Raw genomic sequence first — 47413 nt, 5'->3', positions numbered from 1 at the left:
GATCGTCGAGGCGATGGCCGCCGTCTCGCAGCCGACGGCGTCGGCCGCCGCGGCGGCCGTCTCGGTCCCGGCGTCGAACTCCAGCACCTCGACGTCGACGCCGTGTCGGTCGCACACCCGTTCCGCGAACTCAGCCGCGCGCTCGTGCATGTCGACACCGAGCGCGCCCCGGCGACATCAACCCCTCGGATGCGGCCGGCGACGCCGATCGGCGGGGGGGCGGCCCGGCCACTGCCGGGTGATTTTAAACCGTCCGGCCGCGTACGTGAGCGCAGACACGATGGCGAGTGACGCGCGCGGCGACGCCGGGGGGGCGCATCGACGCGCTCCGCCGAGGGCTCACGCGGACCTGGGAGGTACTCCGAGGGTCGGATCTTGCGGTCCGACCCTTCAGACCGGGCGAGGACGGCCCGCTCGCGTCGTTCTCGCCGCCCGACGACGAGCGCGAGGTCGACCGGTACTGGGTGAACGCCCCGTACGCGTACGTCGTGATCACCTACGACGACGCCGAGAGCGCGCACCGATACTACGCGGTCGAACCCGTCTTGGACGAGTTCGAGCGCGACCTCCTCGACCGCGTCGTCGACGACATTCGCGACCCGCTGCTCTACCGCGAGGGGACCGGCAAGACCGACGAAGAGACCCTCCGCGAGGAGTTAGAGCGGCTGTTGGAGGCGTACGGCCTCGACGTCGAGATGGCGACGTTCCACGCGGTCGCGTACTACCTCTACCGCGACTTCCGCGGCTACGGGAAGGTCGACCCCCTGCTCAACGACCGCCACATCGAGGACGTCTCGTGTGACGGCTACGACCTCCCGATATTCGTCTACCACGACGAGTACACCGACATCCGGACGAACGTCTCTTTCGGGCGCGAGGAGCTCGACAACTACGTCATCCGGCTGGCCCAGCAGTCCGGCCGACACGTCTCCGTGGGCGACCCGATGGTCGAGACGACGCTCCCGGACGGGTCGCGCGCGGAGCTCGCGCTCGGCGAGGAGGTCACGCCGCGCGGCTCCGCGTTCACGATCCGTCAGTACGCCGAGGACCCGTTCACGCCGATCGACCTGGTGGAGTACGGCACCTTCTCCGTCGAGCAGATGGCGTACTTCTGGCTCTGCATCGAGCACAACAAGAGCCTCATCTTCGCCGGCGGCACCGCCTCGGGCAAGACCACCTCGATGAACGCCGTGTCGATGTTCATCCCGCCGCGCGCGAAGGTGCTCACCATCGAGGACACCCGCGAGCTCTCCCTGTACCACGACAACTGGCTCTCCTCGATCACCCGCGAGCGGCGCTACGAGGGGGCCGACATCGACATGTACGACCTGCTCCGGTCGGCGCTGCGGCACCGCCCCGAGTACATCATCGTCGGGGAGGTGCGGGGCGACGAGGCGATCACGCTGTTCCAGGCGATGAACACCGGCCACACCACGTTCTCGACGATGCACGCCGACTCGATCGAGACGGTGATAAACCGGCTGGAGAACGAGCCGATCAACGTCCCGCGCGCGATGGTACAGTCGCTCGACATGCTCTCCGTCCAGACGCTGACGCGCTCGGACGACCAGCGCGTGCGGCGCGCGAAGACGATCGGCGAGATCGGCGGGATCGACCAGCGGACCGGCGAACTCGACTACTCGTCGGCGTTCGAGTGGGACGCCGAGACCGACGCGTTCCGCCGGAACGACTCCGCGCTCCTGACGGAGATCGCCGACGAACGAGGGTGGTCCCGCTCCGAACTGCTCCGCGAGGTGCGGCGCCGCGAGCGGTTCCTCGAGCACGCCCGCAGACTCGGCGTCACCGACTACCGGACGTTCACGGCGCTGATCAACGAGTACTACGCCGACCCAGAACGGGCGATGGACCGGCTCGAAGCACGCGTCGAGGACGCCGACGTCGAGGTCACCGGCGGTGTCGCGGTCGCCGGGGGCGGGCGCGGAGACGACGCTCCCCGAGACGGCGACAGCGGATGATCGCCTTTCTCCCGCTGATCGTGGCGGTGGCGCTCTGTGTCGGTCTGCTGGCGCCGCTCGTCGACCGCCGTGCCGACCTGGTCGTCACGCGGGTAGCGCTGTCGATCTTCGGCGACTACGTCGGCGAGAGCGGCGAGCGACGGCGCAGACAGCGCGACCTGATGCGCGCCGCCCACGTGGGTGGCACGCACCGGGTGTACGCGGCCAAGACGCTCCTGTACGCCGGCGTCCTCGGCGTCGCCGGGAGCGTGATCGGCGTCTACGCGGTCGCCGGGCTGCTCGCCGTGCTGGCGGTGGGCGAGGAGGCGGTCCGCGGCGCGCTCCCCGAGCCGCTGTCGTTCGTGGCGGGTCTCGCGCGGATCACGTCGGTCGACGCGGTCGAACTGTTCGTCCTGCTCGCGCTCGCGGCCGGCACGGTCGGGTCCGCGCTCGCGGCCGGCACGTACTACGGACGGTGGGAGCTGCTGGACCAGCGGGCACACCAGCGCGCGACGGAGATCGACGCGACGCTTCCACGCACGGTCGCGTTCATGTACGCGCTCTCGTGCTCGGGGATGCCGTTCCCGCGGGTGATGGACACCATCGCCGAGAACGAGGACGTGTACGGCGAGGCGGCCACGGAGCTGTCGGTCGCCGTCCGCGACATGAACGCCTTCGGGACCGACGCGCTGACCGCGCTCCAGCGCACCGCCCGACGGACGCCGAGCGACGACATGGCCGACTTCGCCGAGAACCTCGCGTCCGTGCTGGGGACCGGCCAATCGATCTCGGCGTTCCTCAGCGACCAGTACGACCTGTACCAGAGGGAGGCGGAGTCGAAACAGGAGCAGTACCTCGAGCTGCTCTCCACGTTCGCCGAGGCGTACGTCACGGCGCTCGTCGCCGGACCGCTGTTTTTCATCACCATCCTCGCGGTGATCGGCTTGGTGCTCCAGGACACGCTGCCGCTGCTCAGGGTCGTCGTGTACGTCGGGATTCCGCTCGCGACCGCGGGGTTCGCCGTCTACGTCGACAGCATGGCGCAGGGCGTGGGCGGCACCGAGACCGTCGATCGCGACCGGTCCGGCGAGACGGGATCGGACCGTCTGTTCGGCAGCGCGGCGACCGTCGAGGCATCGGGGCCTCGGTCCGACGGCGGCGCCACGGTCGAGCGGAGCGGGTCCGGCGGCGATCCCACGCGGGACGGCGACGGGGCCACGCCGCTTTCCGACCGCCGGGCGGCCGACTGGGAGCGCCTCCAGGCGTACGACCGGTTCCGCCGCGTCCGGGAGGTGGCGACGGCGCCGGTCGAGAGCGTGATCGAGGCGCCGTGGCGGGTGACGCTCGTCTCGGTGCCTCTCGCGGTCGCGGGGCTCCTCCTCGTTGCCTTCCCGATCGAACTCGGGCCGATCACGGAGATGGTCGCACAGGTCGACCGGCCGATCGTCGCCGCGACGGCGGCCGTGCTCGCGAGCTACGCGCTGGTCTACGAGACGCGGAAGCGTCGCGTGCGTCGGATCGAGTCCGCGGTGCCGGACTTCCTCGACCGGCTGGCGAGCGTCAACGAGGCCGGCACGTCGGTGGTGGGGAGCGTCCGGCGGGTCGCGAACTCCAACCTCGAAGCGCTGTCGGCGGACCTCCGACGCACGCGCCGCGACATCGACTGGGGCGCCGACGTGGGGACCGCGCTGCGCCGGCTCGACGGTCGCGTGCGGTCGCCGATGGTCTCGCGGGCGGTCGCGCTCACGACCAACGCGATGCGTGCCAGCGGCGACCTCGGTCCCGTGCTCCGGATCGCCGCCGACGAGGCCCGGTCGACGTGGGCGCTGCGTCGGGAGCGGCGACAGGTCATGCTCACCTACCTCGTCGTGATCTACGTCTCGTTTTTTGGTCTTCCTCGGGATCGTCGCCTCGCTGTCGGTGTCGTTCATCCCGGCGATCGAGGCGGCGACGATACCGGCGACTGACGGCGATCTCCCCGGCGGCGCCGGCGGTGCCGGCGGGATCACGGGCGGTTTGAACGACATCGACGCGTTCGCCTACGAGCAGCTGCTCTTCCACGCGTCGGTGGTGCAGGCGGTCTGTTCCGGGCTGATCGCCGGCCAGCTCGGCGAGGGCTCGGTTCGCGACGGCGTGAAACACGTCGTCGTCATGCTCGTCGTGACGCTTTTGCTCTTCACCGCGATCGACCTCCTGTGAGCGTCCACCTCGTGCCGGTCCGCCGTCCCGTCGCCGGCCGACGATATCCGCCGGCGAGATCCCGCCGGCAAGACCGGGGGCGCGAACCGTCCTGCTGTGCGAACCGCCCCGCAGGCGAGCCCGCAGCCGCCGAGGCTATATCCCTCGGCGACGACGCACCGGGCATGGACCCGCAGGCGACCTATGACCGGATCGCCGCGCACTTCTCGTCGACGCGGCAGTACGCGTGGCCGGAGGTCGAGTCGTTCCTCGCGGACCGGTCGGCAGATTTTGCGCTCGACGTCGGGTGCGGCAACGGTCGCCACACGGAACTGCTCGCCGAACGCGCCGCGCGGACGGTCGGGGTCGACGTCAGCCGCGGGCTGCTCGCCGAGGCGGTCGCCCGCGCCCGCGACCGTGGGTTCGCCGACCGCGTCGCGTTCGTCCACGGCGACGCGGCGACGCTCCCGATCACCGACGACGCGGCGTCGCTGGCGACGTACGTCGCGACGATCCACCACCTCCGGACGCGTCCCGACCGCCTCGCGAGCCTCGACGAACTCGCGCGCGTGCTCGAACCCGGTGGCGTCGCGCTGGTGAGCGCGTGGAGCACCGCCCACGACCGTTTCGACCGGGAGACCGGCTTCGACACCACCGTCGACTGGACGCTGCCCGGCGGCGAGACGGTCCCGCGGTTCTACCACATCTACGCGCCAGCGGAGTTCGAACGTGACCTCGACGCGAGCGACCTTGAGACGGTCGCGTTCGAGGTATCCAGTGGAAACTGCTACGCGGTCGTGCGACCGCCCGGATCGTCGGGGTCGTCGGGATCGTCGGTGTCGTCGCGGACGGCGTCGAACGGAGAAACGTAGCCGGCGGTCGGTCGCGCTCGTTCACCGCCGGGTCGGCGTCAGTCGGCCGGCGTCTCGTGACCGGTCGTCGCTTCCGCTTCGAACGGCGCGACGAGCTTGTACGCGGCGTAGATCCCGAGCACCGCGATGCCGGCGAGCACGACGCCGGTCCGGACGACCGGATCGACGAGCGGCGTCGCCACCACCTCGCCCGCCTCGTTGGTCACCGGGACCGGGCTGTACGGCTGGCCGGCGAGGATCTCGACGATCCCCATGCCGACGATACCGAGCAGCAATAGTCCCGCGCTCAGCGCCATCGCCGCCTTGTCGATGATGTCCGTCATTGGGTGTCACCTCGTTAGCCGAGCAGGTACCGGAGCTTGGGGTGTCGCTCGACGAACTCGCGCTCTTCGATGACCGCGTCGAGGCCGTAGTACCGCCCGGCCGCGAGCACGATCATCGTCACGAACAACAGCAGCCCCATGAAGTCGCCGTTGACGAGTCCGTTGCCGAAGCCGGCGTTGCCGATCCAGAACAGGACCATGAAGATGACCCCGCCGAACGCGGCGAATCGGGTGAGCACCCCCGCCATCAGCGCGAGACCGATCAGCGTCTCGAACAGGGGCACGCCGGGTTCGATGAGCCACGCGAGGTTGGTCCCCATCCAGACGGGGATCCCCCCGAGCGCGGTTCCGGTCATCTCCTGCATGTACGCGGTCCCGTAGGTGTACGAGAGCCCGTCCTCGATGAGCTTCGTGATCCCGGCGTGGAAGAACCACCAGCCGGTGACGACGCGGAGGAACGCGATCCAGTACGCCGCCCACGGGCCGTCGACAGCGAACTCGAACTCGTTCGCCAGGGGAGTACCCGATTGGTATGCCATCGTTCTCACCTCACGGGTGAACGTTGACTTCGAATCCATATATACCATCATTCGTCTTCTAAACTACTGAAAATCATTCTGAATGTACGGGAATAATGGGCGTATACTGTGGGTGATTAAAACAGTCTCCGGCCGTCGTGTCGTCGTCCCCGATCCGCCGTCGAAAACACGGAACGTTTATCAGCGGCGTTTGGCCTACGTGTAGGTGCGTCGCAGGACGCACGCGAGCGCCGGTGGTCTAGTGGTAGGACCTGAGCCTTCCAAGCTCATGGCCCGGGTTCAAATCCCGGCCGGCGCATACGCTCCTCCGTCGCGTACAGCAGTTTTCAGGTGTCTTGAGAGTGAATCAAACATGGACACCGCAACTCAATGCCCGGGTGTATCGAGGACACCCCGACGCCGTATAGCGGCTCGGACGCTGAGACTGCAGGATCGACCACCAGCTACGAGCCACGGTCCGACAGCGCGTCGGAGATCATGCCGGCGACGCTCAGGTGTTCCACCGCTTCGCGCGCCTGTTCGGTGTGTTTTCGTTTCTCCTCGGGCTGGCCTGCCGCGAGCGCTTCCAGGTCTTTGACGATTCGGTCTCGTTCGTCGTCGAGGTCGGCCATTCCCAAGCCGACGGCGAGCAGGTCGAACGCGTCGGCAGCCGCGACGCGGACTCGCCCGTCCGGGTCGTCGAGCGCGTCGAGGAGAAACGCGACGTACCGGTCGCGCTGGGCGGCAACGTCGGTGTGGGAGGCGTCCTCGACGTCGAGCCCGTCGACGCCCTCCGGGTGGCGTTCGACGCCCGGATACGCCTCGCGGAGCGCGCGGACGACCGACTGGCGGACGTACCCGTCCGCTGCGTCCTCGAAGACGGGCCGGCACGCGTCGAACAGGTCGTCGTACAGCCGGTAGCGCTCGGTCGTCTCGAGATCGCCGAGGTCGTCGACGATGCGGTTCGTCTCGTCGGTGTCGCCGGCGGCGAGTTCGTCGACGAGCGCATCCGGGTCCAGCGTCATAGACGGTGGATCGTGGCCCGAGATGTTGTACCTGTTGACGAGCCGGGACTTGCCTCGTTGGATCGCACCTCCGCGAACAGCCGCTCCTGAGAACCGTAGCCGGTGGAGCTCTCAACGGTGACCCGAAACGTCTTTTCGGCCGGCGGTGAAGCCGCGGTATGTTCGGAACCAGTGGCGTTCGCGGTCCGGTCGGCGACGTGGTCACGGCCGACCTCGCACTCGACGTGGGACGTGCGCTCGCGACGGACGGCGCCGAGACGGTCGTGGTCGGGCGAGACGCCCGCGACAGCGGTCGGATGCTTTCGCGCGCGCTTATCGCCGGGATCACGGAGTGTGGCAGCGACGTGATTGACCTCGGGGTCGAACCGACGCCCACGGTCGCCCGGACGGTCGTCCGCGAAGGTGCCGACGCCGGGGTCGTCGTCACCGCCTCCCACAACCCCGCACCAGACAACGGGCTCAAACTCTGGACCGCCTCGGGCCGAGCGTTCGACGACGAACGAAACGAGCGGATCGCTGGGCTCGTCCGCGAGGAAGCCTTCGAATTCGCCGCGCACGATGCGATCGGGTCGGTCCGTCGCGTCGACGACGCGCGAATGCACCACGAGCGCGCGCTTCGAGCGGCGGTCACGCTCCCGGACGATCTGGCTGTCGTCGTCGATCTGGGAAACGGCGTCGGTCGGGTCACCGCCGACACGCTTCACGCGGCGGGCTGTGACGTGGAGACGCTCAACGCTCAGCGCGACGGACGGTTCCCCGGACGACCGAGCGAGCCGACCGCCGAGAACTGCCGGACGGCGTGCGAGCTCGTCGCCACGACCGACGCCGACCTCGGGATCGTCCACGACGGCGACGCCGACCGGATGATGGCGATCGACGAGCGCGGCCGGTTCGTCTCGGGTGACGCGCTCCTCGCGCTGTTTGCCCGTCGTGAAGCCGGTCCCGGCGACCGGGTGGCGGTCCCGGTCGACACGAGCCTGCTCGTCGCCGACGTGCTCGACGAGGTCGACGCCGAGGTAACGTACACCCCCGTCGGCGACGCGTACGTTGCCGCTCGAACCGAAGACGCCACGGTCGTCTTCGGCGGAGAGCCGAGCGGCTCGTGGATCTTCCCCGCCCAGACGCGCTGTCCCGACGGTCCTCTCGCCGCCTGCACGCTCGCGGCGGTCGTCGGAGAAGAGGGCTCCCTCGCTTCCCTCGTCGACGCCCTCCCCACGTACCCGATCCGTCGTGATTCGATCCGGACCGAATCGAAGGCGGCAGTCGTCGAGACAGTCGCCGAGATAACCGCTACCGAGTTCGAGGACGTCTCGACACTCGACGGCATCCGCGTCGAAACCGAGACCGGGTGGTTTCTGGTACGGGCAAGCGGTACCGAGCCGCTGGTGCGGATCACGGCCGAGGCACGCGCCCGGGACGACGCCGACGCCCTGTTCGAGACGGCACTCGATCTCGTCGACCGCGCCCGCGACGACGCCTGATTCGTCCGGCGGGCCAGAAACCGCAGCGGCTAAACCGCGTCCCGCCGTCGAGTCCGGACATGTACGGAGTCGTGCTCGCGGCGGGCCGCGGGACCCGCATGCGGCCGCTGACGGACCGTCGGCCGAAACCGCTCCTTCCGGTCGGCGATCGCTCGCTGCTCGAACGGGTGTTCGACACCGCCGTCGATATCGTCGACGAATTCGTCGTCGTCGTCGGCTACCGCGGCGAGGCGATCCGGGAGGCGATCGGTGACTCATATCGCGATCGTCGGGTCAGCTACGTCCGTCAGGACGAGGCGAGAGGCACCGCCCACGCGGTGGCACAGGCCGCGCCGGTCGTCGACGACGACTTCCTCGTGCTCAACGGCGACGTGGTCGTCGACGCGTCGCTCCCGCGTGCGCTCGCCGAAGCCGAGGGGACCGCCGTCGCGGCCACGGAGGTTCCCGACCCGCGGGCGTACGGCGTGCTCTCAACCACCGTGGACGGGACGCTCGCGGAAATCGTCGAGAAGCCGGCCGACCCGCCGACGAATCTCGCGAACGTCGGCTGTTACGCGTTCGAGCCGAGCGTCTTCGAGTACATCGAGCAGACGCCGGAGAGCGAACGCGGCGAGTACGAGATCACCACCACGATCGAGTTACTGCTCGACGACGGCTACCGGATCGACGTGGCCGCGTACGACGGGACGTGGCTCGACGTCGGCCGGCCGTGGGAGCTGTTGGCGGCGAACGAGTTGGCGCTCAGCGAACTCGGCGATCCAACGGGTGACGCGACCACCGCACGCGAACCCGTCGACGGCACCGTCGAGGAGGACGTCCACCTCCACGGCCCGGTCGTCGTCGAGACGGGCGCCCGGATCCGGTCTGGGGCGTACATCGAGGGGCCGGCGCTGATCCGCGAGGGCGCCGAGGTCGGGCCGAACGCGTACGTTCGCGGATCGACCGTGGTGGGACCGAACGCCCACGTGGGACACAGCGTGGAGGTGAAAAATTCGGTGCTCATGGCCGACGCGTCGGTGGGCCACCTCTCGTACGTCGGCGACTCCGTACTCGGCCGCGGCGTGAACTTCGGGGCGGGCACGAACGTCGCGAACCTCCGGCACGACGACGCCAACGTGCGCGTGACGGTGAAAGGCGATCGCGTCGACACCGGCCGGCGGAAGCTCGGCGCGATCGTCGGCGACGGCGCGAAGACGGGGATCAACACGTCGCTGAACGCCGGCGTCAAACTTGGCGCCGGCGAGACGACCGTTCCCGGCGAGGTACTGATCCGAGATCGAGCGTCGGAGTAGCCGCCAACGATCACTTATAAGTGAGCGGTGGGGTGGTAGCGCCGACAGCGACGAAGTCGCCGCCGGTTAGGGCCACAGAGCGCCTCAGTGCGACCGACGAACGCCGGCCTCGGAGCCGATCGTTAGAGGGACGCGGCGACTGAAAGAGCGATGTTCGACCGGGCCTTCACGGTGCCGCTCGAAGGTTGCTCGCTCGTCGTGTGACCGCTTGACTCCCGCTCCCCGTGTGATCTGTTACCGTTCCGACCGCAGATGACTTAAATCGTGGGCAGGCGGCCGTCGGTGTTTGAGCGCTGATCCCATCATCGCGATGGCTCTCGCCGCGGGCGAGAGACGTCGGCTGTCACCTCGCGGCGATAAGCGGGGTCGACGACTACGATGAGAATGCCGATCTCGCGTACGAAGTGAACGTCACCGGGACGAACAACGTGGCGTGGTTCTGGAAGAAGACGGGTGACGCGCTGGCGTTCCCGTTCAGCATGGCCGTGTTGGGCGATCCCGAGTCGTTCCCGATCACGGCCGACCAGCCGCGCGATCCGCTGAACTGATACGGCCGGACGAAGCTGCTGGGCGAGACGCTGACGGTGTACGAGTCCGGGACGCAGGCGCGGAACTTCGTTTACGTAAAAGACGTGGCCGGGCGTACGTGCGGAGCGCAGAACGTTTGGTAGAGCAGTTGGAACGCGGGGAGACCGGGACGAAAACGTACGAGATCGCGAGTGGTGAGGATCTGAGCATGATGGCGGTAGCGGAGATCGGTCAGGAGGCGGCCCACGAGGAGTGTGGGATCGAGGTGGACATCGAGTTGGTAGAGAATCCGCGGAGCGGGGAGACGATGGTCGAGGATTTCAGAGTGGACATCTCGAAAGTTCGGGAGCGACTTGGCTGGAACACAAGGAGAAATATCACCAAATCGTTAAGATTACTCTTGAAGTAAATCTGGGTGTAGACCCCGTCACGATAGCTCTATTTCCGATCACAAATTATACCTCACGGTAGGGATCATCCGAATGTAATGGTTCAATCTATCGTCCTCGGACTCGACGGGGCGAACTGGGACCTCCTTTCTCCCTGGCTGGACTCGGGAGACCTCCCGAATATCCAGTTGCTCCGAGAGCACGGGACCGTTGCGGATCTCGAAAGCTGTCTCCCACCCGTGACGTGTCCCAACTGGCGATGTTACTCCACCGGGAAGAACCCAGGGAAACTCGGTGTCTACTGGTGGGAGAAGATCGACACGGAAAATCGAACCCTCTCGACGCCGACATCTCGGTCATTTAAAAGTGCGAACTATTGGGACTACCTGGCAGAGGACGGTGTTTCGACGGGCGTCGTCAACCTCCCGATGACCTATCCACCCCTGCCGATGGAGGACGGGTATCTCGTTGCCGGAGGCCCGGGAAGCGAACAGGATAACTATACGGACCCGGCAGAACTCGAAGCAGAATTGGAGGAGCGGAGTTACCAGCTACATCCCGACTCACCGATAACGTCACAGGATGACAGAGACGTGGCGGCAGACATCGTCGACCTGATCGACGAACGGCTGACGACCTTCCGATCGCTCCTCGACGAGCGCGACGTCGACATCGCACACTGCACTGTCTTCTACATCAACGTCCTTCAGCACTACTTCTGGCGGGGAGAGCCGACGGCCGAGGCGTGGCAGGTGATCGACCAACACATCGGCGCGATTCGAGAAGAGTATCCCGAAGCCACCCTCTATCTGATGTCCGATCACGGCTGCGCAGAGATCGATACGATGTTCTACGCCAACAGCTGGCTGGAGGAGGAAGGATTTCTCGAGACGAAGACAAGCGGTACGACGAGTGTACTAGAACGGTTCGACATCAACAAGCAGCGAATCTCGAAGCTAGCAGATAGAGTCGGCGTTCGAGGGGTGGTGGCTGCACTCGCTCCGGAACGTATCAAACAGGCTGTTCCGGAAGACGACGAGGGGGCAAAGCGTGACCAGAAGCTCGATCGGATCGATTGGGAACAGTCGCGGGCAGTGGCGAGCGGTCAGGGCCTGATTTACGTTATCGATGGAAAAAAAGAGACTCGAGACCATATCATCGATCGGTTATCCTCGCTCAAGAGCGAAATTTCGGGGATTCCAATCGCGCAAAGTGTCTACCGACGCGAGGAGGTATACGAGGGGCCGTACGTCTCGGAGGCGCCGACGATCGTTTTCGATCAGACGCCGGGCGTTCACACAAGCGGGGCAATCGGCCCCAACCCCGTGTTTGAGGACGTGAGCCACTGGTCGGCCGAGAACGTTCGAACCGGCCTGTTCCTTGCTGACGGGCCCGACGTGACGGGAACCGCTGAGGATCGGATCTCGATTACCGACATCGCGCCGACGATCCTTCACGAGCACGGATCGGCGATTCCGTCCGATATGGATGGAGAACCGCTGGGGCTATTCGATTACGATCAGCCAGGCGAACGGGATCCGATCGTTCCGGACTTCGTCGATCAGCGTTCCGACGAATCGGTCCAGAATCGGCTGGAGGACTTGGGATACTTGCAGTGACTGTCTGTCTGACCGGCGACGTCCATCATATGTCGATGGGGACGCGAGACCAGGCGTATCTGGATCGCACCGAGGTGGAGGTCGCGATCGAGTACGCCGAGATCGCGGCGGAGTACGACGTGCCGGTGACGCTGTTTCTCACTGGGCGGACCGCCGTCGAGGAGCCGGAGCGAGTCGAAACGCTGGCGGCGATGGACAACGTCGAGATCGGCGGCCACAACTACTGGGCGTTCGACACGCCGGTCCACAAGACGTGGCGCGGGGCCGAGAAGGTGACCGGCGGACGGATCGGGTCGTGGAACGGTCCGCGGCCGTTTCAGCGGTTCGAGATTCGTCGGACGATCCAGGCGCTGAACGAACGCGGCGTAGACGTGACCGCGTGGCGGGATCACGCGTATCGCCACGATCAGTATACGACAGAGTTACTGGCAGAAGAGGGGATTACGCACTTCTCTGATGCCGTTGGTCCAGACGAACGGGTACGTCAGGAGGACGGCGTGACGGTCGTGCCGGTCAATACACCGCCGGATCACGAGCACGTCTATCACGCGTTCAGGACACCTGGATCGGAGGCCGTTGAGGAATTCGAGGGGCCGTTCGGTGAGAGATCGGTCTCAGTTGATGAGTGGGTCGAGTGGGTTTTAGAGAAAACTGAGTCGGTTCAGTTAGACGAAGGAGTAGCGACTGTACTGGCACATCCAGCGTGTCTGTGGCTGGCTGACGAATTCGATGCTTTTGAGCGTCTCGTCGTGGCTGTTTCCGACGGACAGGCGAGGATGATGCCCGAATCGGCTAATAGGACAATTCACGTATGAACGAGAGCATACACGTGGGATTCCTCGGAGGTACGGAACTCCCGGGGAATGTACAAACGCTACTGAGTAACTTGCGACGACTCCTCAAGTCGGCAGATACGACGTTCGCATGTGACCTACTCGTTCCGGAGGGAATCGAGACCCCCGAAGATTATCGGACTGTTCAGATCAATCACGAGCCAGTCGAGACTGCTCGTGATCGTCTACGAGTTCTTTATCAGTCGGTCACGCAGTACGCTGCTGCCGAGCAGCCGGATGTACTAGTGCAAGTCACTCGCTTTCCGACTCATGGTTCTGCTGTCGCGCTCGCCGGCCGGAAGACAGACACGCCGACGGTCACACGGCTGGCCGGCGATAACTTCCGGGAACACCAGTTCGCGACGAATTTCACCGAGAAACTTCGTACGTTCGCGTTGAAAAATATGATCGCGCTTGCGGCTGTCCATCTATCTGATGCAGTTGTCGTTCTCGGTCCGAACGGTCGCCGCGATCTGGAACGTCGGTTCCGTCGGTCAGATGTGTGGGAAATTCCACAGCCAGTTGATCGTTCGCGGTTCTCGCCGGGCGACGCGAGTGATCTCCGCGAGTCGCTGGGGATTGGGTCGAATGAGCGGATGTTGTTAACCGTCGGGCGAGTGAGCCGTCGAAAAGGAGCCGAGACGATTCAGAGGGTCGCACCGTCGTGTGATGGGACTTGGGTTATCGTGGGCGACGGGCCGATGCGAGAGGGGTTACAGGATACCACAGGAGTCCATGCGCCGGGTCGTATTTCCCACAAGAAAATCGTGGACTACTATCGAGCAGCGGACCTCTACGTTCATCCATCGCTGCACGAGGGACTCCCGAACGTGTTGCTGGAAGCGACAGCCTGTGGAACACCGTGTATTGCCCGTAACGTCGGAGAGTGTGCCACTGTCGCTGTCGAGACGTTCACCGACGAGACAGAACTGCAAGCGGTACTCGATCAGTCGTACGAATCGGTCGAACTAGATGACTGCTTTGCGGACGATCGGCTCGCAGAGCAGTACGAATCTCTTCTACTGGAGGTAGCCTGCTGATGGCTGATAGTGCCCTCTTTTCTGTCGATCTCGAACCGAACAAGGACGGCACGATGGATGGCGTCCGTGACGCGATGGAATGGTTCGATCGTGTTGTTCCTCGCGGGACCGTATTCACCACCTATCGCATCGCCGCCGAGGCGCCCGATCTGCTCGCGACGCTCTCGGAGTCACACGAGATCGGCGTTCACGTTCATCCTCGGGAATTCGGTCACGACTCTGACCAGCTCGCCGAACTACCCCGTGATCGCCAGTGGGAACTAGTCAAACGGACTCGGGAGGAAATTACCGATGTAATTGGGAATGAGCCGATATCGTTCCGTGCCGGTCGCCATAGTGCGAGTCTCGAAACGGTTGATGTATTACAGGAATTGGGATTTGCTGTAGACGCCTCGATTAACGTCCGATACGACGGGTATCTACCTGCCACGTTGACTAAGCGATCTGAACCGTTCGAACTCAACGGACTGCTGGAGGTGCCTGTGACTCACGGCACTCTGCCAATCTTCTCAACGTGTGGCCTTCGGGCGCTAGCCGAACGCCCCGTAACGGCTACGGCTGCTACCCTTCGAGCTGATCGGTGGAAGTGTTCAGGGACGAGTGCGCTTACCGAGTTAGCTGCTAACGCTGAGGTGTTCTCATTCTATATGCATCCGTACGATGCAACGAATCATCACGGGCTGGAGAACACCGGTATGGAGTACCGAGAAAGACTAGAGGTACTGCTCAACCAGTTAACCGACGCGGTATTTGTGGCTATTGGAGACTTAGTTGAGATTTAACAAACTACCAGCCGAATATTATCACACTTCTATCTCCGTAATATATTTAGATCAATAGAATCTTCAGAAACGAATACATCACTCCTGAAGGTATCCGAGGTTCTGAAGTCGCTCTTTAGTCTCGTCCGACCACTCAATATCCGCAACCCCAGCGTCAACCGACTCCTCGTACTCTAGAATAATGTTCTCGAGATTTTCAATAACATCTCCATTCGCCGAGGCAACGTTGACTTCCTCGTTGGGGTCGGATTCGAGATCGAATAACAGTTTTTCATTCGTAGTTGACCGGCGGATGAATTTCCACTGCTCCGTCCTTACTCCGAACGTCTTGCCGCTTTCGGAGATGAACATCGCGGGATGGCTCAGTTCAAATGAATCTTCGCCGCGAAGGAGAGGAGCGATGCTCCTTCCTTCCATCTCTTTTGGTACGTCTATACTAACGAGGTCAAGGAGCGTTGGAGCGAGATCTAGCAATTGCACTTGTTCATCAACTGTTTGACTATCAATTGGTCCACCTCCGATTACCAACGGAACTCGAATTAACTCATCATAGGGGTAGACGTGATGGCCGAATCGATCGTGTTCTCCGAACGCTTCCCCGTGGTCAGCAGTAACAGCGATTATAGTGTCCTCCAATTCACCCATATCGGCTATCGCATCAATCATCCGGCCGATCTGTCTGTCGACAAACCGCGCTTCAGCGAAATACAACCGCTTTAGATCTCGAACATCCTGTTCGTCAAGCTCTTCTGGGCGTTCCTGCATCATTCCGTTTAGAGTGACAATTCGGCGGTTCGATGGTCGGTCAAACGGTAACTCGTCGAATACCCACTTCGGCGGATCAAACGGATAGTGAACATCCATATAGTGAAGCCACATAAAGAAGGGATCATCAGATCGGCGAGCCTCCATCCAATCTATCGCTCCGCCAGTAATGCTATCACCGCGGGCGTATGACTTCGTATCCGTCGTTACGCTAAATAGGTGCCATATACGCCGAAGTAGATGATAGAAAAGGGAATCTGGATCCAGTTGTCGTTCGATACGGTCTTTGGCCGTCGTGACGGAATCAGACCCGTCTACAAGGTCGTTGAAGACCTCAAATCCGGTATGATAATTCTGCTCGTTTCCGAGGAATGGATTTGAGTGATAGCCGATGGTATCGTAGTTTTCCCTACTTAGTGAACGAGCAAGAAACGGAGATTTATCCTTATCTAGGACGCCGTAGGGGCCATAGCTAAGCGAATGGGTACCTGTAAGAATTGCGGGAAAGCTCGCAGTTGTGTTAGGACCGTTCGAGACCGCCTGTGTAAACTCGCATCCGCTGGTGCTGAGAGAGTTGATGCAGGGGGTAGCTGGGACATCGATGTTAATTAATTTATCATATCGGAGACTATCGATTGTCACCAGCAGAACGTTACTGTCTTTCATCGTTGCATATACTCAAATAGGATAAATAAGACTTATTCTTTAGAACTTGTTATCCTCCGTTGATGACCGACGACATCCAATATAGCGTCTGTTCTACCCATTATAACAATGTAGAGTATATCGAAGATTCAGCAGGATTCATCGCGTCTATCATAGAAGATCGACCAGAGTGGGAGCTTGTTATTTCCGACGCAGGGTCAGATGACGGTTCGCTGGAATATCTCCTTGACCTATCAAAGGGACGTAAAGATGTTCGAGTAGTGATGGCTGAAGGTTCCAGTATTGGGAAAGGACGCCAAGTCGCGTTAGAGCACTCTCGTGGAGATGTCGTCATTTCTCTTGGCGATCTTGACGCAATTTATTATCAAGACGATCGCCTTTTTTGATTTTGTTTCATTTTATGAAGATCTGGTTGAAGAAGAAGGTGACGTGATGCTTGCCGGTGGTGCGATGGTCGCATCGCGTAAGTTGTACTACGAACTTGGCGGATGGAATGATCTGAAGGTGGCTGAGCGCCGAGATCTTAAACGCCGTGCATTAGCCACAGGAAAACTTCGCTTCTGCGACGTTCTACTTCACGAAGAAAACGCCGGCAAGGAGAAAGATTTTGTTGGTTCGATCCAGCGTTTTTACCACGTTGCTAGGATGAAATTAAAAAGTGGAGTTGGAGTAGAGTATTTAATTTGGAAGTGGATGACCGAAACATCTACATTGAAACCAAAGATCGGCGCATTACTAGTCTTTCCAGCGGCATGGGTCACGAATAAACTTCAGGGCACCCGTACGTTGGATTCGTTTGATCGACACGACATCTATGCTTTCGACTTCCAGCAGTCGCTACAACGTGAAGTGCCAGAGATATGGTTAGATCCGGACGAACAGCTTGAGGAGTACGCGTGATGAACCGAATTCTTAATCGGATCGGAGAGGCAATCAAGGGAACCTCACTAGAACCTATTCTGGATCAGGCATTTTACACGGTAGTCGGCCCGAGGGAGATCAGTACGACCGTTGGCGATTATACTGGGACGTTTGCAGCACACTCAAGCCGTGAATACCACGGAGTACAGACGCTAGATGATGAAAAAGAGATTACAGAAACATTCCTCTCGCACCTTTCTGAGGATGATATCGCGTGGGATATTGGCGCGAACGTCGGCTGGCACGCAATTCTGATGGGTCAAATCGCACCAACGGTCGCTTTTGAACCGAATCCGAGATCGTTCTCAAAGTTGCATAGAAATATCTGTCTTAATCCGACGTGCGATGTCGTTCCGGTCTGTGCAGGTCTCGGTCCGACAGCCGACAGCGAAACCACTTCAACGACCGGAATCGGAGAGGGAGCTGGCGCAGCAGTACTACCTATATTTGATGTGGATACGGACGAATATCGGTCGACTCTAGTTATGGAGGGGCAAACTGACCCACCACTGTTCACTAGCCCAGATGCAATCAAACTCGATGTGCAAGGACTCGAATCCGATGTTCTTACATCTTTTGGAGAGCAGTTAGATACAATTCGACTACTGATGGTCGAATATCATAAAGGCCGAATCGTTGGTGATTGGACCGCCGAAAAGCTCCACGAATACGTTTGTAACTCCGGATTCTCCGTAGTAGAAACCAACATCCGCCGGGACGACGTGATCAGAATCTACGAGCAAACGTAGTTACAACAACCGTACGTCCTGATACCAACGGTACGTGTCGGTCACCGCTTGTTTCCATGACTTCCGTTTCACGGGCGCGCGTTCTTCGTGGATCTCGGGAACCGTCGCCGTATGTTCTTCAAGTGCCAACGACTCTACGCTGACGTTAGCTAGTCCTATCGCATCAACCAATCTGACGATGAACGGAAGGAGAATCTTGTGGAACGGGAGAGGGAAGACAAACGAATGCCGGTCAGAGAGCGATGCAAGTTGTCGCGTATAAGTCCGTCGGTCGATATTACGACCGCTCACCAAGTGCCTGTTTCTCGTTGGCTCTTCCAAGTAGTGAATGATGCTATCTGCAAGCGTGTCCACGTGAACGATATTTATTCTCCCTGGGGTGTAGAGGGGAGGAATCAGTATGGCGTTGGCAGCAGCAAGGCGAAATTCGTTGTACCGTTTTAGTCGGTAATCGTATGGCCCCATCACATAGGTGGGGTGGACGATGGTATAGTCCAGAGATGATTCAGAGACAATTTCTCCGCCGCGACGTTTTGTATCAACATACATCGACTCATAGTCGTACGGTACATCCGGATGAGCGTTTGTGGTGCTCGTATAGACTAATGAACTCACGTTAGCCTCGGTAGCCGCATTGACGATATTCCGCGTTCCTTCCACGTTGACCGCCGTGAACGTGTCTTCGTCGACCTCGCTGACCACTTGGGTCGAATTTTTTGATCCCGGATTAACACCAGCAAGATGTGCGACAGCATCTACCCCTTCAAACGCACCTCGGAGCGATTCTATGTCCGTAATATCTCCTTCGACTGTTTCGATATTAGGTGGGAGAAGTTCTGTCCGCGAACTCTCTCGAACCATTGCGACCGGTTCGTGAGTATCGGATATTCTACGAATGATAGATAATCCGATATATCCAGTCGCCCCAGTAATTAGAATTCTCATTTCAGTACCTCCGAACGGTCGTATATCTCTCGAATTATCTTCGTTATCCTCAGACCACGTTGTACTGGGGCAACCGTGTTGAAATCGTTCGCTTCCACGTGGTCGACGAAATCTTGAATGCGTTTAGAGTGAAAGTTATCTGAGGCTGACGCGAACGAACGAAACAGACCTTTAATGTCGATAACGGGGTTTTCACCACACTTTTGAGCAAATTCCGAACCTTGAATACTGCCTTCAATTGTCCTCATATTGTATTCCACTGTTCCCCGGTTTGCATTAAGGACGTTCCGCTGGTACTGAGAATGAAGCGTCCACCCAAGCGTTGTTCTAACTGGAATCCCGTCAAACTCAAAATCAATTTCAGCGTAGTCTTCAACCGTCGGAACCTCATCCGATCGGAACCGAACGTCACGTATCTTCGGTTCGGTGTCGAACACTCGAATATAAAAGTCAAGTATATGAGGGAGTTGGTCGGAGACGACTCCCCCACCCGAAACAGATGGGTCATAGTTCCATCGTCCACTGGGAGGACCTCTGATACGGTGTGTATGCAACGATTGTATGTCGCCGAGTATAGAATTATCTAGGAGACTCAAAACGGTTTTATAATTTTCCACATATGGCCGAGTATACCCAATTTGTGATATAACTTCTGCGGATTCGGCGGCCGCAGTCATCCGCTTGGCTGCTTCGACAGAAATCGTCATCGGCTTCTCACAGTAGATGTTCGTACCAGCCTCTGCAGCAGTAATAAAGAGACTTTCGTGAGTCGCTGGGGGCGTACAGATACTGACGAGATCGAGATCCTCCTCAGAAATCATCTGATCCCCGTTGGAATACGTGCGCTCTGCGTCGAAGTCTTGAGCTGCAGACTTTCGGTTTGAACTGTCGAGATCAGCAATTGCTATTAAGTCTACCCGTTCGTCCTGCTTGTATACCGGGAGATGCGCATTCCGAGCAACCGAACCGGCGCCAACTACGCCAGCACGTAATCTGTCGAATCCGAGTCCAGAACGGACTCGGTCCAGTATAGCCATAATCCGAATTGAATTATTCTCTCTATCAAGCTTTCGCTCTCGTAATGAGTAAGAGAATAACTCGGCTTTGCACTTTGAGTATCTAACACTCAATAGGGCGAAAATGGTGGCAGAGACGGTATTCAAACAGAGATGAAGATTCCAACCGTAGGCTTCGTACCCTTTGCTGGAGGGTCACACGGGGTGAATATTGCATTTACCACTCCCAGTGATTCCTCGATCGTGTTCAAGTAGTTTCGTGAATCCATCGATAACGCGCACTTCTGGTGCGGCTTTCCTGTCTAAATATTAATATTACAATGAGAAAATCTGAGAAAACAATTTAAACTGTCCTTATGGATATTCTTTATGTTTTAATAAATACCAGCTTAACAGTATGGAAGTAGTTTAAATACGGTTTTAAGCCGCCAAATGGGTAGCTTCGCGACACCAATTTCGGTGGAATGTATTTTTGTATTTTAGCTATATTAACAGCTTATCAACTATCACTCTACTTCTGAGGACACTGATAGTAATATGATATAAATGATGATTACTTATTAAGAGAATCGGCGAAGAACAGCGTCAAACGGTCCAAGCGGAACGCCGTACTTATCTTCGACCGATCGGATAACCATTACGTCTGCTCGGGTAAACCCGAGTACAGCGATCACGGCGACTGCATAGAAAAGGACGAAGGCAGCACTAGTAGCGAGCACCCAGAGAAGTGTCGGTGGTGTAGCTCGAAATACGGGAATAGCGGCGATCGAGATCGGAACGGCGAGGAACGCCGGCGCGAAGACGGTACGCGAGAGCGAGGTCAGACTAGTATAATACCATACCTCGACCATCGGGAGTCCACCGAGTACGATGAACGAAATCGAGGTAGCGACTGCTGCTCCTTCGATACCGAATCTCGGAATCAACGCGAGGTTTGTTACGACATTAACTACTGCAGCCGTACTGGTATTAAACGCGGCGAGTTTGGACTTTCCGAGAGCCTCAAGGATCGGGCCGTGGGTCTGTAGCACGTTCTTAATAGCGAATCCCGCAACGAGAATAACGAGTACGGTGCCTCCCGTAGCGTATGCTGGACGATAGATCAGTCCCAAGAACTCGGACGCGAACACAGACATTGGAACGAGCGCGGCCGTCGTGGCGATAATTATCCACCGGGCTATCGTTCCCTGTACTGCCACTGCCTCATTGACGCGGTCGTCGTCCTCTAGTTGGCTCGACACCGGCGTACTGAGGTAGGTGAACGCCGTCGAGAACATAGCGATGAGCCGTGCAAACGCGTACGCGACACCATACATACCAACGGCTCGACTATCGAGAAGATAGAGGATCAAAAATATATCAATAGACCGATAAATAAATGACGCAAGTCCAGAAACAGTAAATGGCAACGAGTACCGAACCATCTCTGGAAGGACGCTTTTGCCCGCCTCCATTCCCTTCCCTCTGGGAAGCACCTTCCAGAGCAACACCACAGCGACGACAGCACCCACGATATACGGAATCGCGTATCCGGCCGCGAATCCCGCCTGTCCGGCACCGACGACGACCGCAACCATAATCAGGCCAAACCGAATGGAAGGATGAAGTATATCCTTTATATACACGCGAAACCGGGAAACCATCTGCCCACGAATTCCCCCGATTGCGAGATTCAGTATGGCGGCGAACGGGATCGTCGCGCCGAAGATACGCAGGCTGATCGCGATCTCGGGGTCGCCGAACACCTGCGACGCGATGACGTCCGCGAAGGCGACGGTCGGAATCGCAACGACCAGAGAGAACGGAAGGGTAAACAAGAAGGCATATTTGACGAGCGGTCGTTTCTGACCCTCGTCAACTCTGGGCAGATAGCGGATAAGACCCGATGAGAGTCCGAGGCCGGCCACAACAGCCCCGACATCCAATAACGCCGTCCCGGACAGCAGACTGCCGAATCCGCCGATCGAAAGGTGAACCGCGGCAAATCGCTGTGCGACGAACGCGATCCCCATATTCAGAATGAGGCCCGCATAGACGACGCCAGCGCCTTTGAGGATGCCCCTCACCGCGTCGTCTTGGCTGAATTCGGAGTCATCCGTCGATGAATTATCCGTGTGAGGGTTCTCTTCCGACGGATTCTGATCGGTCATACGTGGACGAGTAATCCGACTTCAATCGATTGCGCCCGGGACGGGCCCTTCCTGTCGGATCGGTAACTGACCGACCCAGGAGAGGATCGAGCGGGTCGATTACCAACCATCCGTCTCACAGTCCCGATTTTCTCGAACGGCGTATATCTCTTGTCGTTCGACCCATTCACCGTGAGACCACGTCCGTGAGGAACGATTCGTATCGGTCGTACTGGGCATCCCACGTGTATTCGTCGACGATCAGTTTACGCGCCCGTCGTCCCATCTCCACCGGCTGTCGTTCCGTGAATAGTTCAGTGATAACCGACGCGAGCCGTGAGGGATCACGAGGCGGACACAGCAGCCCAGTTTCGCCGTCACTGACGACTTCCGGGACGCCCCCGACGGTCGTTGCCACTACGGGTCGACCTGCTGCACCGGCTTCCAGTAGTACTCGTGGCAGACCCTCCGTATGAGAAGGCAAAACGAGCGCGTCGATAGCCGCGTAGACTGCGGGCATCAGTTCGTAGTCGACGCTTCCCAGGAAGATTCCCCGCTCGCCGAGCTCCCGTTCGAATCGATCGCGAGCGGGTCCGTTCCCGGCGACGACTACGATTGGATCCATATCGGTTTGCTCGACGGCGTTTGCAAGATCGAATACGCCCTTGTAATCGGTGAGTCCTCCGACGAACCCGAGAAGAGGACCTTCGACATCTTCGAGCTGTCTACGGATGGAGTTAGAGAGACTGACGTCCGGTTCCGGAACGAAACGTGTCGCGTCTACCGCGTTGCGAACGTCGTAGATCCGCTCTGAATTGATCCCTCGAGCCCGAAGTTCGTCACCCAGAGCGTCACACACGACGAAGTACGCGTCGTGTGGTGCGCGGAGCCGAGCGACAAACGATCCAGAATCTATACGATCGATGAATCCACCTGTTGGCGGATCGAGACTAGATCCGACGTGGACGATGTGCGGAACACCGAGAACGCGAGCGGCTACGAGTCCCGGAAGATACACCTTTCGAGTCTTCGAGACGATCACATCCGGGTCAAGTGTCTTTCCGACGTTGAGTACTCTTCGAAGCGTTCGAAATGGTCCCTCAATGAACCGACAACGAGGAGTGAGAGAGTGCTGAAACTGCCTGTCAGGTTCGGAATTCCAGTCGACGAGATGAACATTGTGCCCCCGTTCTCGAAGCCCAGCGATCACGTTTTTGACGTGAATCTGCCCCCCACGGACCATCGTCCCCGAGAACCGAATCGGTTCCTCGGTGACGAACAGAATACGCATACAAATGATTGAGTAGAAATGCGTAAAATACTGTACGGTTCTATTTTGCGTAATTATACGTTCCAACTTGTATTGTTGAATCTACAAAAAGAGAGGAGACGTCACTCTGAAGTGAGACTAAGTGGAACTCTTGTTCACTCCAAATCATATATTGTTTGAATGAGCTGATTCGTTACGTTTAGCCACGAATTAGGGTTGTGTGAGGACACTTGAGTATCTGTTTGAGATTTTATTGTCTGGGCAATCGCTTGCGATGAGATATCTCTGAGACCAAGAACACCTTCGATCTCGATCCAATCTCTAAGTCCTCCGACCTCTCTCACCACACAAGGCGTCCCTGCAGCTAGCGCCTCAGCAACTGTCATCCCATAAGCTTCAAATTCACTCATTGTCACGTACACGTCCGCCCCAGCATACAATCCTGGTAACTCTTCTTCATCAACATACCCCAAAAAATTCACTCGGTTTTCGACACCGTTCTCTCGAGCAATTTGCATCAGCACCTCTTGATACGGCCCGCTCCCAGCCACCAACAAATCATACTCCGGAAGCTCTACCATCGCCCGAATCACGTGCTGGACGCCCTTGTACTCCACCAACCGGCCTACAGTTAATAAATAAGGACGCCCCCGCTCTATCGGTTGTGCCTGAGCAAACCGCTCCCCGTCCACTCCATTCTGAATTACTGTCGCATCTACGTCGAAATCCGTGGCTAACTGTTCAGACTCCCACTCACTCACTGCAATCACTTCGTCAGCGCGCCGGACCGCCCACCGGCCGAACGGACGATACAGTGACAGTAGCCGATTTCGAAGCGAACTCGTGCTCTCGCCGTGATAGTGTGTAGTCACAACGAACTTCCGATCTCCTACACCGAGTGCGGCGAAGAACAGCGGAAACGAGTGGTAATTGTGTGCGTGGATAATATCTGCGTCCGACTGCCGAACAGCCATAGCGATCTGTGGACAGACGTGCATCGCGTTATTGGGCGCGACGCTTCGATATCGTTGAACGGCCACTCCGTCTCGTCGTTCCTGTCGCTCACTCTCTTTTTGCGCATCAGCTGAAATCACGGTTACCTCGTAACCATGCTCTACAAGTCCCTCAGAGATTTCCTTGACGTGTGTCTCTACGCCACCTGACTGTGGCGGATATCGCGGGGTCACCTGCAGAATTTTCATCTGTCGCTCACCTACTATTCACTCGTAGACATCTCGAAGCTCCTCGTCAACGTCCCACACTGCGGACCCCTCGCCACGCCACAGTTTCACCGCGGCAAACAGCAGTGATACTTGTGTGTCGAACATCGCGTACACAGACTGCAGTGATCCCAGACGTTCACGAGAGCCAAGAAACGTAAATACCCCTACGCCTGCGGGTACAATGAGCCCCCATGGTCCTCCGACAAGGGTCCCTGTAACTGTCATCAGTCCTAGGCTCACAGCTAGAAGCCATGGAGAAACGAGCATAAACCACCAGTTGAACGGCAGCACTATACCACCGTACAACCCATAGCGACCGAGCATATCACGGTTCCGAAGTAACAGCCGAATCAGCCCCATCGCGCGGCGATCCTTTTGGCTCCGACGCTTGCTAAATTCGGAGTGTGACGCCTCCTTGTACCGCACATCTGGATCAAAGACGGCCCGCTTACCATTTCGGCGGATCTTCAGCGCGAGTTCAGTGTCATCAGCAATTGAATCGGAATCAATCGGGACAAGTTCCTTGTTCTCGAACGCCGAGAATGGCCCATGGAAGATCAGCGTCGAATCCAAGTGGGACTCTAGCGTCTGGATGGTTGCCTGCACGCTCCGATATCGTTCCTCAACATCGCTCCCGCCGAGGATATCAACATTTCGTCCCGTCACCGCTCCCACAGCCGGGTCCGCCAAGTTGGCTGCAGCCTCACGGATTGCGTCTTCAGCGAGTTTCGAGTCGCAGTCAGTCTTAACCACCATTTCGTTCGACACAACCGCATATGCATCATTTAGTGCGGGGGCCAGTCCACGACGTTCGTCCTCTTCGATGAGCGTCAACTCGGGTGTTTCCCGGTCCGAAAAGAACCTTCGAATCACCTTTCGAGTCTCGTCGTCGCTGGAATCGACGACCACAACCTCGACTTTGTCCATGGGATAATCAAGCGAAACTATATCTTGGAGTTTCTTTTCGACGATCCTCTCCTCGTTATAGGTCGGAAGAACAAGACTTACCGTCGGCTCTGCGCGACGTTTGTTGGCTGGCGATCCCTGCGGATTCCACACCTTCACTAACAGGAGATAGATCGCGTAAGGAAGCCCTGTCAACGACAGCAGCGCTACAACAGAAGCGACAAGTCCACGAACAAGTCTTTTCATAACTGATCTTCACTAATCAAAATAAAAAACCCCAGTGGTCCATGGGTGACGACAGTTACCACTATTTTTGAGATGATCGGCTCTAAGTTTCTGATTCATGATTGTCGTGGATCATAACATGTTCGTGGTCGCTAAAGTTGTTAATATCGCGTTCGTCTCTAGGGTGCTATCGATTACAGGCACAACATCTGTCAGAACCGGTACATCTGAATAAGTATAGTATTACCAGTATTCGTGAACATATCGCATCGATCCATGACTGTCACCCTCGATGACGAAATTATACCAATGTCGAATACACTACCAAATCACTAACATCTTGGACCGACCATCGAGCGGTATATAACAAGTCTTATGGACGTTTTGGTAGTGGAATCGTGTAATGAGTCAGCAAACCGACGCCGTCGGCGACGACAGGAGGTCGCCTCTCGACGCGTTCCGACGGTGGTATCACGTCCCGATCCTCCTCGGGGCACTCGTGTTCATGCTGTGGACCCGCCTCCGGTCGTACGGGAATTTCATCGTCGGCGGAGAGGTGTACTTCCGCGGGAACGACGCCTGGTACCACCTCCGCGAGACGAGCTACCTTCTCGAAAACTGGCCGAACACGCTTCCATTCGACCCGTGGACCGGCTTTCCGTTGGGGTACGATGCCGGCCAGTTCGGCACCCTCTGGGACCACATTATGGCGGTCGGCATTTGGATCGCCCGCCCGATTATGGGAGGTACCGAGGAGGTCATGCTCGTCATGGCGCCGATCGCGGGGTCTCTCGTCGCCATCCCCGCCTACTTCATCGCGCGGCGCTTCGTCACCCGGCCGCTTGCCCTCGCCGGCGTCGGCGTCCTCGCGCTCCTCCCGGGCACCTTCTTCAGCTACTCGTTGGTCGGCTTCCCCGACCACAGCGCGGCCGAGGTACTCTTCCAGAGTCTCGCCGTCCTCGCGTTCCTCGTCGCCTTCGCGGTTGCCGAGCGCGAGAAGCCAGTCTGGGAGCTCGTCGTCGACCGTGACTGGGAGGCCCTGAAACGTCCCGTCGCCTACGCGGCCGCCGCTGGCGTCGCGCTCGGGCTCTACATCTGGACGTGGCAGCCCGGGGTTCTGATGGTCGGCTTCACCGGCGTCTATCTGGCGATCAAGATCACGAGCGACGCGTACCACGAGACGAGTCCCGAGCCGGTCGCCTTTGCCGGCGCAGTTGCGATGGGCGTGACTGGCCTGATGCAACTAGTCCCGCTCGACACGTTCTCGTTCACGCCGACGCAGTACTCCCTCCTCCAAGTCGTTCTCCCGCTCGGCATCGCGGTCGGCGCGGTCTTTCTCGCGTGGCTCGTCCGCCAGTGGGAGTCACGCGACCTCGACGCCTCAACGTACCCACCGGCAGTTGGCGGCCTCATCCTCGCCTCCGCCGGCGTCGTCTGGCTCGCGCTCCCCTCGCTCTGGTCGACGCTCACGACCAACCTCCTGAACTTCATCGGCTTCAGCGCCACCGCACAGTTCCGCACCATCGGCGAGGGACAACCTCCCCTCCAGAACGCCTCCTTCGCGGACTTCGTGCTCTCCCAATATGGTCTCGCCTTCTTCCTCGCGCTCGCGGCGGTCCTCTACATCCTCGCGCGTCCTCTCTATCACTCCGACGACACGAACCACACCCTCTACATTCCGGCCGCGCTCGCGATTGTGGGATCCGTCTACGCAGTCCCGCAACTGTACGGCGCGATCGGCGGAGTTGTCGGGCTCGACTGGCAGGTCGTCGGGCTCGCGATCGCCGCCGCGTTCCTCATCGGCGCCACCTTCCTCGTCGAGTACGACGCCGAGGAGCTGTACTTCGTCGTGTGGGCGGCGTTCATCGGGAGCGCCGCGTTCACCCAGACCCGCTTCAACTACTACCTCGCGGTGATCGTCGCGGTCGGCTCGGCGTACTTCCTGCAGGTCGCGTTCGACGCGATCGACCTCACCTCCCTCGCGGACCTCCGCGAGATCGAGGGCTGGCAAGTCATGACCGCGTTGGCCGTGATCGCCATCCTGATCGTCCCGCTCGTCGGCGTCGCCACCCCCGTCTGGACCACGGGCGCGAACACTGGCCCCGGCGCGGTCACGCAGTGGGACCCGAGCCTCCAGTGGATGAACGAGAACACGCCCCACCCGGGCGAGCTGGAGGGCGCGAACAATCCGATGGAGCTGTACGGCACCTACGAGCACCCCGAAGACGGCGACTTCGAGTACCCCGACGGCGCCTACGGCGTGCAGTCGTGGTGGGACTACGGCCACTGGATCACCACGCGCGCCGAGCGCATCCCGAACGCGAACCCCTTCCAGCAGAACGCGGGCGCGGCTGCCGACTACCTCCTAGCCCCCAGCGAGGCCGAGGCCCGCGAGGTGCTCGCGAGCCAGAGCACCGAGGGCGAGCACACCCGGTACGTGATGGTCGACCGACAGATGGTCTCGCCGAACTCCAAGTTCAACGCCCCGGTGACGTTCTACAGCGGGAACGAGACGGTGGACGACTTCAACCGCGTGCTCTACCAGCAGACCGAACAGGGCGGGTTCCGGACGGTGATGCAGGTGAACACCCAGCGCTACCACGAGAGCCAGATGGTTCGGCTGTACGAACACCACGGCAGCGCGGTTGAGCCGCGCCCGGTCGTCGTCGACTGGGAGCCGCAGGCCGCCCAGACCGCCGACGGCGAGCAGATCAGCGTGAACGTGATCCCGAGCAATCCCAGCGCGATGGTCCGGCAGTTCGACAACATGACGGCCGCCCGCGAGTACGTCGAGGAGGACGGTAGCGCCCAGGTCGGCGGGGTCGGCGGGCTCCCCTCGGAGCGCGTCGAGGCGTTGGAGCACCACCGGCTCGTCCACGCCACGGAGTCGCAGGGACAGGCGCCCTCCGCGCTGCAGGTGAGCGTCCTCCAGCAGCTCGGCGTCGACGTCCAGGGGATCCTCGGCGAGTCGGTCATCACGGCGTTCCAGGACGACTGGGTGAAGACCTTCGAGCGCGTCCCCGGCGCCACGATCGAGGGCAGCGGCGCGGAGCCGGGCCAGGAGGTCCGGGCGACCGTCCAGATGCAGAAGCCCTCGGGGCAGACCTTCCGGTACACGCAGTACGCGACGGCCGACGAGGACGGCACCTTCGAGCTGACGGTGCCGTACTCGACGACGGGGTACGACGAGTTCGGCCCCGAGAACGGGTACACGAACACGAGCGTGCGCGCGACCGGCCCGTACCAGGTGACGACCGGGCTGACGGTCGCCAACGGGACGCCGAGCGCGTTCGTCGGCGAGGTCGACGTGACCGAGGCGCAGGTCGTCGGCGCGGACGAGACGGCCGCGACCGTCGAACTCGAACAGAGGACGCTCGGCGGGGAGAGCGACGACGAAAGCGGGAGTGACGGCGGCGACGACGGAAGCGACGGCGGCGAGACGGCCGACGGAAACGCGACCGCTATCGGCGCCGGGGTCGAAGCCGCCGGCGCCGCGCGTGTGGCGGCGGCCGCGTAGCCCGCCGACATGACCGATCTCAGGGACTGGGTGGCGCTGTACGGCAAGGGCGTCGCGATGGGGTGTGCCGACGCGGTCCCCGGCGTTTCCGGCGGCACGATCGCACTCATCGTCGGCATCTACGAGCGGCTGATCGCGGCGGTCACCGCGGTCGAGCGGCCCGCGTCCGGCGCGTGCTCGCGGGCGTTCGCCCCGGCCGACGGGCCGACGCACGCGCCGCGTTTCGAGAGATCGACGGCGCGTTCCTCTGCGTGCTCGGCGCCGGAATCGGCACCGCGGTCATCGCGGTGTTGCGCGCGGTGGAGTTCCTGCTCGCGACGCGCCCAGTGGGCACGTTCGGGTTCTTCTTCGGGCTGATCGCGGCGTCGGCCGCGGTGCTTCTCGGCGCGGTCGACCTCTCGACCGTTCGGCGGAAGGCGGCCGCAGTGTTCGGGTTCGGGATCGCGTTCCTCGCGTCTGGCGCGCCGGCGACCGGGCTCGGGAGCCCGCTACCCGTCGTGTTCCTCGCGGGCGCGGTGGCGGTGAGCGCGATGATCCTCCCCGGGATATCCGGATCGCTGCTGCTGATCGTCCTCGGGCAGTACGGGTACATGGCATCGGCGGTGGGCCGGGCCGTCGACGGACTCGCCGCCGCGGCCACCGGCGAGGGAACGGACGCGCTCGTGGCGTCCGCACCGCCCGTGGTGACGTTCCTTTGCGGCGGCGTCGTCGGGCTGTTCACGATCGCCCACGCGGTGCGGTACGCGCTCTCTCGCGCGCGAGCGGCGACGCTCGCGTTCCTCGTCAGCCTCGTCGTCGGCGCGCTCCGCGCCCCGCTCGTCGAGACCTCGATCCGGCTGGCCGAGCGGGGTGAATCGTGGGGGGCTGCCGCCCCGCGGTTCGCGATCGCCGCGGTCGTGGGCGCGGCGCTGGTGATCGTCTTGGACCGCTACTCCGAGGCGATCGAGTACTGAACGGCGTCGCTCGCGGCACCGCCGTGGCGTTCCTTTCGTCCCGTGCTTCGTCTCACTCGACCTTGGTCGACACCGCGATCCCCTCGCCGACGGGGAGCACCGCGGTCTCCACGGCGTCGTCCGCGCGGATCGCGCCGAGGTACTCGCCGATGCCGCGCGCTGGGGGTCGGCGTCGGCGGCCGGCAGCGGCTCCCCGTCGGCGACGTGCGCGAGGAGGTCGGCGAACGATATCGGGCCGCCCGTCACGTTGTCGGCGACGATCGCGCCGCCGGGGCGCACCTTCGGGAGAACGGCGCGGTAGGCGTCGGCGTACCGCGACTTCTGGTGGTCGATCAGGACGACGTCGAACGGGCCGTCGTACCGGTCGATCGTCTCCATCGCGTCGCCGACCTCGAACGAGACGGCGTCCGCGTATCCGTGTTCGGCGGCGAACTCCCGGCCCCGCTCGGCTTCCTCCGCGTCGAACTCGGTGCACACCACCCCGTCCGCGCCGCCGCGGAGGAACCACGTCGCGGAGTAGCCGAACCCGGATCCGAACTCGAAGACGCGCTCGGCGTCGGTCAGCCGCGCGAGCAGGCGCAACACCGCGCCGGCCTCGGGACCGATCGTGGGGAAGCCCCACTCGGCGGCGAGGTCGGCCATCTCGGCCTGTACCGCGGTGTGTTCGGGTGCCGTCGCGGCGAGGAACCGACGCGTGTGTTCGGGGAGCACGTCCATATCCCGTCGTGGACCGCGTGGCACTTAAGTTGCGCTCGGGCCATCGGGTTGGTAATGTACGATCCCGCGGAACTGGCGGCGATCCGGGAGGCCAAGGAGGCGTGGGAGGAGGAGACCTACGGCGAGACGGTCGAGCGGTTCGGCGAGCGCAAGGAGACGTTCACCACCGACACGGATGGGCAGGAGGTCGACCCGCTGTACACGCCCGCCGACGTCGCCGACCACGACTACCGCGAGGACGCGGGGTTCCCGGGCGAGGAGCCGTACACCCGCGGCGTCTACTCCACGATGCACCGCGGGCGGCTCTGGACGATGCGCCAGTACGCCGGGATGGGGACGGCCGCCGAGACCAACGATCGCTTCCGGTACCTCATCGACGAGGGCTCCTCCGGGCTCTCGATGGCGTTCGACCTCCCGACGCAGATGGGGTACGACTCCGACGCGGCGATGGCCGAGGGGGAAGTGGGGCGGTCCGGCGTCGCCATCGACACGCTCGACGACTTCGAGACGGTCTTCGACGGGATCCCGCTCGACGAGGTCTCCACCTCGATGACGATCAACGCCCCCGCCGCCGTCCTGCTCGCGATGTACGTCGCGGTGGGCGACGAGCAGGGCGTCCCGCGCGAGCAGCTCCGCGGGACGATCCAGAACGACATCATGAAAGAGTACGTCGCGCGGAACCTCTACATCTACCCGCCGGAGCCGTCGATGCGGCTCATCACCGATATCTTCGCGTTCTGCGCCGCGGAGACGCCGAACTTCAACACCATCTCCATCTCGGGGTACCACATCCGCGAGGCGGGGTCGACGGCCGCCCAGGAGGTCGCGTTCACGCTCGGCAACGGGATCGAGTACGTGGAGGCCGCGCTCGACGCCGGCCTCGACGTCGACGAGTTCGCGCCGCAGCTCTCCTTCTTCTTCAACGCGCACAACAACGTCTTCGAGGAGGCCGCGAAGTTCCGCGCCGCCCGCCGGATGTGGGCGCAGATCATGGACGAGCGGTTCGGCGCCGAGAATCCGAACGCGAAGCAGCTCAAGTTCCACACCCAGACGGGCGGCTCCACCCTGACGGCCCAGCAGATCGAGAACAACGTCGTCCGCGTCGCCTACCAGGCGCTGGCGGCGGTCCTCGGCGGCACCCAGAGCCTCCACACGAACGGAAAGGACGAGGCGCTGGCGCTCCCCACCGAGAAGTCCGTCCGGACCGCGCTCCGGACCCAGCAGATCCTCGCCCACGAGTCGGGCGCCGCAGACACGATCGACCCGCTCGCCGGGAGCTACTACGTCGAGAGCCTCACCGACGGGATCGAGGAGGAGGCGTTCGAGATACTAGACGAGGTCGACCGCCGCGGCGGGATGCGTGAGGCCGTCGAGAGCCAGTGGGTCCAACGGCAGATCCAGGACGTCGCCTTCGAGCGCCAGCGCGAGATCGAGGCGGGCGAGCGGATCATCGTCGGCGTCAATGAGTACGAGGTCGACGAGGAGCCCGAGATGGACTTAGAGGAGGTCGATCCCGAACAGGAGCAGAATCAGCGCGAGCGTCTCCAAGAGGTGAAGGCCGACCGCGACGACGAGGCCGTCGCGGCCGCGCTCGCGTCCTTGCGCGAGGCCGCTCGCGGCGACGAGAACGTGATGCCCCACATCGTCGACGCGGTGAAGGCGTACGCGACCGTCCAGGAGATCTCGGACGTGTTCCGCGAGGAGTTCGGTGAGTACAGTCCGTGACGTCCTCCCCCTCGGACCATGCAGGTGAACGGGACCCCACGAGTCGAGGGATAGCCGCCACGCTTTTTGGCTCGGCGACGAGCAGTGTCGTCGTCCTGTGTCTGAATCCACTCCAATCCAGTGTCCCGTGTGCGGATGGACGGGAGCACAGTCCGACCTCGAACGCGCAGACGACGGGGCCGCCTGTCCCGCGTGTGGCGAGACGGTGGTCATCGAGTGACGTGTGATCTCGGCGGGCCCCTACAGTATGTCGACATCGCTCGACTCGGCACCGTATGAGTCGTTCTGCGACACCGTCTCGACCGACCGTGCTCGCCCGACGGCTACGACCGCGAGAGCGCGGCTCACCCGAACAGCAACAGCCGGAACGCCGCGTACGAACCCACCGTCGCGATCACCGGGACGACGTGTTGCATGGCGACGACCCGGACGGTCGTCTCCGGGTCGAAGAGCGAGTCGGTGACGCGACAGGTCAGCGCAGCCGCACCGCGGTTCCGTACGCGAGGATCTCGGCACCGCTGTCGGCGATGGAAGAGGTCGTGAACCGGACGTTGACCACGGCGTCGGCGTTCAGTTCCTCGGCTTCGGCCACCATCCGGTCTTGCGCCTCGTTGCGTGCGTCGGTCATCAGTTCCGTGTACCCCTTCAACTCGCCGCCGGCGAGGTTGCGGATCCCCTGGGTGATGTCCCGGCCGACGTTGCGCGCGCGGACCGTGTTGCCGCGGACGACACCGAGCGTCTCGGTCACCTCTCTGCCGGCCACCGACTCCGTGTTGGAGAGCTCCATAACCCGCCGTTCGTCGGCCGGAGACTTAACTTGGCGTGGCAGTCGATCACGAGCCGGTCGCGGCCGCCGCGAATCACGAGCCGGTCGCAGCCGCCGTGAACAGCGATCGCGGGTGACGTCTCAGTTCGCGCCGCGCACGACGTGGCCGTACTTCAGCAGCGCGACGAATATCGCGCCGCCGAACGCGTTGCCGACGGTCGCCAGCGCGAGGAAGCCGACGTAGTCGGCGAGCGAGATCGCCGGCGACACGAACAGCCCGAAGAGCACCTCGACGTTGCCGGCGATGGAGTGCGGGAGGTGGAGGAGCCCGATAGTCCCGGTGACGACCCACACGAGGATCAGCCGGCTCGTCGTCTCCTGCGCCGCCGTGATCAGCCACGCCAAAAGCCCCATCAGCCAGCCGGCGAAGAGGCCGCCGACGAACAGCCACGGCAGGTCGTGTGAGACGAGTTTCATCGCGATCGTCTCGAACGCCGTCGGCGAGATGACCCCGAGCTCGGGCATCAACAGGATCGTGAGCAGGGTGAACACGAGTCCGCCGACGAGGTTCCCGACGTACACCAGCCCCCAGAGCCGACCGAGCTGCCCGAGCGACGCCTGTCCGTCGAGGACCGGGATCACGGCCAGCGTGGTGTGTTCGGTGAACAGCTCCGAGCGGCCGAGGATCACGAACATGAACCCGATCGAGTAGACGCTCGCGAGCAACAGCTCCGTCGTGAGGTCGCCGAATCCTTGAGGCGAGAGCGTCAACACCACGCCCATCATCAACGGGCCGAATCCGATGTCGAGCCCCGCCGACAGCCCCGAGAGCAGCAGCCCGGACCGCTCGCGGTTCATCTCGTGGAGCGCGCTGTCGAGTATCGACTCGAGGATCGTCTGTGAGGACGTCTGTTCCGTAGCCGAGCCGCTTAGTCTGTCGGTCACGGGTCGTCTCCGACCGAACCGTGCGGCGGCCGGCACCCAAACCTTTGGGTCGCGACGACCAGCCGCGGCGTCTTTTCAACGCGCCGTGGAGCGTCTTTTAAGTACTCCGCGGAGAGTGACCCGCGCATGCGCTTCGACCACGTCGGCGTCGCCACGCGCGACGCCGCGGACCTCGCGGACCGGTTCTGCGGCCTGCTGGGCGCGACGATCCCTCACGAGGAGACGTTCGACGGGATGCGGATCGTCTTCCTCGAACTCGACGAAGGAAGGTACTTCGAGCTGCTCGAACCGGTCGCCGGTGGGACCATCGCCGACTACCTCGACCGCGAGGGGGCCGGGATCCACCACGTCGCGCTCGCGACCGACGACCTTCCCGCCGCGCTCGACCGCGCCCGCGACCGCGACGTCGACCTCGTCGACGAGGAGCCGCGTCCCGGCGCGTGGGGGCACGACGTCGCGTTCCTCCACCCCCGCTCGACCGGCGGCGTGCTCGTGGAGTTCGTCGAGCACTGAGAGCCGTGTTCCGCGACCTCTCGCACCCGATCGAGACGGGCATGCCCACCTATCCCGGCGACCCGGAGGCGACGCTGACTCCCGACGCGACCCACGAGGCGGACGGGTACGCGACGAGCGAGCTCCGGCTCGGTACCCACGCGGGAACGCACGTCGACGCGCCCAGACACACCCTCCCGGACGGGGACACGATCGACGACCGCCCGGTCGGGTCGTTCGCGTTCGACGCGCGGCTGGTCGACCTGCGACCGCTGGCGCCGCGAGAGCCGATCGCGGCGTCGAACCTGCCGGCCCCGGACGGGATCGACGACGCCCTCGACCTCCTCGTCGTCCGCACTGGGTGGGAGGCTCACTGGGGGACCGACCGGTACCGCGACCACCCGTACCTGACCGAGGAAGCGTCCGAACGCTGCCGCGCGGCCGGCGTCGGAGTCGGGCTCGATACCTTCGGGCCGGACCCGACGCCCTCCCCGTCGGAGCCGACGCCCCCTTCGACGGACTTCACGTCGGACGCCCCCTCCGCGCCGAACGCACCGTCCGCGGCCGACGACGAACCGACGGGCACGCCCGCTCACGACGCGCTGCTCGCGGCGGGGCTCCCGATCGTCGAGAACCTCCGGGGACTCGACGGGCTCCCGTCGCGGTTCCGGCTGTACGCCTTCCCGCTTCGGCTGCGCGGCGGCGACGGATCGCCGGTCCGGGCGGTCGCCGAATGGGAGGGATGAGCGGCGGGTCGGTCCGGTCGTCGTCGGTCGCGTCGCCCGGCGACGCCGGCCGCGAGTCAGACCAAACCCGTTTTAAGCGTCGGCGACGAACCGCGCACCAAGGTCGATATCCATGGAAATGCCACGCCGTTTCAACACGTACTGTCCCCACTGCGACTCTCACCAGGAACACGAGGTGGAGAAGGTCCGGACGGGCCGAGCCACGGGGATGAAACGCGACGCGCGCCAGCAGCGCCGCGCGACGTCTGTCATCGGCAACGCCGGCGGGTACTCGAAGGTGCCCGGCGGTGACAAGCCGACGAAGAAGACCCACCTGAAGTACCGCTGTGGCGACTGCGGCAAGGCCCACATGCGCGAGGGCTGGCGCGCCGGCCGGCTCACGTTCCAGGAGTGAGCATGGCGGGAAGCTTCCACCGCGTCGCCTGCGGCGACTGCGAGAACGAACAGGTCGTCTTCGGCAAGGCCTCCTCGAGGGTGTCGTGTGCGGTCTGTGGCACGACGCTCGCGACCCCCACCGGCGGCGAGGCCGAGCTCCACGGCGAGATAGTCGAAACCGTTGAGGCGCGGTAACCGCCTCGTCACCCCGCCATGAAGTACAGCGGCTGGCCCGAACCCGGCGAGCTGGTGGTCGGCGAGGTCGACGAGATCGCCGACTTCGGCGTCTTCGTCGACCTCAAGGAGTACGAGGACAAGCGCGGCCTCTGTCACGTCAGCGAGGTCGCCGCCGGCTGGATCAAGAACGTCCGCGACCACGTCCGCGAGGGACAGACGGTCGTCGCGAAGGTGCTCGAGGTCGACGAGTCCTCGAACCAGATCGACCTCTCGATCAAAGACGTCAACGAGCACCAGCGCAAGGAGACGATCCAGACGTGGAAGAACACGCAGAAGGCGGACAACTGGATGCTGATCGCGCTCGGCGAGGACGTCGACGACGACCGCTACACCGCGGTCGCGAACGCGCTCCTGGCCGAGTACGACACCCTCTACGACGCCTTCGAGTCGGCCGCGATACGCGGCGACGAGGCGCTCGAAGACGTCGACGTCGACGCGGAGACGGCCGAGGCGATCGTCTCGACCGCCCGCGAGAACGTCTCGGTCCCGTACGTCGACGTGACCGGCTACGTCGACTTAGCGTCCGCGGCCCCCGACGGCGTCGACGACGTGCGGGCGGCGCTCGAAGCGGCCGAGGGTAACGGTGAGGTCCCGGACGGCGTCGACCTCGAGGTCGGCTACGTCGGCTCGCCCGAGTACCGGATCAAGGTCCGTGCGCCCGACTACAAGACGGCCGAGGACCAGCTCGAAGCCGCGGCCGACCGCGCCCGCGAGGCCATCGAGGCCGCCGGCGGCACCGGCGCGTTCCACCGCGAGCGACGCGAAGCAGACGAGTAACGCGCCACCGTCACCGCCACCACGCTTTACGTTCCCCGTGAAATCCGACATCCGCGTCTGCGCGAACTGGGAGTCGACCCACGACCGGCCGGTGTACACCCTCGGCGACCGCTGCCCCGAGTGCGACGGCCCGACAGACAACAGCGCGCCCGCGCCCTTCAGTCCCGAGGACCCGTACGGCGAGTACCGACGACGCGCCCGCCGTCGGGATCAGTAAGGGCCGGTGACGGAGTCGCAGATCCGGACTCGACAGAGCGATAACGGACTCAACGGGCGTGACAGACGCGACGAGCGTGACGGGTTCGACGGACCCCCGTCGCCTCCCCGGATTCGGAATTCGGAATTCGGAATAGCCACCCTCTTGTGACCGCCGCCCGCAGGGACGCAGTATGGACGACATCGAGATCGACGCGGTGGCGACGCCGGAGCTGGACGACCCGGTGCTCATCGAGGGGTTGCCCGGCGTCGGCCACGTGGGGAAGCTCGCGGCCGAGTACCTGTTAGAGGAGTTCGACGGCGAGCTGGTCCGCCGCGTGTACGCGACCGAGTTCCCGCCGCAGGTGAACGTGGACGAGGACGGCGTCGCGGAGCTGACCTACGCGGCGTTCCACGCGGTCGAGACGGACGGCGCCGACCTGCTGGTGTTGACCGGCGACCACCAGGCGGGCTCGAACGCGGGACACTACCGGCTCACCTCGACGTTCCTCGACGTCGCCGAGGAGTTCGGCGCGGAGCGGGCGTTCGCGCTCGGCGGCGTGCCCACGGGCGAGCTCGTCGAGGAGTACACGGTCCTCGGCGCGGTCTCGGACGAGGACCTCGTCGACGCGCTCGAAGACGCGGACGTGGAGTTCCGCCCGGACGAGCCGGCCGGCGGGATCGTGGGCGTCTCCGGGCTCGTGCTCGGGCTCGGCGCCCGTCGCGGGTTCGACGCCGCCTGCCTGATGGGCGAGACGAGCGGCTACCTCGTCGACCCGAAGAGCGCGCGCGCGGTGCTCGAAGTGCTGACCGACGTCCTCGAGTTCGAACTCGACTACGAGAGCCTCGAGGAGCGCGCCGAGGAGATGGAGGAGGTCGTCGGTAAGATCCAGGAGATGCAGGACGGCCCGGCGGTGCCCGACGACGATCTGCGGTACATCGGGTGAGGCGACCGCGGGCCGCGCGTCGGTATCGATAAACCGGTTCGAGCCCATCGTTCTCGCATGACCGACGTACGCGTCGCCGGGGTCGGACTCACGCGCTTCGGGAGCCACCCGGACCGCGCGGGGCGTGACCTCTTCGCGACGGCCGCGCTGCGGGCGTTCGAGGACGCCGGCGTCGCCCGCGAGGACGTCGAAGCGCTGAACTACGGGAACTTCATGGGCGCGCTCGCGGAGCACCAGGGCCACCAGGCGCCGCTGATGGCGGAGGCCGCGGGCGTCCGGTGTCCGGCGACCCGCTACGAGTCGGCGTGTGCGTCCGCCGGGGTCGCGGTGCGCGAGGCGGTCCGGACCGTCCGAGCGGGCGACGCGGACGTCGTCCTCGCCGGCGGGATGGAACGGATGACGAACCTCCCGACCGACGAGGTCACCGAGGGGCTCGCCATCGCCGCCGACGACCTCTTCGAGGTCCGGGCGGGCGTCACGTTCCCCGGCGCGTACGCGCTGATGGCGCGGGCGTACTTCGAGGCGTACGGCGGGGGGGCGCGAGGACCTCGCGCACGTCGCCGCGAAGAACCACGCGAACGCGGTTCCGAACGAGTACGCCCAGTACCGCCGGGAGGTGTCCGTCGACGAGGCGCTCGACGCGCCGCCGGTCGCGGAGCCGCTGCACCTCTACGACGCCTGTCCGATCACGGACGGCGCGAGCGCCTGGTGTTGGTCTCCGAGGAGTACGCCACTGCACACGACCTCGACGCCCCGGTCGCGGTGACGGGCGTCGGCCAGAGGACCGACCGACTGGCGCTCGCCGACCGCGCGCACCTCGCGCGCACGCCCGCCGCGGACGACGCCGCGGACGCCGCCTACGCGGCCGCCGGGGTGGAGGCCGCCGACGTCGACGTGGCCGAGGTCCACGACTGTTTCACCATCGCGGAGGTGCTCGCGGTCGAGTCGCTGGGACTCGCCGACCGCGGCGAGGGGATTGCGGCCGCGCGCGACGGGCTCACGACCGCCGACGGCGACCTTCCCGTGAACCTCTCGGGCGGGCTGAAGGCGAAGGGCCACCCGGTCGGCGCGACCGGCGGCTCGCAGATCGCGGAGCTGACGCGGATCCTCCGCGGCGACCACCCGAACAGCGAGCACGTCGCCGACGCCGAGGTGGGCGTCGCGCACAACGCGGGCGGGACCGTCGCGAGCGCCGTCGTCCACGTGCTGGAGGTGGCCGAATGACCGACCGCAACGGGGAAGCGACGGAAAACGTGGATGCGACGGAGGACGACGCGGACGCCGAAGACGACCCCCGCACCGCCGGGTACGACGAGTGGCTCGACGCGATCGAGGCGGGCGACGGGTACGCGCTCGTCTGTCCGTCGGGACACGGGTCGCTGCCGCCGCGACGGGTCTGTCCGGAGTGCGGGTCGACGACGCTCGCCCGCGAACCGCTCTCCGACGCGGGGACCGTCGAGACGTTCACCGTCGTCCACGTGCCCTCTCCGCAGTTCGCGGACGACGCCCCCTACGTCACCGCCGTCGTCGACGCCGGCCCGACCCGGGTCACCGGCGTGGTTCGGAGTGACGACCGCGGGGGACGAAACGGGTGACGCCGGCGGCACAGACGACGACACGGGCAGTGAGGACGCCGCAGACGACGGCGACGCGGACGATCCGGACGTCGGCGAACTCCCGTCCGTCGCCGTCGGCGACGGGGTGACGATCGGGGTCGGCAGGCGGGAGACGGACGGCGAGCGACTCGTGGTCGTGCGCCCGGTGCGCGACTGATCGTCCGCCCAGTGTCGGGACGGTTGCGTCGTCAACGCCGGATGGGCGTCCGCATCCAAGGGGGGTATTTCGTGAAAGCCACAAGGGTTAAGTTCTCGACTGTCCTCTCGTCAGCCGATGACAGACATCACGGAGGCTTCGTCGGACACCCCGGCGGATCGAGTTCTTCCAGGGCACGATAGCTTCTAACGTCGAAATCGGTCCGGTACGGATCTTCGACACGACCCTGCGCGACGGAGAACAGTCACCACGGACTTCGTTTAGCTACGACGAGAAACGCCGCATAGCGGCGACGCTGGACGACATGGACACCCACGTCATCGAGGCGGGGTTCCCGGTGAACTCGGACGCGGAGTTCGAGGCCGTGAGCGATATCGCCGCCGCGACGGACACCACCGTCTGCGGGCTCGCCCGCGTCGTCGAGGGCGACATCGACGCCGCCATCGACTCGGGCGCGAGATGGTCCACGTGTTCGTCTCCACCAGCGACGTCCAGCTGGAGGACTCGATGCACGCGACCCGCGAGGAGGCGAAAGAGCGCGCCGTCGACGCCGTCGAGCAGGTGAAAGACGCCGGCGTCGAGTGCATGTTCTCGCCGATGGACGCCACCCGGACGGACCCGGCGTACCTGATCGACATCGTCGAGGCGGTGAGCGACGCGGGGACCGACTGGATCAACATCCCGGACACCTGCGGCGTCGGGATGCCGACGAGCTTCGGCGAGACCGTGAAGGCGGTCGTCGAGGCGACGGACGCGCGCGTCGACGTCCACACCCACGACGACTTCGGGATGGCCGCCGCGAACGCGATCATGGGCTTCGAGAACGGCGCGGAGCAGGCGCAGGTGTCGGTCAACGGGATCGGCGAGCGCGCCGGAAACGCCGCCTACGAAGAGGTCGTGATGGCCGTCGAGTCGGTGTACGGCGTCGACACGGGCATCGACACCACCCAGATCACGAAGCTGGCCCGGATCGTCGAGGAGGCCTCGGACATCCCGGTGCCCGCGAACAAGCCAATCACCGGCCGGAACGCGTTCGCTCACGAGTCGGGTATCCACGCCGCCGGCGTCATCGAGAACGCCGACACGTTCGAGACCGGCGTGATGACCCCGGAGATGGTCGGCGCCGAGCGCGAGTTCGTGCTGGGCAAACACACCGGCACCCACAGCGTGCGCAAGCACCTGGTCGAGGCCGGCTTCGATCCGACCGACAGCGAGGTCCGACGGATCACGAAGCGCGTCAAGGAGTACGGCGCCGGCAAGCGGCAGGTGACCGCCGGCGACGTCGAGCGCTTCGCCGAGGAGGCCGGCGTCGACCGCGAGGAGGAGGTCCGGATCTGATGGCCGCCTCCCCGACCGGGGAGCCCGCCGAGCGGCTGCCGCTCGGCGTCTCCCGACAGGAATTTATACCTCGACCGCGTTGCTCCGGTCGAGATGCGACGGCATCCCGTGGTTCGGACGGCGTTCGACGTCACCCGAGCCGTCGCGCCGCGTATTGTAGGGGTATAATCCCCTATACTACACCTTCCTCACCCACACGGCGCACCGACCAACGCCAGCGGACGGGCCGGTCCCGGTCCGCGCGGTCGGCGTTCGCACCGACCCAGTCTCACACCCGCGAGATGTACCACCGAACCCCACCACGACAATGAGCGACACAGCAGCACCGCCGCGAGAGGACGACCCCGAGGAACCGGACGCGTCGGCCGACGCAGACGCGACCGACGCAGACGCGGCCGACGCCGAAGCACCGACCGGCGAGTCGACGACCCCGGTCTCGACCGGCGCGGAGTCGGTCGTCGCCGCGCTGGAGGCCGCGGGCGCAGAGACCGCCTTCGGCGTGCAGGGCGGCGCGATCATGCCCGTCTACGACGCGCTGTACGACTCGTCGATCCGCCACGTGACGATGGCCCACGAGCAGGGGGCGGCCCACGCGGCCGACGCCTACGGCGTCGTCACCGGCGAGCCGGGCCTCTGTATGGCGACGTCCGGTCCCGGCGCGACGAACCTCGTCACCGGGATCGCCGACGCGACATGGACTCCGACGCGGTCCTCGCGCTGACCGGGCAGGTCCCGACGGAGTTCGTCGGCAACGACGCGTTCCAAGAGACCGACACGATCGGCGTGACGCGCCCGATCACGAAGCACAACTACTTCGCCGGCGCGGCCGACACCGTCGGCGACACCGTCGGCGAGGCGTTCGAGCTGTCGCGTTCGGGGCGGCCCGGGCCGACGCTCGTCGACCTCCCGAAGGACGTCACGCAGGACGACACCGCGGCGGCGCCCGGGCCGGCGTCGCCGCCGCCCGGGTCCGACCCGGACCCGAACGCCGATCCCGACGCGGTCGAGGAGGCGGCCCGCGCGGTCGAGGAGGCCGAGCGCCCGCTGTGTCTGTTCGGCGGCGGCGTGATCAAAGCCGAGGCGAGCGAGGCCGCACGCACCTTCGCGCGAACGTACGGGATCCCGGTGACGACTACGATGCCGGGCATCGGATCGTTCCCGGAGGACGACGACCTCTGTCTCTCGTGGGCCGGGATGCACGGCACCGGCTACGCCAACATGGCGATCACCCACACCGACTGCCTGATCGCGGTCGGCACCCGGTTCGACGACCGGCTGACCGGCGGGATCGACACGTTCGCGCCCGAGGCCGAAGTCATCCACATCGACATCGACCCGGCGGAGATATCGAAGAACGTCCACGCGGACTACCCGCTGATCGGCGACGCGGGGCGCGTCCTCGACCAGCTGACCGCGGCGGTCCGCGAGGCGCCGGACGCCGAGGCGTGGCGCGAGCAGTGTGCGGAGTGGAAGGAGACGTACCCGCTCACGTACGCGACGCCGGAGGACGAGCCGCTGAAGCCCCAGTTCGTCGTCGAGGCGTTCGACGAGGCGACCGACGACGACACGATCGTGACGACCGGCGTCGGCCAACACCAGATGTGGGCCTCGCAGTTCTGGACGTACACGGAGCCGCGGACGTGGGTCTCCTCGCACGGCCTCGGCACCATGGGCTACGGCGTGCCCGCCGCGGTGGGTGCCCGGGTCGCGGCCGACGCGATGGGCGAGCCCGACCGCGACGTCGTCTGTTTCGACGGCGACGGCTCCTTCCTGATGACGATGCAGGAGCTGTCGGTGGCGGTCCGGGAGAACCTCGACCTCACGATCGCCGTGCTCAACAACGAGTACATCGGCATGGTCCGCCAGTGGCAGGACGCCTTCTACGAGGGGCGTCACATGGCCTCGGAGTACAGCTGGATGCCCGAGTTCGACAAGCTCGCCGAGGCGTTCGGCGCGCTCGGGCTCCGCGTCGACGACTACGACGAGGTCGCGCCCGCAATCGAGGAGGCGCTCGGGTACGACGGCCCCGCGGTGATCGATTTCCACGTCGACCCCGCGGAGAACGTGCTGCCGATGGTGCCGAGCGGCGGCGCGAACGGCAAGTTCGCCACCGCGGAGGACCAGCTATGAGCGGGGACTCGCCCGTCACCGACTCCGCCGCCGACGCCGAGCCGCCGGCCGGCTCCCAGCCCGCGCCCGAGGAGCGGCCGCACCCGGAGGGCCGACGGAACCTGGAGGGGATCCGCATCGACCCCGTCGTCGAGGCGGAACACGAGTCGCGCCGGGCCGTCATCTCCGCGCTCGTCGAGGACGAACCGGGCGTGCTCGCGCGCGTCTCCGGGCTCGTCTCCAGGCGGCAGTTCAACATCGAGAGCCTCACCGTCGGGCCGACGACGGTCGAGGGCCACTCGCGGATCACGATGGTCGTCGAGGAGACCGACCCCGGCATCGACCAGATCGAAAAGCAGATGGCGAAGCTGAAACCCGTTATCTCCGTCGGCGAGGTCTCCGGTGACGCCGTCACCGCGGAGCTCGTCCTGCTGAAAGTCGAGGCGGACGACCCCGCCGCCGTCCACGCGGTCACGGAGATGTACGACGGGCGGACGCTCGACGCGGGTCCGCGGACGATAACGGTCCAGCTCACCGGCGACGAGGAGCGGATCGACGACGCGCTCGACGCGTTCAAGCAGTTCGGCATCATCGAGATCGCACGCACGGGACAGACCGCGCTCGCGCGCGGCGACACCCCGACCGCGCCCGGAGAGAAACCCGGAACGGCCGGCGAACCGACCAGACACGACGACTGACACACCGAGACCACCAATATATGACCGAAGAAACCATGCAGACGTTCGATTCGACCGTATACACCGACGACGACGCCGACGGCGAGGCGATCGCGCACAAGACCGTGGCCGTACTCGGATACGGCTCGCAGGGGCACGCACACGCGCAGAACCTCAACGACAGCGGCGTCGACGTGGTCGTCGGGCTCCGCGAGAACAGCTCCTCGCGTGCCGCCGCCGAGAGCGACGGGCTCCGGGTCGAGACGCCCGCCGAGGCGGTCGCGGAGGCGGACATCGTGAGCGTGCTGGTTCCGGACACCGTCCAGCCCGACGTGTACGAACACGCCATCGAACCGAACATGGAGGCGGGAGACACGCTGCAGTTCGCCCACGGGTTCAACATCCACTACAACCAGATCCAGCCGCCCGAGGACGTCGACGTGACGATGGTCGCGCCGAAGTCGCCGGGTCACCTCGTCCGCCGCAACTACGAGAACGACGAGGGGACGCCCGGCCTGCTGGCGGTGTACCAGGACGCGACCGGCGAGGCTCACGAGGAGGGGCTGGCGTACGCGGCCGCGATCGGCTGTACCCGCGCCGGCGTCGTCGAGACGTCGTTCCGCGAGGAGACCGAGACCGACCTGTTCGGCGAGCAGGCCGTCCTCTGTGGCGGCGTCACCTCGCTGGTGAAACAGGGCTACGAGACGCTCGTCGACGCCGGGTACTCCCCGGAGATGGCGTACTTCGAGTGTCTCAACGAGCTGAAGCTCATCGTCGACCTGATGTACGAGGGCGGACTCGGCGAGATGTGGGACTCCGTCTCCGACACGGCCGAGTACGGCGGGCTCACGAAGGGCGACGTCGTCGTGGACGAGCACGCCCGCGAGAACATGGAGGACGTCTTAGAGAAGGTCCAGGACGGGACCTTCGCCCGCGAGTGGATCGCGGAGAACCAGGCCGGCCGGCCCTCCTACACGCAGCTCCGCACGGCGGAGAAGAACCACGAGATCGAGGCCGTCGGCGAGGAGCTGCGCGGCCTGTTCGCGTGGCAGAACGACGAGGAGACCGAGGGCGAAGAAGAGACAACGGAGGAGGTGTCGATCTGATGGGCGTAGCTGCGGTCGCGTTCGACGCCGACGCGGCGGACGTGACGGGGCCGACCACGGGTGACCACCGATGAGCGACGGAACTCTGTACGACAAGGTGTGGGACCGACACAAGGTGACCGAACTGCCGACGGGCCAGGACCAGCTGTTCGTCGGCCTCCACCTCATCCACGAGGTGACGAGCCCGCAGGCGTTCGGAATGTTGAGAGAGCGCGACCGCGAGGTCGCGTTCCCCGAACGAACGCACGCGACGGTCGATCACATCGTCCCGACCGGGAACCGCGACCGACCGTACGCGGACGACGCCGCCGAGAACATGATGGCCGAGCTGGAGGAGAACGTTCGCGAGTCGGGGATCGAGTTTTCCGACCCCGACTCGGGAAACCAGGGGATCGTCCACGTCATCGGGCCGGAACAGGGGCTCACCCAGCCCGGGATGACGATCGTCTGTGGCGACTCGCACACCTCGACGCACGGCGCGTTCGGCGCGTTGGCCTTCGGGATCGGCACCTCGCAGATCCGCGACGTGCTGGCGACCGGCTGCGTCGCCATGGAGAAACAGAAGGTCCGGAAGATCGAGGTCACCGGCGAGCTCGGCGAGGGCGTCACCGCCAAGGACGTCATCCTCACCATCATCCGGCGGCTCGGCACCGACGGCGGCGTCGGCTACGTGTACGAGTACGCCGGCGAGGCGATCGAGGACCTCGGCATGGAGGGCCGGATGTCCATCTGTAACATGTCCATCGAGGGCGGCGCGCGCGCGGGGTACGTCAACCCGGACGAGACGACCTACGAGTGGCTGCGGGAGACGGACGCCTTCGCGGACGACCCCGAGAAGTTCGCGGAGCTCAAACCCTACTGGGAGTCGATCGCCTCGGACGACGACGCGGCGTACGACGACGTCGTCACGATCGACGGCTCGGCGATCGAGCCCGTCGTCACCTGGGGCACCACGCCGGGCCAGGGGATCGGCATCACCGAGGAGATCCCCCACCCCGACGACCTGCCCGAGGATAAACGCGACACCGCGCGCCGGGCCCAGGAGCACATGCGCGTCGAGCCCGGTGACACGATGGAGGGCTACGACATCGACGTGGCCTTCCTCGGATCGTGTACGAACGCTCGCCTGAAGGACCTGCGAGAGGCCGCGGCGTTCGTGAAGGGTCGCGAGGTCGACGAGGACGTCCGCGCGATGGTCGTCCCCGGGAGCCAGCGCGTCCAGGAGGCCGCGGAGGCCGAGGGCCTCGACGAGGTGTTCCGGGAGGCGGGGTTCGACTGGCGGGACCCCGGCTGTTCGATGTGTCTCGGGATGAACGACGACCAGCTCCAGGGCGACGAGGCGAGCGCCTCCTCTTCGAACCGGAACTTCGTCGGCCGGCAGGGGTCGAAAGACGGGCGGACCGTGCTGATGAGTCCGATCATGGTCGCCGCTGCGGCGGTGACCGGCGCGGTCACCGACGTTCGCGAGATGAAGGAGGTGACCGTCGCATGAGCGGATCCGACGCCGAGATCGACCACGACGGCTTCGCGGACGGCGAGGCGCCGGCGGAACGGGTGACCGAGGTCTCGGGAACCGGAATTCCGGTCCGCGGGAACGACATCGACACCGACCAGATCATCCCGGCGCGGTTCATGAAGGTCGTCACCTTCGACGGGCTCGGGCAGTTCGCCTTCTTCGACCAGCGGTTCGACGACGAGGACGAGGAGAAGGACCACCCGTTCAACGAGGAGCAGTACCGGGGCGCGAACGTCTTAGTCGTCAACGCCAACTTCGGGTGCGGCTCCTCGCGCGAGCACGCCCCCCAGGCGCTGATGCGGTGGGGGATCGACGCGATCGTCGGCGAGTCGTTCGCGGAGATCTTCGCCGGTAACTGTCTCGCGTTGGGGATCCCGACGGTCACCGCCGACGCCGACGCGATCGAGGCGTTACAGGACTTCGTCGAGGAGAACCCCGACGCCGAGATCGACCTCGACGTCGAGGGCGAGACGGTGACCTACGACGGCGAGACGATCGACGCCGACGTCAGCGAGGCCCAGCGAAAGGCGCTGGTCGAGGGCGTCTGGGACACGACGGCGCTGATGGGCGCGAACAGAGACGCCGTGAAGGCGACCGCGCGCTCGCTGCCGTACGTCCCCGACGAGCACATTCCGGCCGACGACGACGCAGCGGGCGCGGCGGGGGACGACTGAATGACCGAGGAGGTAGTCGTCATCGAGGGCGACGGCATCGGTCGAGAGGTGGTTCCCGCCGCCGTCGACGTCCTCCGGGCGTTCGATATCGCCTTCGAGTTCGTCGAAGCCGAGGCGGGAGACGCGGTGCAAGCGGCGACCGGCGACGCGCTGCCGGCGGCGACCTACGAGCGCGTCG

The 47413-nt window shown here is 63.7% G+C and carries 36 protein-coding genes, 1 tRNA gene and 10 pseudogenes; 33 read left to right on the top strand and 14 right to left on the bottom strand.

Annotated elements, in window-relative coordinates; translation table 11 throughout:
- Positions 1 to 150: pseudogene (locus tag GJ633_RS01295) on the bottom strand (YbaK/EbsC family protein); the annotation flags it as partial.
- Positions 151 to 280: 130 nt separating this feature from the next.
- On the opposite strand from GJ633_RS01295, the pseudogene GJ633_RS01290 reads away from it, so the two are divergent.
- The 3 genes and pseudogenes from GJ633_RS01290 (at position 281) to GJ633_RS01280 (ending at position 5005) form a co-directional block, all read left to right on the top strand.
- Positions 281 to 1976, top strand: a pseudogene (locus GJ633_RS01290) (type II/IV secretion system ATPase subunit).
- Positions 1973 to 4154: pseudogene (locus tag GJ633_RS01285) on the top strand (type II secretion system F family protein). Before GJ633_RS01290 ends, GJ633_RS01285 begins: the two co-directional pseudogenes overlap by 4 nt.
- A gap of 164 nt (positions 4155 to 4318) precedes the next feature.
- A complete protein-coding gene (locus tag GJ633_RS01280) occupies positions 4319 to 5005 on the top strand; it encodes a class I SAM-dependent methyltransferase (RefSeq protein WP_156586505.1) in 687 nt (228 codons plus the stop codon).
- A gap of 38 nt (positions 5006 to 5043) precedes the next feature.
- Here GJ633_RS01280 and GJ633_RS01275 read toward each other — a convergent pair whose 3' ends face one another.
- A complete protein-coding gene (locus GJ633_RS01275) occupies positions 5044 to 5328 on the bottom strand; it encodes a hypothetical protein (protein ID WP_156586503.1) in 285 nt (94 codons plus the stop codon).
- Between the two features lie 14 nt (positions 5329 to 5342).
- Positions 5343 to 5867: a DoxX family protein gene (locus GJ633_RS01270; protein ID WP_156586501.1), complete on the bottom strand. Its 525-nt coding sequence runs from the start codon at positions 5865 to 5867 to the stop codon at positions 5343 to 5345.
- A 227-nt stretch (positions 5868 to 6094) separates the two neighbouring features.
- Between GJ633_RS01270 and GJ633_RS01265 the strand changes: the two genes are divergently transcribed.
- Positions 6095 to 6165: transfer RNA gene (locus GJ633_RS01265), tRNA-Gly, on the top strand.
- 145 nt (positions 6166 to 6310) lie between these two features.
- On the opposite strand, the gene GJ633_RS01260 is transcribed toward GJ633_RS01265, so the two are convergent.
- Positions 6311 to 6871, bottom strand: a complete 561-nt coding sequence (locus GJ633_RS01260) for a hypothetical protein (RefSeq protein ID WP_156586499.1) — start codon at positions 6869 to 6871, stop codon at positions 6311 to 6313.
- A gap of 158 nt (positions 6872 to 7029) precedes the next feature.
- Between GJ633_RS01260 and glmM the strand changes: the two genes are divergently transcribed.
- The 7 genes and pseudogenes from glmM to GJ633_RS01225 all read left to right on the top strand — a co-directional run bounded on the left by glmM (position 7030) and on the right by GJ633_RS01225 (position 14835).
- The gene (gene glmM, locus GJ633_RS01255) at positions 7030 to 8352 is read left to right on the top strand and encodes a phosphoglucosamine mutase (RefSeq protein WP_156586497.1); all 1323 of its coding nucleotides are present in this window, start codon (positions 7030 to 7032) and stop codon (positions 8350 to 8352) included.
- A 59-nt stretch (positions 8353 to 8411) separates the two neighbouring features.
- Entirely contained in the window at positions 8412 to 9644 is a 1233-nt protein-coding gene (gene glmU, locus GJ633_RS01250) for a bifunctional sugar-1-phosphate nucleotidylyltransferase/acetyltransferase (RefSeq protein ID WP_156586495.1), read from the top strand.
- 332 nt (positions 9645 to 9976) lie between these two features.
- Positions 9977 to 10581, top strand: a pseudogene (locus tag GJ633_RS01245) (NAD-dependent epimerase/dehydratase family protein); the annotation flags it as partial.
- Positions 10582 to 10659: 78 nt separating this feature from the next.
- Positions 10660 to 12180, top strand: coding sequence for an alkaline phosphatase family protein (locus tag GJ633_RS01240; RefSeq protein ID WP_156586493.1), 1521 nt, complete (start codon positions 10660 to 10662; stop codon positions 12178 to 12180).
- Positions 12181 to 12215: 35 nt separating this feature from the next.
- A complete protein-coding gene (locus GJ633_RS01235) occupies positions 12216 to 12995 on the top strand; it encodes a polysaccharide deacetylase family protein (protein ID WP_231741177.1) in 780 nt (259 codons plus the stop codon).
- Positions 12992 to 14053, top strand: coding sequence for a glycosyltransferase family 4 protein (locus GJ633_RS01230; protein WP_156586491.1), 1062 nt, complete (start codon positions 12992 to 12994; stop codon positions 14051 to 14053). Before GJ633_RS01235 ends, GJ633_RS01230 begins: the two co-directional genes overlap by 4 nt.
- On the top strand, positions 14053 to 14835 hold the full coding sequence (locus tag GJ633_RS01225; protein ID WP_156586489.1) for a polysaccharide deacetylase family protein: 783 nt from the start codon (positions 14053 to 14055) through the stop codon (positions 14833 to 14835). The genes GJ633_RS01230 and GJ633_RS01225 overlap by 1 nt, the downstream gene beginning before the upstream one ends.
- Before the next feature lie 78 nt (positions 14836 to 14913).
- Here GJ633_RS01225 and GJ633_RS01220 read toward each other — a convergent pair whose 3' ends face one another.
- Entirely contained in the window at positions 14914 to 16266 is a 1353-nt protein-coding gene (locus tag GJ633_RS01220) for a sulfatase (RefSeq protein WP_156586487.1), read from the bottom strand.
- A 62-nt stretch (positions 16267 to 16328) separates the two neighbouring features.
- Here GJ633_RS01220 and GJ633_RS01215 point away from each other — a divergent pair, with 62 nt between their 5' ends.
- From GJ633_RS01215 to GJ633_RS01205, 3 genes are read left to right on the top strand one after another with little or no spacing between them, the layout of a single operon-like run.
- The gene (locus tag GJ633_RS01215; RefSeq protein ID WP_156586484.1) at positions 16329 to 16652 is read left to right on the top strand and encodes a glycosyltransferase; all 324 of its coding nucleotides are present in this window, start codon (positions 16329 to 16331) and stop codon (positions 16650 to 16652) included.
- Complete coding sequence (locus tag GJ633_RS01210; protein WP_156586482.1) at positions 16606 to 17166, top strand: hypothetical protein; 561 nt, start codon at positions 16606 to 16608, stop codon at positions 17164 to 17166. The genes GJ633_RS01215 and GJ633_RS01210 overlap by 47 nt, the downstream gene beginning before the upstream one ends.
- On the top strand, positions 17166 to 17936 hold the full coding sequence (locus GJ633_RS01205) for an FkbM family methyltransferase (RefSeq protein WP_156586480.1): 771 nt from the start codon (positions 17166 to 17168) through the stop codon (positions 17934 to 17936). Before GJ633_RS01210 ends, GJ633_RS01205 begins: the two co-directional genes overlap by 1 nt.
- On the opposite strand, the gene GJ633_RS01200 is transcribed toward GJ633_RS01205, so the two are convergent.
- The 6 genes from GJ633_RS01200 to GJ633_RS01175 all read right to left on the bottom strand — a co-directional run bounded on the left by GJ633_RS01200 (position 17937) and on the right by GJ633_RS01175 (position 25671).
- Positions 17937 to 18881: an NAD(P)H-binding protein gene (locus tag GJ633_RS01200; protein WP_156586478.1), complete on the bottom strand. Its 945-nt coding sequence runs from the start codon at positions 18879 to 18881 to the stop codon at positions 17937 to 17939.
- Entirely contained in the window at positions 18878 to 19918 is a 1041-nt protein-coding gene (locus GJ633_RS01195) for a Gfo/Idh/MocA family protein (protein WP_156586476.1), read from the bottom strand. The genes GJ633_RS01200 and GJ633_RS01195 overlap by 4 nt, the downstream gene beginning before the upstream one ends.
- Before the next feature lie 539 nt (positions 19919 to 20457).
- Positions 20458 to 22047, bottom strand: a complete 1590-nt coding sequence (locus GJ633_RS01190) for an oligosaccharide flippase family protein (RefSeq protein ID WP_156586473.1) — start codon at positions 22045 to 22047, stop codon at positions 20458 to 20460.
- Between the two features lie 166 nt (positions 22048 to 22213).
- The gene (locus tag GJ633_RS01185) at positions 22214 to 23317 is read right to left on the bottom strand and encodes a glycosyltransferase family 4 protein (RefSeq protein WP_156586471.1); all 1104 of its coding nucleotides are present in this window, start codon (positions 23315 to 23317) and stop codon (positions 22214 to 22216) included.
- A 134-nt stretch (positions 23318 to 23451) separates the two neighbouring features.
- Positions 23452 to 24498, bottom strand: coding sequence for a glycosyltransferase family 4 protein (locus tag GJ633_RS01180; protein WP_156586469.1), 1047 nt, complete (start codon positions 24496 to 24498; stop codon positions 23452 to 23454).
- Between the two features lie 18 nt (positions 24499 to 24516).
- The gene (locus GJ633_RS01175) at positions 24517 to 25671 is read right to left on the bottom strand and encodes a glycosyltransferase (RefSeq protein ID WP_156586467.1); all 1155 of its coding nucleotides are present in this window, start codon (positions 25669 to 25671) and stop codon (positions 24517 to 24519) included.
- A 382-nt stretch (positions 25672 to 26053) separates the two neighbouring features.
- On the opposite strand from GJ633_RS01175, the gene GJ633_RS01170 reads away from it, so the two are divergent.
- Positions 26054 to 29167: an oligosaccharyl transferase, archaeosortase A system-associated gene (locus GJ633_RS01170; RefSeq protein WP_156586465.1), complete on the top strand. Its 3114-nt coding sequence runs from the start codon at positions 26054 to 26056 to the stop codon at positions 29165 to 29167.
- Between the two features lie 9 nt (positions 29168 to 29176).
- Positions 29177 to 30120 (top strand): annotated as a pseudogene (locus GJ633_RS01165) (DUF368 domain-containing protein).
- A gap of 52 nt (positions 30121 to 30172) precedes the next feature.
- Here the strand turns inward: GJ633_RS01165 and GJ633_RS01160 are convergent.
- Positions 30173 to 30837: pseudogene (locus GJ633_RS01160) on the bottom strand (O-methyltransferase).
- 54 nt (positions 30838 to 30891) lie between these two features.
- Here GJ633_RS01160 and GJ633_RS01155 point away from each other — a divergent pair.
- A complete protein-coding gene (locus GJ633_RS01155; protein ID WP_156586463.1) occupies positions 30892 to 32562 on the top strand; it encodes a methylmalonyl-CoA mutase in 1671 nt (556 codons plus the stop codon).
- Between the two features lie 472 nt (positions 32563 to 33034).
- On the opposite strand, the gene GJ633_RS01150 is transcribed toward GJ633_RS01155, so the two are convergent.
- Positions 33035 to 33349: a YbjQ family protein gene (locus tag GJ633_RS01150; protein WP_156586461.1), complete on the bottom strand. Its 315-nt coding sequence runs from the start codon at positions 33347 to 33349 to the stop codon at positions 33035 to 33037.
- A gap of 120 nt (positions 33350 to 33469) precedes the next feature.
- Entirely contained in the window at positions 33470 to 34273 is an 804-nt protein-coding gene (locus GJ633_RS01145; protein ID WP_321168848.1) for a formate/nitrite transporter family protein, read from the bottom strand.
- 126 nt (positions 34274 to 34399) lie between these two features.
- On the opposite strand from GJ633_RS01145, the gene mce reads away from it, so the two are divergent.
- The 16 genes and pseudogenes from mce to GJ633_RS01060 form a co-directional block, all read left to right on the top strand.
- A complete protein-coding gene (mce, locus tag GJ633_RS01140; protein ID WP_156586459.1) occupies positions 34400 to 34786 on the top strand; it encodes a methylmalonyl-CoA epimerase in 387 nt (128 codons plus the stop codon).
- Positions 34787 to 34791: 5 nt separating this feature from the next.
- Positions 34792 to 35511, top strand: coding sequence for a cyclase family protein (locus GJ633_RS01135; RefSeq protein ID WP_321168847.1), 720 nt, complete (start codon positions 34792 to 34794; stop codon positions 35509 to 35511).
- 112 nt (positions 35512 to 35623) lie between these two features.
- Positions 35624 to 35905, top strand: a complete 282-nt coding sequence (locus GJ633_RS01130; RefSeq protein ID WP_156586457.1) for a 50S ribosomal protein L44e — start codon at positions 35624 to 35626, stop codon at positions 35903 to 35905.
- A 2-nt stretch (positions 35906 to 35907) separates the two neighbouring features.
- Positions 35908 to 36081 (top strand): 30S ribosomal protein S27e, encoded by a 174-nt coding sequence (locus GJ633_RS01125; protein ID WP_156586455.1) that lies wholly within the window; start codon positions 35908 to 35910, stop codon positions 36079 to 36081.
- A gap of 18 nt (positions 36082 to 36099) precedes the next feature.
- On the top strand, positions 36100 to 36900 hold the full coding sequence (locus GJ633_RS01120; RefSeq protein ID WP_156586452.1) for a translation initiation factor IF-2 subunit alpha: 801 nt from the start codon (positions 36100 to 36102) through the stop codon (positions 36898 to 36900).
- A 37-nt stretch (positions 36901 to 36937) separates the two neighbouring features.
- Entirely contained in the window at positions 36938 to 37117 is a 180-nt protein-coding gene (locus GJ633_RS01115) for an RNA-protein complex protein Nop10 (RefSeq protein ID WP_321168846.1), read from the top strand.
- Between the two features lie 172 nt (positions 37118 to 37289).
- The gene (locus GJ633_RS01110) at positions 37290 to 38042 is read left to right on the top strand and encodes a proteasome assembly chaperone family protein (RefSeq protein ID WP_156586449.1); all 753 of its coding nucleotides are present in this window, start codon (positions 37290 to 37292) and stop codon (positions 38040 to 38042) included.
- A gap of 57 nt (positions 38043 to 38099) precedes the next feature.
- Positions 38100 to 39266, top strand: a pseudogene (locus GJ633_RS01105) (thiolase domain-containing protein).
- Positions 39263 to 39815 (top strand): annotated as a pseudogene (locus GJ633_RS01100) (Zn-ribbon domain-containing OB-fold protein). The pseudogenes GJ633_RS01105 and GJ633_RS01100 overlap by 4 nt, the downstream one beginning before the upstream one ends.
- A gap of 178 nt (positions 39816 to 39993) precedes the next feature.
- Positions 39994 to 41153, top strand: a pseudogene (locus tag GJ633_RS01090) (LeuA family protein).
- A gap of 307 nt (positions 41154 to 41460) precedes the next feature.
- Positions 41461 to 43283 (top strand): annotated as a pseudogene (gene ilvB / locus GJ633_RS01085) (biosynthetic-type acetolactate synthase large subunit).
- Positions 43280 to 43960: an acetolactate synthase small subunit gene (gene ilvN / locus GJ633_RS01080; protein WP_156586442.1), complete on the top strand. Its 681-nt coding sequence runs from the start codon at positions 43280 to 43282 to the stop codon at positions 43958 to 43960. The pseudogene ilvB and the gene ilvN overlap by 4 nt, the downstream one beginning before the upstream one ends.
- 20 nt (positions 43961 to 43980) lie before the next feature.
- Positions 43981 to 45045, top strand: coding sequence for a ketol-acid reductoisomerase (gene ilvC / locus GJ633_RS01075; RefSeq protein WP_156586440.1), 1065 nt, complete (start codon positions 43981 to 43983; stop codon positions 45043 to 45045).
- A gap of 70 nt (positions 45046 to 45115) precedes the next feature.
- Positions 45116 to 46537 carry a 3-isopropylmalate dehydratase large subunit gene (gene leuC / locus GJ633_RS01070; RefSeq protein WP_156586438.1) on the top strand — a complete coding sequence of 474 codons (1422 nt, stop codon included), beginning with the start codon at positions 45116 to 45118 and terminating at the stop codon, positions 46535 to 46537.
- Positions 46534 to 47235 carry a 3-isopropylmalate dehydratase small subunit gene (gene leuD, locus GJ633_RS01065; protein ID WP_156586437.1) on the top strand — a complete coding sequence of 234 codons (702 nt, stop codon included), beginning with the start codon at positions 46534 to 46536 and terminating at the stop codon, positions 47233 to 47235. Before leuC ends, leuD begins: the two co-directional genes overlap by 4 nt.
- Positions 47236 to 47413, top strand: a 178-nt coding sequence (locus GJ633_RS01060; RefSeq protein WP_255470486.1) for an isocitrate/isopropylmalate family dehydrogenase, incomplete at its 3' end; no start/stop codon positions are given.

It is taken from the genome of Halorubrum sp. CBA1125, from assembly GCF_009742825.1.
Taxonomy (GTDB): Archaea; Halobacteriota; Halobacteria; order Halobacteriales; family Haloferacaceae; genus Halorubrum.
The sequence above is the reverse complement of the archived record's forward strand: the minus strand, read 5'-3'. Positions and strand labels throughout refer to the sequence as shown.

Coding starts and splice junctions, on each gene's coding strand:
- GJ633_RS01280 (WP_156586505.1), top strand. CDS start 4,319: ATGGACCCGCAGGCGACCTATGACCGGATCGCCGCGCACTTCTCGTCG.
- GJ633_RS01275 (WP_156586503.1), bottom strand. CDS start 5,328: ATGACGGACATCATCGACAAGGCGGCGATGGCGCTGAGCGCGGGACTA.
- GJ633_RS01270 (WP_156586501.1), bottom strand. CDS start 5,867: ATGGCATACCAATCGGGTACTCCCCTGGCGAACGAGTTCGAGTTCGCT.
- GJ633_RS01260 (WP_156586499.1), bottom strand. CDS start 6,871: ATGACGCTGGACCCGGATGCGCTCGTCGACGAACTCGCCGCCGGCGAC.
- glmM (WP_156586497.1), top strand. CDS start 7,030: ATGTTCGGAACCAGTGGCGTTCGCGGTCCGGTCGGCGACGTGGTCACG.
- glmU (WP_156586495.1), top strand. CDS start 8,412: ATGTACGGAGTCGTGCTCGCGGCGGGCCGCGGGACCCGCATGCGGCCG.
- GJ633_RS01240 (WP_156586493.1), top strand. CDS start 10,660: ATGGTTCAATCTATCGTCCTCGGACTCGACGGGGCGAACTGGGACCTC.
- GJ633_RS01235 (WP_231741177.1), top strand. CDS start 12,216: ATGGGGACGCGAGACCAGGCGTATCTGGATCGCACCGAGGTGGAGGTC.
- GJ633_RS01230 (WP_156586491.1), top strand. CDS start 12,992: ATGAACGAGAGCATACACGTGGGATTCCTCGGAGGTACGGAACTCCCG.
- GJ633_RS01225 (WP_156586489.1), top strand. CDS start 14,053: ATGGCTGATAGTGCCCTCTTTTCTGTCGATCTCGAACCGAACAAGGAC.
- GJ633_RS01220 (WP_156586487.1), bottom strand. CDS start 16,266: ATGAAAGACAGTAACGTTCTGCTGGTGACAATCGATAGTCTCCGATAT.
- GJ633_RS01215 (WP_156586484.1), top strand. CDS start 16,329: ATGACCGACGACATCCAATATAGCGTCTGTTCTACCCATTATAACAAT.
- GJ633_RS01205 (WP_156586480.1), top strand. CDS start 17,166: ATGAACCGAATTCTTAATCGGATCGGAGAGGCAATCAAGGGAACCTCA.
- GJ633_RS01200 (WP_156586478.1), bottom strand. CDS start 18,881: ATGAGAATTCTAATTACTGGGGCGACTGGATATATCGGATTATCTATC.
- GJ633_RS01195 (WP_156586476.1), bottom strand. CDS start 19,918: ATGGCTATACTGGACCGAGTCCGTTCTGGACTCGGATTCGACAGATTA.
- GJ633_RS01190 (WP_156586473.1), bottom strand. CDS start 22,047: ATGACCGATCAGAATCCGTCGGAAGAGAACCCTCACACGGATAATTCA.
- GJ633_RS01185 (WP_156586471.1), bottom strand. CDS start 23,317: ATGCGTATTCTGTTCGTCACCGAGGAACCGATTCGGTTCTCGGGGACG.
- GJ633_RS01180 (WP_156586469.1), bottom strand. CDS start 24,498: ATGAAAATTCTGCAGGTGACCCCGCGATATCCGCCACAGTCAGGTGGC.
- GJ633_RS01175 (WP_156586467.1), bottom strand. CDS start 25,671: ATGAAAAGACTTGTTCGTGGACTTGTCGCTTCTGTTGTAGCGCTGCTG.
- GJ633_RS01170 (WP_156586465.1), top strand. CDS start 26,054: ATGAGTCAGCAAACCGACGCCGTCGGCGACGACAGGAGGTCGCCTCTC.
- GJ633_RS01155 (WP_156586463.1), top strand. CDS start 30,892: ATGTACGATCCCGCGGAACTGGCGGCGATCCGGGAGGCCAAGGAGGCG.
- GJ633_RS01150 (WP_156586461.1), bottom strand. CDS start 33,349: ATGGAGCTCTCCAACACGGAGTCGGTGGCCGGCAGAGAGGTGACCGAG.
- mce (WP_156586459.1), top strand. CDS start 34,400: ATGCGCTTCGACCACGTCGGCGTCGCCACGCGCGACGCCGCGGACCTC.
- GJ633_RS01130 (WP_156586457.1), top strand. CDS start 35,624: ATGGAAATGCCACGCCGTTTCAACACGTACTGTCCCCACTGCGACTCT.
- GJ633_RS01125 (WP_156586455.1), top strand. CDS start 35,908: ATGGCGGGAAGCTTCCACCGCGTCGCCTGCGGCGACTGCGAGAACGAA.
- GJ633_RS01120 (WP_156586452.1), top strand. CDS start 36,100: ATGAAGTACAGCGGCTGGCCCGAACCCGGCGAGCTGGTGGTCGGCGAG.
- GJ633_RS01110 (WP_156586449.1), top strand. CDS start 37,290: ATGGACGACATCGAGATCGACGCGGTGGCGACGCCGGAGCTGGACGAC.
- ilvN (WP_156586442.1), top strand. CDS start 43,280: ATGAGCGGGGACTCGCCCGTCACCGACTCCGCCGCCGACGCCGAGCCG.
- ilvC (WP_156586440.1), top strand. CDS start 43,981: ATGACCGAAGAAACCATGCAGACGTTCGATTCGACCGTATACACCGAC.
- leuC (WP_156586438.1), top strand. CDS start 45,116: ATGAGCGACGGAACTCTGTACGACAAGGTGTGGGACCGACACAAGGTG.
- leuD (WP_156586437.1), top strand. CDS start 46,534: ATGAGCGGATCCGACGCCGAGATCGACCACGACGGCTTCGCGGACGGC.